Here is a 56,411-nt window from a genome sequence, read left to right as displayed (position 1 = left end):
GGCGGTCGAAGCGATCTGCTCCTTGGTCTCCACGTCCTTGGCCTGCTCAAGCAGGGCGGCGGAGACGGCCTCGACGGCCTTCTCGATGCCACGCTTCAGGGCCATCGGGTTGGCACCGGCGGCGACGTTGCGGAGGCCCTCACGAACCAGCGCCTGCGCGAGGACGGTCGCGGTGGTCGTACCGTCACCGGCGACGTCGTCCGTCTTCTTGGCGACCTCCTTGACCAGCTCGGCGCCGATCTTCTCGTACGGGTCCTCGAGCTCGATCTCCTTGGCGATGGAAACACCATCGTTGGTGATCGTGGGGGCGCCCCACTTCTTCTCGAGGACGACGTTGCGGCCCTTGGGGCCGAGTGTGACCTTGACGGCGTCGGCGAGCTGGTTCATCCCGCGCTCGAGACCGCGCCGTGCCTCCTCGTCGAACGCGATGATCTTGGCCATGTGAAGTGGTCCTCCCGGACAGGGGGTGGAAAGCGTCAGACCTGGCGGTGCCCGCGACGGACGGCCTGCTTGCCCGGTGGTTCCTTGCCCCACCCGGCCCGCGGGCCTCACCAACCCGGTCTTTCTGTCACTCTCACTAGGAGAGTGCTAACGCCAATGATTAGCACTCGACCCCGGTGAGTGCAAGCGCCTTCGGAGAAGGCCCAGTCAGGGGTGGTGGTCGGGCGACGGGAGGGCGCAAGCGCCTTCGGTGGATACGGGACGCATGCCGGGCGGACCCGGACGCACGAGAGGCCCGCGCCCCTCTGTGGGGTGCGGGCCTCTCGGCGTGAGTGGTTCGGTGGCCGATCGCGCCGAGATCAGACGGCGAGCTTGACCATGTCCGCCTGCGGACCCTTCTGGCCCTGCGAGATCTCGAACTCGACTCGCTGACCTTCTTCAAGGGTGCGGTAGCCGTCCATCTGAATCGCGCTGTAGTGGACGAAAACATCCGCACCACCGTCGACCGCGATGAAGCCGTACCCCTTCTCCGCGTTGAACCACTTGACGGTGCCCTGAGCCATGACTAACTCCCCTATTACTGGCCCTTGCACAGAGCCCGCACTTCGCGGGATCCGGGTCAGACCTTGCGTCGTAACGCGTCGACCGCGGCTGAATGTATCTGCCCAACTGCCCTCTGCAACAGGTCAATCGGACGAGAATTCTGAGCGCAGCCGAACACCCCATTGGGCGGATTTCCCAGGATCCCCGGGCAAGTCGGGCCGGGCAAAGGGCACTTACGGCGCATAGGGATCGAACACATTGCCCACACATTGATGCGCGCTCAGCTGCTCGCGGCGCGGGTGATCAAGGGGGCTGCCCCAACTCTACCGTGTTCAATCATGCTGAATTGCCCCCTCCGCTTCGTAGCGGAGAGGGCAACGGGTCCAGCGAGGTGTCACACAGATGTCAGGCGCGGCGAAGAGCGCCCAGGGGCTCGCTCAGCCGCCGGCGACGGCCGGGATGATGGAGATGCCCGTACCGTCGGGCGTCGCCGTCTCCAGGCCCTGCTCGAAGCGCACGTCGTCGTCGTTCACGTACACGTTCACGAAGCGGCGCAGCTTGCCCTGGTCGTCCAGGACGCGGGCCGCGATGCCGGTGTGGTTCTTCTCCAGGTCGGCGATGACCTCGGAGAGGGTGCCGCCGTCGGCGGCGACCTCGGCCTGGCCGCCCGTGTAGGTGCGGAGGATGGTGGGGATGCGGACCTTGACGCTCATGCGGATTGCCTTCCAGGAGTCCGGGGCGGGACGAGTCGGACGGGACGGACGGGTACGGACCGGGCGGACGGGCTCCGTCAGGCGCCCGTGGCCAGACCGGCCTCGCGGAACGCGTCCAGGGTCGGACGGATCGTCGCGGTCGGGCCGGACGTCGGGGCGACCGCGTCCAGGGTCTTGAGGCCGTCGCCCGTGTTGAGTACGACGGTGGTGAGGGACGGGTCGAGCAGACCGGCCTCGATGAGCTTCTTCGTCACGCCGACGGTCACCCCGCCCGCGGTCTCCGCGAAGATGCCCTCGGTGCGGGCCAGCAGCTTGATCGCGTCGACGATCTGCGCGTCGTTGACGTCCTCGACGGCGCCGCCGGTGCGGCGGGCGATGTCCAGCACGTACGGGCCGTCCGCCGGGTTGCCGATGGCCAGCGACTTGGCGATCGTGTCCGGCTTCTGCGGCCGTACGACGTCGTGCCCGGCCTTGAACGCGGTGGAGACCGGCGAACAGCCCTCGGCCTGCGCGCCGAAGATCCGGTACGGCTTGTCCTCGACCAGGCCGAGCTTGATCAGCTCCTGGAGACCCTTGTCGATCTTCGTGAGCTGGGAGCCCGAGGCGATCGGGATGACGATCTGGTCCGGCAGCTGCCAGCCGAGCTGCTCGCAGATCTCGTACGCCAGGGTCTTGGAGCCCTCGCCGTAGTACGGGCGGAGGTTCACGTTGACGAAGCCCCAGCCCTCGCCGATCGGGTCGCCGATGAGCTCGGAGCAGAAGCGGTTGACGTCGTCGTAGTTGCCCTCGATGCCGACCAGTTCGCCGCCGTAGACCGCGGCCATCACGACCTTGCCCTGCTCCAGGTCGTGCGGGATGAACACACAGGAGCGGAAACCGGCACGGGCCGCCGCGGCGCCGACGGCGCCGGCCAGGTTGCCCGTGGAGGAGCAGGAGAGCGTGGTGAAGCCGAAGGCACGGGCCGCCTCGACGGCGATGGCGACGACACGGTCCTTGAAGGAGTGCGTCGGGTTGCCGGAGTCGTCCTTGATGTGCAGACCGCCGGTGATGCCCAGCTCACGGGCGAGGTTGTCGGCCTTGACGAGCTTGGTGAAGCCCGGGTTCAGGTTGGGGTGGTCGGCCACGTCGGCGGGGACGGGCAGCAGCGGCGCGTAGCGCCAGATGTTGTTCGGGCCGGCCTCGATGCGCTTCTTCAGCTCGTCGGGGGAGCCGCTCGGCAGGTCGTACGCCACTTCGAGCGGCCCGAAACAGGACGCGCAGGCGAAGAGGGGGCCGAGCGGGAAACGCTCTCCGCACTCACGGCACGAGAGGGCCGCCGCGGGGCCGAGATCGACGGTCCCGGTGGAGTCGTTGGTGCTGGTGACGGTCTGCACAGCCATGGTGGCGAGGTCCTCTCCTCATCTTCCTCGCGACGTACTTCGCCGCAAGACGGAATTGGCACCTTCCCCACCATGACCTCGCGGTCGGCGGGAGGGTTGCCGGGACTTCTACGGGCCGTTCCCTCAGTCCCTCTGGATGAGCGCTTATGACGCGGGCCTTGAGGCCCGGCGTGTTTGTCCGCAGGTGCTGACCCCGGCATGCCGTGGCCATTCGCGTTGTTCAAGACTGTAACCGAAGGCAGGGACGGTTGAGATAGTCGTCCGAACCGCGAGATGGCTCACAGTCAAGGAGACGCGCCGTGCTGGAAGAGGTGGACCGCTGGCTGACCAGGCGTTCCTGGTCGGCCGCCGACCGTCCGCTGGACCGGCTGACCGCCGCCAAGCGGGGTACGACGGTGAGTGTCGTCCTGCCCGCGCTCAACGAGGAGGCCACGGTCGGGGCGATCGTGGCGACCATCCGCCGCGAGCTGATGGACACCCTGCCGGTGCCGCTCGTGGACGAGCTGGTGGTCGTCGACTCCGGCTCCACCGACCGTACGGCGGAGGCAGCGGCAGCAGCCGGGGCGCGGGTGGTGCACCGGGACGAGATCCTGCCGCGCATACCGGCCGTGCCGGGCAAGGGCGAGGTGCTGTGGCGTTCGCTCCTGGTGACCGGCGGCGACATCGTCTGCTTCGTCGACGCGGACCTGCGGGAGTTCTCGGCGGACTTCGTCTCGGGGATCGTCGGACCGCTGCTGACCGATCCCGATGTGCAGTTCGTGAAGGCCATGTACGACCGGCCGCTCGGTGAGGCGGCCGGCCAGGGCGGGCGGGTGACCGAGCTGGTGGCCCGGCCGCTGCTGAATCTGCACTGGCCGCAGCTGGCCGGTTTCGTCCAGCCGCTGGGCGGCGAGTACGCGGTGCGGCGCTCGCTGCTCGAACGGCTGCCCTTCCCGGTCGGTTACGGGGTGGAGCTGGGCCTGCTGGTCGACGCGCTCCACACGGTGGGGCTCGACGCGCTGGCCCAGGTCGACGTGGGCTCGCGCAAACACCGCCACCAGGACGGGCTGGCGCTGGGGCGGATGGCGGCGGCGATCTACCGCACGGCGCAGCTGCGGCTGTCGCGGGGGCAGCTGGTGCGCCCGGCACTGACGCAGTTCGAGCGCGGGGCCGAAGGGCTGGGGTTCGTACCGCGGACGTACGCGGTGGACACCGAGGAGCGGCCCCCGATGCGGGACGTCGGGGAGTACACGGACCGCCGGGCGGCCTGAGCGAGAGCCTGAGCGACGGGCTGACCGAGAACCTGGCCGACGGCAGGACCGATGGGCCGGCCGGGGGCCGTGTCCGGCAGCCGTCCATGGAAAGGTTTTGGCCAAAGCCCGCAGGAGAATCCGAACCTTTCCCAGGGCCGCGATATCCGTGCACCCACAGCACACTTGGCGGTAATGACCTCTGCATGGGCGTAAACAAACAACGGATTTCGTTGCGGTGACGCTTTAACGAACCCTTGACGGGAATCGCCGTCGGGAGTTGTATTCGGTCACCGGAGCGGCGTGGACATCCTCGCGGTCCGCCCCGGATCCGGGGCGTTCCTCAGCGAATCCCCGAAGGGCTCCCCCCTTCTTCCGCCCGCCTCATGCCGCCAGCACCGATGGGACAACGGATGACCCATACGCCCGAGACGACCGTTGCCGCGACCCCCGGGAAGCCGGAAGCCGCCTCGCCCGCCGTGACGGCGGGGGAAGCGCCCACGCTCACCCGGTCGATCGGCGTGGTCGGCGGCACGCTGCTCACGCTGTCCTGTCTGACCCCGGCCTCGTCGCTCTTCGTGATCGTGCCGGACTCCTTCGCCACCCTGGGCACCGGAACGGCCCTCACCATCGCCATCGCGGGTCTGCTCTGCATAGGCGTCGCGTTCACCTACTCCGAGCTGGGCACGCTCATACCGAGCTCCGGTGGCGAGTACGCCATGGTCGGCACCCTCATGGGCCGGCTCGCCGGATGGCTGGTCTTCGTCCTCTCGCTGATCGTCGTCATGATCGTGCCGCCCATCATCGCCCTGGGCACCGCCGACTATCTGGCGCCGATCGTGCATCTGAACCCCCAGTACACGGCGGCCGGCGTGATGCTGCTGGCCACCGCGATGGGCCTGCTCGACCTGCGCGCCAACGCCTGGATCACCGGCATCTTCCTGGTGCTGGAAGTCGTGGCCTGCGCGGTCGTCGCCTTCCTCGGCTTCACCCACACGAGCCGGTCCGCCTCGGTGCTCGTCCACCCCGTGATGGACGCCGGGCACGGGCAGAGTTCGGCCGTCACCGCCGGTCTGATCGTCACCGGACTCGCCACCGCCCTCTTCATCCTTCAGGGCTTCTCGACCGCCGTGTATCTGGCCGAGGAGATGGACAACCCGCGCCGCAACGTCTCCCGCACCGTGCTGTGGACACTCGCCATCGGCGCGGCCGTCGTGCTGATCCCGGTCGTCGCGATCACGCTCGGCGCCCCGGACCTGAAGACGCTCGCCACCGGTGATGTCGCGGGCATGGTGCAGACCTGGAGCAACTCCGGCATCGGCACCTTCGTCAGCCTCTGCATCGCACTGGCGATCATCAACGCGGCGATCGTGATGGTGATCCAGAACTCCCGCGTGGTCTACTCGTCGGCCCGCGACGCCGCCTGGCCGAGCGCCGCCAACCGCGTCCTCTCCCACATCGGCAGGCGCTACGGCTCCCCCTGGGCGGCGACCCTGGCCGTCGGCGTCCCCGGCGCGGTGCTGTGCTTCGTCAATCTGGACACGCTGAGCGATGTCACCGGGGTCGCGGTGGCCGCGATGTACGTCTTCGTCGCACTGGGCGCCCTGGTGTCCCGCCGCGGCGAGCACAAGCACCGGCTGGCCTGGCGCATGCCGCTGTGGCCGGCGATCCCCGCCCTGCTGGTCGTCGTGCTGGCCTGGGTGCTGTACCAGCAGAGCGCCAAGAGCCTGGTCATCACCGGGATCATCGTCGCCGCCGCCGCGCTGTACTGGGCGCTGTACCTCCGGCCCCGGCAGGCCACGCACTGGGTGATCTCCGTCCCCGAGGACGAGCACGCCCCGGCGGCGGACGAGGCCCCCGCGCCGCACTGACCGCGGCACCCCCGCCCCACCCGTACGTTTGAGCGGTTGCGGCACGGGCTAAGTTCGCGTCATGGCCTCTCCGCACGCCGCCCGCGTCCTCGTCGCCTCCAACCGGGGCCCCGTCTCGTACACCCTCCGCGACGACGGGGAGCTCACGTCGAAGCGCGGCGGGGGCGGTCTCGTCTCGGGGCTCTCCGCCATCGAGGGCAACGCCGAATCGCTCTGGGTCTGCGCCGCACTCGGCGACGGCGACCGGGCCGCCGTGCGGCGCGGGGTCTCCGCGGACGGGGTACGGATGCTCGACATCGACCCCGAGGTGCACGCCGACGCGTACAACGGCATCGCCAACTCCGTGCTGTGGTTCGTCCACCACATGCTCTACCAGACCCCGCTGGAGCCGGTCTTCGACGCGGAGTTCCGGCGCCGCTGGGACGCGTTCCGTACGTACAACCGGGCCTTCGCCGAGGCGCTGGCCGCCGAGGCCGCCGAGGGCGCGGCCGTGCTGGTGCAGGACTACCACCTGTCGCTGGTGCCGGGGATGCTGCGCGAACTCCGCCCCGACCTGCGGATCGCGCACTTCTCGCACACCCCGTGGGCGCCCCCCGAGTACTTCCGGCTGCTCCCCGACGACGTCGGCGCGGAGCTGCTGCGCGGCATCCTGGGCGCCGACCGGGCCGGATTCCTGACCCGTCGCTGGGCCGACGCCTTCGTCGCCTGCTGTACGGAGGTGCTCGGCGGTACCGGGGACACCGGGATCGCGGTCCACGGCCTCGGCGCCGACGCGGACTTCCTGCGCAAGCGGTCCCACGAGCCCGATGTGGACGAGCGGATGGCGGCGCTGCGCGAGCGGATCGGCGGCGGCACCGGTGAGGGGCCCGACGGCCGCCGGAAGACGATCGTCCGGGTGGACAGGACCGAGCTGTCCAAGAACATCGTGCGCGGGCTGCTCGCCTACCGGGAGCTGCTCGACACCCGCCCCGAGTGGCACGGCCGGGTGGTGCACATGGCGTTCGCGTACCCCTCGCGGCAGGACCTCGCGGTCTACCGCGACTACATGACCGAGGTGCGGCGCGTCGCCGACGAGATCAACTCCCGTTACGCCACGGCGGACTGGACCCCGGTCGTGCTCTACCTCAAGGACGACTTCGCCCGCTCGCTGGGCGCCTACCGGCTCGCGGACGTCGCCCTGGTCAACCCGATCCGCGACGGTATGAACCTGGTCGCCAAGGAGGTTCCGGTGGTGACCGACCACGGGTGCGCGCTGGTGCTCTCGCGGGAGGCCGGGGCGTACGAGGAACTGGGGCGCGACGCGATCACCGTGAACCCGTACGACGTGAGCGCCACCGCGGCAGCCCTGCACGAGGCGCTCACCATGCCGGACGGCGAGCGCGCCGAACGCACCGGACGGCTGGCCGCTGCGGCGACCGCGCTGCCGCCGCAGCAGTGGTTCCTGGACCAGCTGAACGCGCTGGGCCCGGCCGCGCCGACGGGATGACGGCGGCCCGCGCGCGTGGTTACGCCGTGACGGCGTCGGCGAGGGCCGCGAGCAGGCCGGTCACCGCGCCCGGCCCCGGCACCACCAGGTCGGCCCGCGCGGCCAGTTCGGGCACCTCGTCGCCGCCGCTGCACACCAGCAGGCCGGGCACCCCGTGGGCGCGCAGTTCGTCGACGGCGTCGTAGGCGGGCAGATCCCCGAGGTCGTCCCCGGCGTAGAGGACGGACCCGGCGCCGGTCTCGCGTAGGTACGCGGTCAGTGCCACGCCCTTGTCGACGCCCGGCGGGCGCAGCTCCAGGACCATCCGGCCCGGCTCCACGATCAGACCGTGCCGCGCCGCGAGCCCGGCCAGCGGGGCGCGCAGGGCCTCGAAGGCGGCTTGAGGGTCGGCGGCGCGGCGGGTGTGGACAGCGAAGGCCCGGCCCTTGTCCTCGATCCAGGTGCCGCGTCCGGCGCTCTCCGCGTCCAGCAGCGCGGGGAGTTCGGCACGGGCGGCCGCGACGCCGGGGTGCGGGGCGGGGGCGTCGACCGTACCGGTGGCGGCGTCCCAGCGCTCCGCGCCGTAGTGGCCGAGCACGACCAGGTGCTCCAGGCCGGGGACGCCGGCGAACCCGCCGTACCGTACGGCCACCGCGGCCGGGCGTCCGGTGACGACCGCGACGGAGGCGATGTGCGGCGCGAGCGCGACGAGGGCGGGGACGGCGCCCGGGTGGGCGCGGGCCTGTTCCGGGTCGGGGACGATGTCGGCGAGCGTGCCGTCGAAGTCGAGGGCCACGACGGCTTTCCGGGGCGCGGCCAGGAAGGCGGCGAGGCCTTCACGGCCGGCGGCGGTGACGGGAGTCGGCAGGGTGTTCGGTGAGCGGCCCATGGGGCGACCCTAGCGGGGCACCGGCCCGGGAGCCTTTCCTTTGGATCAGCCGGTCAGCTCCGGGCCTGCCGGTCAGCGGCGTTCGCGGCGGGCCGCCCGGACCCGGCGCAGCCGGTTGACCGTCACGGGGTCGTGGGCCAGGGCGGCCCGGTCGTCCAGCAGGGCGTTGAGGAGCTGGTAGTAGCGGACCGGTGAGATGCCGAGCTGCTCCCTGATGGCCCGCTCCTTGGCGCCGGTGCCCGGCCAGGAGCGGCGCTCCAGTGCGAGTACGGCGCGGTCGCGCTCGGGGAGCGCGGGGCCGTGCGCCTCGTCGCCAGTCACGCCAGTCATACGAACCAACGTACTGGGCGGCCCGGCGGCCGGGCCACTCCCCTACCGGGCAGGACCGGCTACTCCGCGTTCTGCGCGGCCGCCGCCTCGCTCTGGATCTGGTTGAGGACGCTCGCCGGGTTGCCGCCCGGTTGCACGGCCTTGCCGATCCCCTTCTTCATGTCGTCGCTCACCACCGACCAGGACGTCTTGCCGACCGGTGGCAGCTGCGAGTTGGGCAGCTCGTCCAGGAAGGTCTTGAGGGACTTGTGGCGCGGGTCGTCCGCCAGCGTGCCGGACGCCGAGGTGGTGGTGGGCAGCAGGTTGTACTGGCGCGTGAGGTCGAGGACGTTCTTGTCGCTGAACACGTCGTCCAGGAAGGTGCCGATCTGGGTGCGGTGGCCGTTCTGCTTGAAGCCCATGATCCAGTCGGCCACGCCCATGTCCGACTTGGTCGGACCGCTGATGCCCGGCATCGGGACCATGCCGACCTCGATGCCCTTCCTGACGGCCTGCTGCACCAGCTGCGGATGGCCGTTGAGCATGCCGACCTGGCCCTGGGTGAAGGCCGCGTACGCCTGCCTGCGGTCGAAATCGGCGGGTGCGACGGGGCCGGTGAGCCCCGCGCCGACCAGGTCGTTCTTCAGCCAGTCGAAGGTCTTGACGTTCTGGGGCGAGTCGATCGTGTACGTACCGACGCCGTCGGTGAGGCCGCCGTCGCCGCTCAGCAGCCACTGCGTCGCCTCGACCTGCGCCTCCTCGGTGCCCAGCGGGAGGGCGTACGGATACTTCACGCCCCGCGCCTTCAGCACCTCCGCGTCGGACTTGAGGTCGTCCCAGGTCTTCGGCGCCTTGAGGCCGGCGTCCGCGAACATCTTCTTGTTGTAGAAGAGCAGCCGGGTGGAGGCGACGAACGGCATCCCGTACTGCACCCGGTCCTGTTCGCCCGCGTCCGAGAGCGAGGTGAGGAAGTTGGACTGGACCTCTATGGAGAGCAGGTCGTCGGCGCTGTACAGCTTGCCCTGGGCCGCGTAGTCGGCGTACGAGTCCAGCTGCGCGATGTCGGGGGCGTGGCCCGACTTGACCATCTCGGCGACCTTCGCGTCGATGACCTTCCAGGAGTAGACGGAGACGTCGACCTTGATGTGCGGGTTCTTCGCCTCGAAGGCGGCGGCGAGCCCGTCCCAGTACTGCTGGTTGCTCGGGCCGTCGTTCGGGTCGTAGTTGGCGGCGACCACCTTCAGGGTGACGTCACCCGATCCGCTGTCCGACCCGCAACCGGAGAGCGCCGCCGTCATACCGAGCGCGGCAACCGCCGCAGAAAGCCCCAAGAAGCGCTGCCGCACAGCCCTTTTCCCACCCTCTGTTGCACTATGTTCCAGCCGGTCCCCCGTGCCGTACCGTCGCACGTGGCTGCGATTTTCCCCCAGGGCCATCTGCGGGTCCACAGCTCTCCGGTCTCGCTTCAGCAACACAGGGCCACCGGGGCATCAGGCGGCACAGGGCGGAGCCGTGCCGGTTCTTTGCCCGGCTCTTTGCCCGGACTTTGTATGGATGCGCAACAATCCAACAGAGTGGACTAGACCTTTTTCGGTTATCCGAGCCACACTGTCCGGGTGACTGCATTCTCCCGGGGAACCACCCCCGGTCTCCCGGCCGAACACCATGTCATCGCCCTCGACGTGGGCGGCACCGGCATGAAAGCCGCCCTGGTCGGGGCGGACGGCACCCTGCTCCACGAGGCGCGCAGGGCCACCGGCCGGGAGCGGGGCCCCGAGGCCGTCGTCGCGTCGATCCTCGACTTCGCCGCCGAGCTGCGCGCGTACGGCGAGGAGCACTTCGGCCGGACCGCGTCGGCCGCGGGCGTGGCCGTCCCCGGCATCATCGACGCCGAGAACGGCGTCGCCGTCTACGCCTCCAACCTCGGCTGGCGCGACGTCCCCATGCGGAAACTGCTCAGCGCCCGGCTGCACGGCATCCCGGTGGCGCTCGGCCACGACGTCCGCACCGGCGGGCTCGCCGAGGGACGGATCGGGGCGGGCAAGGGCGCCGACCGCTTCCTCTTCATGCCGCTCGGCACCGGCATCGCGGGCGCCATCGGCATCGAGGGCTCCATCGAGGCGGGCGCCCACGGATACGCCGGGGAGATCGGCCACATCGTCGTACGGCCCGGAGGCGTCGACTGCGGCTGCGGACAGCACGGCTGCCTGGAGCGGTACGCGTCCGCGTCCGCCGTATCGCTGGCCTGGGCCGAGGCGTCCGGCGACCCGGAGGCCGACGCGGCCGACTGCGCCAAGGCCGTCGAGTCCGGCGATCCGAGGGCCGTCGCCGTCTGGCAGACCGCGGTCGACGCGCTCGCCGACGGCCTGGTCACCGCGCTCACCCTGCTCGATCCGCGCACCCTGATCATCGGTGGCGGGCTCGCCGAGGCCGGGGAAACCTTGTTCGTACCCCTCAAGGCGGCAGTGCGGGAACGCGTGACGTTCCAGAAGCTGCCCCACATCGTCCCGGCGGCCCTCGGGGACACCGCTGGATGCCTGGGCGCAGGGCTGCTCGCCTGGGATCTTCTCTCCACGGAGGTATCCGCCTGATGGCCGGAAGCGAAGCAAGCACAGTCCTCTCCGGAGCCCGCGTGGTGCTGCCGACCGGGACCGTCGACGGCGGCCGGGTCATCGTGGAGGGCTCGCGCATCGCCGGGAGCGCTCCCGGGGGTGCGGCGGTCCTCGACCTCACGGGGCACTGGGTGGTGCCCGGGTTCGTCGACATGCACGTGCACGGCGGCGGCGGAGCCTCCTTCACCTCCGGCACCCCCGAGGAGGTGCTCAAGGGCATCGACGCCCACCGGCAGCACGGCACGACCACGATGGTCGCCTCGACCGTCACCGGCGAGATGGACTTCCTCGCCGAGCGGGCCGGGATCCTCTCCGAACTGGTCGAGCAGGGCGACCTGGCCGGCATCCACTTCGAGGGGCCGTTCATCTCCCCCTGCCGCAAGGGCGCGCACAGCCCGTCGCTGCTGCGCGACCCCGACCCGGCCGACGTCCGCAAGCTGATGGACGCGGCGCGCGGCACCGCCCGGATGTTCACGCTGGCCACCGAGATGAAGGGCGGCATCGACTCCGTACGCCTGCTCGCCGAGAACGGCGTCATCGCGGCCGTCGGCCACACCGACGCCACGTACGAGCAGACCGTCGAGGCCATCGAGGCGGGCGCGACCGTCGCCACCCACCTCTTCAACGCGATGCCGCCGTTCGGCCACCGCGACCCGGGCCCCATCGCCGCCCTCCTGGAGGACGAGCGGGTCACCGTCGAGCTGATCAACGACGGCACCCATCTGCACCCGGCCGCGCTGGAGCTGGCGTACCGCTCGGCGGGCTCCGCACGGGTCGCCCTCATCACCGACGCGATGGACGCCGCCGGTTTCGGTGACGGCGTCTATCTGCTCGGCCCGCTGGAGGTCGAGGTCAAGGAGGGCGTGGCCCGGCTGGTCGAGGGCGGCTCGATCGCGGGCTCCACCCTCACCCTGGACACGGCCTTCCGGCGCTCGGTGACCGTCGACAAGCTGCCGGTGGACGACGTCGTACGGTCCCTCTCGGCCAACCCGGCGCGGCTGCTCGGCCTGTACGACAGGATCGGCTCGCTGGAGCCCGGCAAGGACGCCGACCTGGTCGTCCTGGACGCGGACTTCGGGCTGGCCGGTGTGATGCGCAAGGGCGCCTGGGTGATCGAACCGAAGCAGAACTGAGCAGATCTGAGCAGAATCTTGCAGAAATGACAGGAAGCGGCAGGTCAAGGGCTGGGCGAGCCGCTCTCCGTTTGGCATGATCAATCAAGTGCTGCTGACCGTCACTCTGAACACCGCCCTGGACATCACCTACCACGTCCCCGAGCTGATCCCGCACGCCAGTCACCGAGTCGAATCGGTCACCGAGCGCGCGGGCGGCAAGGGCCTGAACGTGGCCCGGGTGCTCGCGGCACTCGGCCACGAGACCGTCGTCACCGGCTTCGCCGGCGGGACGACCGGCGAGGTGCTCCGCGAACTGCTCGCCGGGCTGCCGCCCACCGACGCGCTGGTCCCGGTCGCCGGGACCACCCGGCGCACCATCGCCGTGGTCGACGCCGCGTCGGGTGACACGACCCAGCTGAACGAACCGGGCCCGACCGTCTCGGCCGCCGAGTGGGACACCTTCCTCGCCGCGTACGGAAAGCTGCTGGCCGACGCCGACGCGGTGGCTCTCTGCGGCAGCCTGCCGCCCGGCGTCCCGGTCGGCGCGTACGCCCAGCTGGTCAAGCAGGCCCGCGGCGCGGGGGTCCCGGTCCTCCTGGACACCAGCGGCGAACCGCTGCGCCGGGGCATCGCCGCCCGCCCCGACCTGGTCAAGCCGAACGCCGACGAACTGGCCCAGCTGACCGGCTCCCGCGAGCCGCTGCGCGCCACCCGCGACGCCCGGCGCCGCGGCGCCCACACGGTGGTCGCCTCGCTCGGCGCGGAGGGGATGCTGGCCGCGTCTCCGGATGGCACCTGGCAGGCGCTGCCCCCGGCCCGCTTCCAGGGCAACCCGACGGGCGCGGGCGACTCTGCGGTGGCCGGGCTGCTCTCGGGCCTGGTGGAGGACCTTCCGTGGCCGGAGCGGCTGGCCAGGGCGGTGGCGCTGTCGGCGGCCACGGTGCTGGCGCCCGCGGCGGGCGAATTCGACCGGGAAGCATACGAGGACCTGCTTCCGCAGGTCCTCGTCACTGAGCACACGCCGTCGGCCTAGCGGGCGGGAGCGGTTCGCGGGGTCCGTTCGCGGGGTCCGCGGCCCCCGGCCCGGCCTACTGGCCCTGCAGGGCGACCTGGTCCAGGTTGACCCCGCACTGATCGCCGTTCTCGCAGGAGATCTTGATCGTGTTGGAGCCCTTCTTGAGGTTCACCAGGTTCCAGGTGTTCGTCCACCCCTTCGAGGCATCACCGTCCGGGGCGTGGGCGAAGTTCTCCATGCGGATCGACGCGGGCTTCGGAGCATCGTTCACCGTGAGCGAGGTCTTGGCGTCCTTGCCCGGCACGCCGTAGTTGATCGACAGCTTGTACGTGCGCGCAGCGGGTGCGTCGACCGTCCAGGTCGCCGAGTCGCCGGGCTGGTTGATCACGACATACGTACCGCCCGCGCCCTTGGCGCCCGGCACGTCCTTCGCCGTCGTCGCCGCACCGCCCAGCTGCAGCGTCGCCGCGTCCTGCTTCGGCAGGTCGGCCTTCGGGGGCGTCGACGCGGCGTGGCTGGGCTTGGTCGTCTCCGCGGAGGTCTGGCCGCCGCCCGCGTTGTCCGAGCCGGCGTTCTTGTCCTTCGAGCTGTCGCCGCCGCTGGTCGCCAGCGCCACACCGATGCCGATGACGACGACCGCGACCACCGCGACCGCGCCGATCAGCAGGCCCTTGTGGTTCGGGCCGCCGCCCCGGCCGCCGTTGCCCGGCTGACGCGGGGGCTGCTGGACGGGAGGGCCGCCTGGGTACGTCTCCGGCGCCGCGTACTGCGCGGTCGGCTGGCCGTACGCCTGCTGCTGGCCGTACTGCTGCGGCGGCTGCCCGTACGCCTGCTGAGGTGCCTGCTGCCCGTACTGGCGCTCGCCGACCGTCCGGACGTGGTTGTACGACGTCCGGGGCACCCCGGGCTGCCCGCCGGACGTCGGACCCGGGTAGCCGTATCCGCCGCCGCCGGGCGGGGGAACGGCTCCTGCTGCCCGGCCGTCCTCGTACAGATAGCCGAACGGATCGTCGTCCTCGGGCGTGCTCGCGCCGTTGTTGCCGGCCGTCATCCCTTGCACTCCTCACACATCGCTGACCCGGGCGAGCCTACCCCGTACGGATGAACAGTCCGGCCAGTACGCATAGCCCTGCCCCGCCCCTGGGGCCCTGGCGGTACCGCCTACCCCGCCCGGCGGTGCATCTTCGACCTGGACCGCTTCTCGATGTACATCCGCTGGTCCGCCGAGCGCAGCACCTCTTCGACGGTCATGCCGCAGCTCGCCCAGCCGATCCCGAAACTGGCCCCGACGCGGACCGCCCTGCCGTCCACCCGGATGGGCGGAATGATCGCGTTGCGCAGCCGTACGGCCAGGTCGGCTGCGTCCGCCGAGCCGAGGCCGTCCGCCAGGACGACGAACTCGTCCCCGCCGAGCCGGGCGACCGTGTCGCCGTCGCGCACCCCCGAGGTGAGCCTGCGCGCCACCTCGATGAGGACCGCGTCCCCGGTGTGGTGGCCGAAGCGGTCGTTGATCGACTTGAAGCCGTCGAGGTCGCAGAAGAGCACCGCGAGGCCCTTCGTACCGTCGTCGGCCTCCGCCCCCGGCCCGGCCCCGTCGCCGTTCTCGCCCGACGGGGCAGCCGTGTGGACGTGCTCGTAGAGCCCGGCGCCGCCCCCCGGTCCGCCCCCGAAGGTGAACGGGTTGCCCCCGTACGGCCGCTCCGCCCCCGGCGGACCCTGCTCGTACGCCGCGTCGAGCGCCTCGATGGCCGTCTCGCGCACCGCGTCGGGCCAGTCGCAGAGCCTGGCGCTGAGGCGGGCGCGCAGCTCCGCGCTGTTGGGCAGCCCGGTCAGCGAGTCGTGCGAGGCGCGGTGCGCGAGCGCGAGCTCGTGGCGCTTGCGCTCCTCGACGTCCTCGACGTGGGTGAGCAGGAAACGGGGGCCGTCGGTGGTGTCGGCCACGACGGAGTTGCGGAGCGAGACCCAGACGTACGAGGTGTCGCGGCGCCGCAGCCGCAGCTCGGCGCGGCCGCCCTCGGCAGAGGTCCTGAGCAGGGTGCCGACGTCCTCGGGGTGGACCAGATCGGCGAAGGAGTAGCGGCGCATCGCCGACGCGGGGCGCCCGAGCAGCCGGCAGAGCGCGTCGTTGGTGCGCAGCAGCCGGCCGTGCTGGTCGCCGCCCATCTCCGCGATGGCCATCCCGCTCGGCGCGTACTCGAAGGCCTGCCGGAAGGACTCCTCGCTGGCACGCAGGGCCTGCTGCTCGCGCTCCAGGCGGACCAGGGCGCGCTGCATGTTGGCGCGCAGCCGGGCGTTGGTGATCGCGATGGCGGCCTGGAACGCGTACATCTGGAGCGCTTCCTGACCCCAGGCCCCGGGGTGCCTGCCGTTGCGCGGGCGGTCGACGGATATGACGCCGATCAGCTCACCGCCGGACGCGTCGGTCGCGTACATCGGGGCGAAGAGCCGGTCCGAGGGGTGCCACTCGTCCTCGAAGCGCGGCTCGGGGCCGTCGTTGTGCACCTGCGGTACGTCGTCGTTGTCGAGGACCCAGCCCTCGGTGTACGGGATGAACCTGAGGTCGCCCCAGGCCACGCCCATGGAGAGCCTGCGCTCCCAGGACGCGCGGGAGCCGACCCGGCCGGACATCAGGGTGGCGGCGGAGTCGTCCCCCGAGAGGGCCACGACCATGAGGTCGCCGTCCGGGCGCACCAGATTGACGCAGGCCAGCTCATAGCCGAGACCGGCCACGATGCCGTCGGCCACGGTCTGCAGGGTGTCCGCCAGACTGCGGGCCTGATTGAGATTGGCGACCGCTTGGTGCAACTGCCGCAGGGTTGCAAGACGGACGTACGGCTCCGACTCGCTCTCCATCGTTCGCTCTCCCCGAGACCTCGACAGCAACTCCAGGATTCTTTGTCGGCGCTCTTGGTGCAGTGTCCCCGCCACTGAATCACAGCGAGCTGTGCAACCGGTACGCAGGGTCAACAATTTATGCCGGTCGTGACTCAAGTCACAACAGGGTGTGAAGGGTTGAATGAGAAGCAACGGGTCGGCCGTGCCGGTCCTAGGACTCGTCTGGTCCTGCGGCCCGATGCGGGCGTACGGGGCCGGAGCTAGCGTTCTTGTTGTGTCCCAGACGATAGCCACCCCGCACTCCGAGCCCATCCCCCATCCTGAGGGGGTGAGCAACGACGAATTCCGCGCCGCCATGTCCCGGCTGACCGCAGGCGTGGTGCTGGTGACGGCCCACGACGCGGACGGCGGCCCGCGGGGCGCCGACGTCGGGATGACGGCGACGGCGTTCATGTCGGTGTCACTGGATCCGCCACTGGCGATGGTGAGCGTACGGAACGGTTCCCGGATGGACGACCTGCTGGCCGAGCAGCCCCACTGGGCGGCCGCCCTCCTGGCGGAGAGTCAGCGGCAGATCGCGGGCCGGTTCGCGATGAAGGGCCGCATCAGCGACGACCTGCTCTTCGCCGACGTGCCGTTCACCCGCGGCGAGGTGTCGGGGGCCCCACTGGTCGGGGGCGCGCTGGCGACGCTGGAGTGCGTGACGGAGCAGCGGGTGGAGGCGGGGGACCACACGCTGGTGATCGGCCGCGTCCTGACGGTGGACCTGCCGAGCACGGAGACCGGCCCGCTGACGTACTTCCGGGGGCGGTACCGGCAACTGGGGTGAGAACGGGCCGGGAGCGGAGCGGATGAGGGATCCAGCCCCGATCAGTGGGTCAGCGGGCCCGTAGGCCAGCGGGTCAGCGAGTCAGTCCCAGCCGCGTCCGGCGCGTCCTCGCTTGGTGTCGCTGCGCTGCTTCTTGTTCCGCAGCCGCCGCTCGTTGATCCCGCGGGGGATCTTCGTGGCCCGCCGGGGCTTCGGCGGCGGCGCCGTGGCCTCCGCGAGCAGCGACGCGAGCCGTACCGCGGCCATCTCCCGGTTGCGCCACTGCGACCGGTGCTCCGATGCCCGTACGGTGATCACCCCGCCGACCAGCCGCGCGGCCAGCCGCTCCAGGGCACGCTCCTTCCAGACCGGTGGCAGCGCCTCCGTGTTCGCGAGGTCGAAGCGGAGCTCCACCTGCGTGTCACTGGTGTTGACGTGCTGGCCACCGGGTCCTGACGAGCGCGAGAAGCGCCACATGAGTTCGGTCTCCGGCAGGGAGACCGCACCACGGACGACATAGGGACCGGACATGTGTCCATGGTCGCTGGTCCGGACCGGTGCGTCACCCGTATTTCCCGCCCGGATCCGCCACGGGCGGCTGGGCGCCGCCGCCCGCCGGGGCGGGAGGGCCGGGTAAAGAAAGTAAAGAGGGCAAAGAGAGTTGGAACCTCTCGGTCCCCTGCCGACGTTATGGCGGGTAACGGTAGCGTCGTGACCACACGAAGCCCGCGTACAGAACGGAAAGGGACATCCCCATGGCTGTAAGCCTGTCCAAGGGCGGCAACGTCTCCCTCACCAAGGAGGCCCCGGGCCTGACCGCCGTCACGGTGGGCCTCGGCTGGGACGTCCGTACGACCACCGGCACGGACTTCGACCTCGACGCCTCGGCCATCGCGGTGAACACCGAGGGCAAGGTCTACTCCGACGGCCACTTCGTCTTCTTCAACAACAAGGCGACGCCGGACCAGACCATCGTGCACACCGGTGACAACGTCACGGGCCAGGGCGAGGGCGACGACGAGCAGATCAAGGTCAACCTGGCCGGTCTGCCCGCCGACATCGAGAAGATCGTCTTCCCGGTCTCGATCTACGACGCGGAGAACCGCTCGCAGAACTTCGGCCAGGTGCGGAACGCCTTCATCCGCATCATCAACCAGGCCGGCGAGGCCGAGATCGCCCGCTACGACCTGAGCGAGGACGCCGCCACCGAGACCGCCATGGTCTTCGGCGAGCTCTACCGCAACGGCGCGGAGTGGAAGTTCCGCGCGGTCGGCCAGGGCTACGCGTCGGGCCTGGCCGGCATCGCCCAGGACTTCGGCGTCACGGTCTGACACCCGAGTGACACCACGGGCTGAGCCCCCAGGCGGCGGTTACCACGGGGCTCAGCCCGTTCGGCGGCCTCTGCGCCACCGCCCCTGGAACGGGCCCGCCGCGATCCTCGCCGTGCTCGTGCCGCAGGTTGAGAGACCGAGGCACCGAGGCACCGGGGCGGCCGGAACCTGAAGGGCACACGGCAGATACGCATCCCGGTGGCGCGCCGGCCGTGCTCCAATGAGCGGATGAGTGACATACCCGCGTCTCTGGGCCCGCTGGAACGGGTCGACGGCCGCTGGGCCGTGGGCAATTGCCGACGGCCGGGCGGCACCTGGCTGGAGTTCCGCGCCGACGGGCTGTACCAGCACGCGGGGGACTCGGGGAACTCCCTGAAGTCGGGGAACTCGGCGCAAACCAATGACCAGTTGATTCCCTGGTCCAGGGTCATGTCGATCGGTTTCACGCTCGGCGCCAAGTATCCCCCGATGGGCTCGTACGGCATGCGGGCACTGCTGGGCGGGCTGCCGGGCCCGTGGAAGGGCCGCGGCCACGGTTATGTCCACATGACCCTGCGGCACCCGTACGAGAACGGGCTGGCCGCCTTCGACCGCCACCCCTACTGGTACAACCTCACTCACCTGGCGCTGTTCGAGGAACTGCTCAGACAGATCGCCAGTGAGGGCGAGGCACACCGGTTCGCCGACGCCGACTGGCTGGGCCGCGCGGTCGAACTGCTGGCACGCGACCGGCCCCGGACACGGCATGCGATGCGCGAGGCGGTGGCCGCGGCGCGTCAGGTGTGACGCGCCGCGGCTGAGGTGGCAACGCGCAAGGCGTCCCGGCCGGTGGCGGCTGCCACCCGCCTCACCCGCGGCTGTACCCGGCCCACAGGGGCCCGCCGGCCAACTCCAGGACTTCCTTCACCGCTTCGGTGAAGTGGCCGGTTCCGTCCGCCCGCTGGGACATCGCCGCAGCCGCACCCGCTGTCAGGCGCCTGTGCAATCCGGGGTCGGCCGCAGCGAGTCGCCGTGAGAGCCACTTGCCGCCGCCGAGCCAGTGCCCGCCTGCCAGCAGGGCCAATTCCGAGGCGCGCTGCAACAGGTCTGCCACCAGATAAGCCTGCTCCAACAGGTCGGTGCAGCCGCGAAGATCGTCCAGGGTGTCGGTGAGTGCGTACCGCCGGTCCTCCAGCTCTGTCGCTGATACGGGAGGAGGCCCCGCCGCCAACCGTTCCCGGGACTCAGCCTGCAGCACAGCTCCGAGCCCGTCCGCGTCGATCAGCAACATGCCGTCCGCGCACATGGCCAGCAGCGGAGACTTGCGGTCGGCCGTCTCCCGCTCAGCGAAGAGACGCCAGTCGGCCTCAGTCTGGACGAACAGCTCCACCGGCCAGCCTTCATGCACCAGGCTCTCCCGAAAGGGGGCGGGCGGGCCGGTCAGCAGCACCACGATGTCCAAGTCGGAGGTGGGTGTGCGGCGGTGAGTCAGTACGCTGCCGGCCAGAAAGGCGGCCCGCGCCTCAGGGAAACGGTCCCGCACCAGTTCGCCGGCGATCTCGACATGATCCATTGCGACAGTGTGGCGCCACCAGCAGCTTCAGGGCACGGGGATATTTCGGCGCCAACTCCGTTTTCCGCGCGTGCGGATGCACGACGCCGACGACGAAGGCACAGACGCGCCAACTCCCCATCAATTGCATGTGCGACATACGTTCGATTGCTATGCTTTCGACTCCGGTGAGTCGCGAAGCGGGTACTCCCTGCTCGTGGGCTCGCGGCACGCGTACGTCATGACGGGGGCGGTGGCATGAAGTTCGACATGGGGTCTACGACTCTGTCGGATCTGGGGAAGAGCACGTCAGGTTCCAGCAGCGATCTGGGTGTATTGATCCAGCAGTTGATCGCTGCGGCGGAGCCGTTGGAAGGGAAATTCAACGGCTCCGGGAAGGTGGCTTTCGATACGTTCAAGCAGCACTCGGACGAGATCACGGCTGCGTTGAACGGCTCGCTGCATTCGATACTGGGCGGTCAGTCGGGCATGGACAGTGCCTTTGTGACGGGTGACCAGGAGAGCGCGGACAACGCGCACCAACACATGGGTGCCGCGAATTTCGATGCGGCCCGATTCTCCGGGCGATAGGCGAGAGGGCACAGGGGGGTTCGTCATGGCGAGTCAGGACCGCAACAGTTACGACACCGGGGCCTCGGCGGAGGTTCAGGGCGGGTTGCAGGGGATCATCGGCCGGCTGGAGCTGGTACTCGGGGACCGCGACCGGGCGGTGAGGGCCGCGATGGCGGAGTTCACCGCTGACGGCGTGTCGGACGAGTACCACGGCAAGGAAGTCCGCTGGAACCGGGCTGCCGATGAGGTGCGGAACATTATCCATCTGGTGCGTACCACGCTGGAGAAGAACGACGGGACGGCCCATCAGACCCTGGCGCGGGCCAAGGCGGCGGTCGACAACATCGGCTGACCGCGAAACCGGCCCGCAGCGGGATGGGGCGGACCGATGCGTGAGCGCGACTCGCGGATTGCGGCTCAGGAGCAAGAGATCACGGGGGCTTATTCATGACGGCGTGGGATATCAGTGTGTCGGGGGTGCGGGGTGTCCTGAGCAGGACGGAGACCGCCGCCGAAGGGCTGTCCGATGCGTGCACATCGATGGAGAAGACGCTGCCCAGCGCCGCCAGTTCAGCGGGGACGATCTCAGGTACCTATTGCGGCGCGGGTCCGCCCAGCGGCCCGGTGGCGGCGGCGCTGGCCGAGTTCCACCATGCGAAGCAGAGAGACCTCGTCTACGTGGCGCAGCGCACCATCAAGTCGTTGAACGGCGCGAGTGAAGCCACCCACGAGTACCTCAAGGGCAACGTGGAGATGGCCGCGAACGTGCAGCGCAATGCGGTGAAAGAACCCGTGATCCATCTTCCGGGCGAGGGGAAGAAGAGCGCGGAGTGAGCGGCGACAACGATCTCATCGTTCCTTCGGGAATTCCTCAGTTCACCGGGCATCTGGACCAGTTGGACTCGGATGCGCTGGCACTGTCGGCGGAGGCGGTGCTGTTCCGGACTTCGGGCGCGTCCGTGCACTCCACGTTCCAGGGACTGTCGGCGTTCTACAAAGCACCGGAAGCCGAGCAGTTGTTCGCGACGACCGGCCCGGTGGCCACAAAGTCGGACTCGATCGCCGACGACCTGGAGAAGGCGGCCTCCGCGCTGAGCGCTTACAGTGCCGAGGTGCGGCCGGTGGTGGCGCGGCTCAAGAGCCTCAAGGCCGACGCCATCGCGTTTGTGGACAGCGTGCAGGGCGATGAGCACTGGCGCAGGGATCAGGACAAGGTCGATCACAACAACGACCTGTGGCACGACGTGAACGCGGCCGAGGACGCCTTCACCTCCGCGGAGCGCGCCTGCTACAGCAAGATCACCGCACTGGTCGGCGGCGCGCCGCTCATCGCTGACGACGGCTCGCACAAGCCGAACATGTACGGCTACAAGGCCGACGTCCTCGACCACGCCGAACAGACCCCCTGGGGGGCGCCCGCGGAACGTGAGTACACGGGGCTGGCCTGGCTGGGGCATCAGGCCAAGAGTTACGTATGGGACGGCTTCGTCGTCGACGGCGTCTGGGGCACGGTCAAGGGGCTCGGCACGCTGGTCGGCACCGACGGCTGGGACAAGGCCGGGCAGGCCTGGGAGGGACTGGCCAAGCTTGCTACCGGTCTCGCGCTCTCGAGCCCAGGCATCGCGCCGTTCTACTGGTCGACCCCTGACAAGAAACTGCCGTCCTGGCTGCGCGACAGCCGCAAGGCCGTGAAGGACACCGGCAAAGCGCTGGTGGCCTGGGACGAATGGGGCAAGAACCCGGCCCGAGCGGCAGGGGCCGTCACGTTCAACATCGTCACCACCGTCTTCACCGAAGGCGCCGGCACCGCCGCGAAAACCGGAGCACTGGCCAAAACCGTCTCGGTGGTCGGCAAAGCGGGGCGTCTCGTCGACCCCATGACCTACGTCGGCAAGGCCGGCAAGTTCGCCACCATCAAGGTGGGTGACCTCTTCGCGGGCCTCAGGAACGTCCACTCCGGCGCCTACAACGGCATCCTCTCCGGCACCGGCCACCTCCAGCCCGACGGCACCGTACTCAAAACCGGCGCCGACACCCCCGTCGTGACCGGCACCCACATCGAATGGCCGGACGGCACCCGCCTCGACCTGGACGACGGCACCGTCGTACGCCCCGACGGCACCACCGCTCCGGACCATGTCGAACTCTCCGCCGCCGACCGCACCGCGCTGGAGGGCTCACTGCCGCGGCGGGAGCCCGTACACGTGGGTCCGACTAGTGCGCACAGCGTCGCTGACATGGGTCGGCCGCCTGAAGGCAATATCCCGAGCCGAGAGACTGCAGAACCCAGCCGGGGCGCGGATGCATCACCTACCAACTCGCACAGCGTCGATCACTCCGGCGGAGAATTCGATCACCGTGACAGTGCGCCTCAAGTGGCCCACCCTGCGGAGAGCAGAAGCTCGGGGCATGGCACCAGCAGCAGCACTGAAGACCCCACCTCACATGCAGACGGAGTTGAGGAAAGCAGCGGCCTGCCCGGCCACGGGGCCGGTTCCGGCGGCAACGGTCCTGAGGGCACACCCGTGGAACCTCAGCCCGGCTGGCATGGGTCAAGCGCCGACCGCATGCGTCATCACAGGCGGCCTGCGCTGGAAGTCGCACATCTCACGCCGGAGGAACAGCTCGCAGTCCTGGAAAGGGAGGCACGACAACTCGCGGATGACGCGCTCAATACTCCCACGGGAAGTAACGTCTCCGCCGGCCAGCACCGGCTGGAACAGGGATGCGCCGGCAGCCTTCTGCACGACAACACCATCACCGCGCACAGCAGTACCACAAAAATGCACGGCCAGAAGCTCCCTCACACCCACCCGGTTGTTGAGGGTGTGCTGAAGCGGATCAGTGATGATGTCGCGGCTGGCATACTCGAGAAAAAGGGATTCGGCCACGGCAAATGCGCCGAAATTTCCCTGATCAGCGACCGATTGTCGCAGCTCGATCCCACCAGCACCGCGATACGAACTGTTGATGACGCCAGGAAGGCCCTGGAAGGAAGTTCGGTCCACACAAGACGCATCGGTGATCTGATCAATCGTGAAACCGGCGAAGTCGTGATGGCACACAATGCCTATCTCGCAGCATGCGATACTTGCAAGCACGTCCTCCTGGAACTTGGAATCCACCCGCATTCATAATCAACCATTCAATACGGAGCGGCACCACATGGCTACCGACGGCTCGTCTCCACAAGTACCCCGCTGGCTGCGGGAGAACGGTTGGGCCCCAGGCAGAGACATCGGGGAACGCGCGAGCGAACTCATCGACGTCAGAATGATCGACGCCGAACGCCAGGGGGCGCCTCTCCTGCCAGTGGAACCCGCAGTGGAATTCGTCCATCGATACGGACTTCTACGTCTGGCGCATCCGAAAACTGCGAACCTCGCCCTGGTCATAAATCCGACAGTGGGGTACGCCGGTGACGCGGCGGAAATCTCAGAGCTTGCCGACGACCTGGGTAAAATGTTGTTCCCCGTCGGATACGAGGCGTCCGAGTACGGCCTGATTCTCGTGGACGAAGAGGGACGGTTCTTTCACCTTCACCACACAGGGGCTTATTTCCTAGGATCCGACGAAAATGACACCTTCGAGCGTTTCCTGAAAGGTGTGGACGCTCCGGACGCGGAGGACTTCTTTGTCTAGTCAATTCCCAGCAGTGGCGTCTTCCCTGCTGATCAACGGCACAGTACTCAGCCATACAAGCCTGATCGGCCCGGGGCACCCAAATCTCCATCCTTTCGTCTGGCAGTTCATAGATTCCCTACCCCAAGATCAACGTGAGAACTTCAGTGGCACCTGCGCCGAATCTGCCCTGATCTCGGACCAGTTGTGGCAACTTGACGCACACAGAGGCGACGGCGGCCATATCGGGACCGAGGAAGCGGTCTCACACTTTCAGGGCGCGGCCATCACATCTCGAATGGTACGAGGCCACGGTGACCCCGATCACGGGAAGCCCATCACACCCTGCGCAGCTTGCTCATCACTCCTCAACGCGCTGCGGGTACGAACGATCCCCTAGCGATGCTCTCTCCGATCAAATCAATTGCCAGAGGACTTCCGTGAGTACACCAACACCCGTCGCCCGGTGGCCCTGGACCCCGGAGAGCCTTCCAGGCGGTCTGGGTGCTGTCGCGTCCGGGACACGCAGGCGAGGATCTGAGGACTGATGGCGCATGACTACGATAGCCAGCTGCTGGAGTCAGTCTCCGTTCGGCGGCGGCGTATCCGTGACGCGTTGCTCTTCGGGTCCCAGCGCGGTCGGCGTTCCGCGGATGAACGGTTGGGGAAAGTGCTTACCGGGGTCGTCATCGCCGCCGTTCTCTGTGCGGGATGTGTCGGGTGGTCGTTCGTTTCTCATCGGCTCATCGGGAAGTCGTCGGTGAGCCCGGCCGTGCAGCAGACTTCGCCCGCCGTGCCGCCAACCGCCCGATGATAGGTTCGAACGCGTGGTAGCCACGGGGTCATTGAGCGTTACGGAATTGAGTCGGGTCACGCTGGTCGGCGAGCGGCGGCGTGTTGATCTCGTCCTTCCGTCGCAGGAAGCGATCGGGCTGCTCCTCCCGGAAGTGCTGACCCTGCTGGGAGACGAAGTCAGCGCTCGCCCCATGGCCCGGCATATGGTCACGGCCGACGGTTCCGCGCTTGCCCACGACAGCACCCTGGCATCGGCCGGTGTCCCGGACGGTGCGGTGTTGCGGCTGGTCCGTGTCGAGGACGCGCCCTCTGCTCCTGTGGTGCACGACGTCACCGACGAGGCCGCCGACGACCTGGACCTGCGCGCCTGGCGATGGCGGCCCCAGGTGCGACGGGTCGTCGCGGGGCTCGCGACCGTCGGGTGGTCTCTGGCGGCCGGTGTGCTGGCCCGTGGTGAGTTCGCGGCGGCCACGACCGGTGGCGTCCTGGTCGCCGTGGCTGTCCTGGGCGCGGTCGTCGGCGTCCTCTGCGGGCGGGCCGCGCACAGCGGTCCGGCCACCACTCTCGTCGTGGCCGCCGGGGCGTTGGGCGCTCTCGGGACGTGGACGCTGTCCGACGCGTACGGGTGGTCCGGTGGCGCCCGGCTGGGTGGTGTGGCGGCGGTCGTCGTCGTGGTGCTGCTTCTGCTGGGCCGGTACTCCCCCGTGGGCCGGGGCGGATTGACCGGTGCGGCCGCCGTCGCCGGCGGCGCCGTCTGCTGGGAGGTCGCGGCCTGGTTGCAGTCCGGAGCCGTACCGGACGTGGGGCAGGTGCGCTCGGGGGCGGTCCTGGCCGTCGTATCGATCGTGGCGCTGGGTGTGTTGCCGCGACTGGCGCTGATGGCCTCGGGACTTTCGGGACTGGACGACCGGCGCTCCGGTGGCGCGTCGGTGAGCCGGTACCAGGTGTCCACCGCGCTGGCTGCCACCCATCGCGGGCTGGTGCTCGCCACGGTCGTGATGGCCGTATCCGCCTCCGTGGCCGCCCTGCTGGCGCTGCGGTCGCCGTCGGTGTGGACCGTCCCGCTGGCGGTGTGCGTCACGCTGGTGCTCGCCCTGCGGGCTCGGGCCTTCCCGCTGGTGGCCGAAGTGGTGGCGCTGCTGGTCGCCTCGGCGGTCGTGACAGTGCGGCTCGCCTGGGTCTGGCTGGAGGGTTCCGGTGCGGCCGGGCCGCTGGCCCTGCTGGTCGTACTCGCGCTGGTCCCCTTGGTGGTCCTGACAGTTCAGCCCGCGGAGCATGTCCGGGTGCGGCTGCGCAGGCTCGGCGACGCGGTGGAATCCGCCGGGGTGATCGCGCTGTTCCCGCTGGCCATCGGAGTGTTCGGGGTGTACGGGCGGCTGCTCGGCACATTCGCGTGAAGGTGCGGGGACTGGATATGGCGCAGGGTGACTGGCAGCGCGACGTGCTGCGTGAGCTGGGGGAGCGGTCCCCGGCTCCCCCACCAGCGGACCGGAATCCCCCACCACCCGCCCCGGAACCCCTACCCGCGCCGGCCCCTCCACCCGTACACCCGCCTGCGCCGCAGCGCGCACCGGCCCCCGCCCAACGCCCCGCTCCCCCAGCGGTGCCGGATCCGCGTCGGCCCACCACCAGAGCCACATCGAGGCCCGCCGCGCCCATGGCCACCCCGGAATCCGTCCCGACCGTCGACCCTCGCCTCACCCACGCCATGAGCCCCCCGCGCCACGGGGATTCACTCTCCCGCCGTACCGGGCGCTCGCTGCGCAAGCTCACCGCCTCCGCCGCGCAGGAGGTGGCCGAGGAGTCCCGTACGGCCCGGGAGTTGCAACAGCCGGTGACCACGGGGCGTGTCATCGCGGTGACGTCGATTCGCGGGGGAGTCGGCAAGACCACGACGTCCGCTCTGCTGGCCCGGACGTTCAACCACTACCGGCACGACCCCGTGCTCGCGCTGGACGCCGATGCCGCCCTGGGGACACTGCCGGTACGTCTCGGCGCCGAGACGGTGCGCTGGTCGTTCCGCGAGCTGGCGCACATCCTCACGCCGTCGATGCAGTTGACCGACGTCACCGGTTATCTCGTACCGGTCGCGGACGGTGGCTGGCTGCTGCCCGCCAGCCAGGGAAGGGTGGGCGCGCCGCTGGACGTACGGACCTACCGCACGGTGACGCTCGCGCTCCGGAGGTACTTCGCGGTGAGCGTGGTGGACTGCGAGTCCCTGCCGGGCGAGGTGGCGCGTACCGCGATGGACACCGCGCACGCCCGCGTGGTGGTCGCTCCGCTCACGGCCGAGGGTGTGAACGGCACCCGCGCCGTGCTGGACTGGCTGGCACAGCTCCCGCACCAGGCGCTGGCCACCACCGTGGTCGCCCTGGTCTCCAACTCGCCGGACTTCGTCCTCGACCCGAAGACGGCCGCCACACATCTGCGCGAGACCGGTGTCACCGTGCTGCGTGTGCCCTACGACCGGCATCTGGCCGGAGGAGGCCCCATCCAACCCGCCCTGCTCGGCCAGGAAACCCGGATGGCGGCCACCCGGCTCGCCGCCGAAGCGATGGGACGGGCGGTACGCGCACGATGACCCAGCAGCTGATCCACCGCCCCGCTCGCTCCACGAGAGCGCCGGGGCCTGCCCCGGCCCGCACGATCGAGCCGCCGCCCAATCTGCCGGGGGGCAAGACCGGCGGTGGAGCGCGGGCCTTGCTGCCGATGGCCGGTGTCATGAGCTCGGTCGTGATGATGACCGTGATCCGCAGCAGCCAGTTCGCCGGTCTGGGTGCCATCGTCCTGGTCATCGCGCTCCTCGGGGCCGTCGCGCTCTTCCTGTCCCAGCGCGGGAAGGCCCAGCGCACCCGCCGGACCCAGCGTGAGCGCTATCTGGAACACCTGGAAGAGCTGCGGGAGGAGCTCGGACTGCAAGAGCGCCGACGGCGGCAGGCCGCACGAGTACTGAACCCGCCACCGGAGGCGTTGTACGACCTCATACGCGACCCGGCGCGACTGTGGGAACGCCGCCGTCCGGACCCCGACTTCCTGCGGATCCGGGTCGGTACCGGCGACGTACCGGTACAGGAGCTGGCCATCGGCCAGAACAGCGCCGGAGGTGTGCTGACGCCCCCGGACCCGTTCATGCTCAACGAGGCGCGGGCCCTGTTGTCCCGCTACACCACCACGTCGGACTTTCCGCTGACGGTCCCGCTGGACCGGGCCGGGAACGTCAGCATCGTCGGGGACCGGGAGGGCGTCCTGCGCCTCGCACGCGCCCTGCTGATCCAGACCGCCGTGACCCACGCCCCGGACGACGTGGCGCTCGCCCTCGCCGTACCCGGAGAGCAGCTCATGGAGTGGGAGTGGACCAAGTGGCTGCCCCACGTCCTGGACGGCCGGGCCCACGACGATGACGACGGCCCGGTCGCCGCCCGCCGGATCGCCCCCGATCTGGTCCAGCTGTCGAAAAGGCTCGGCGCCGATCTGCGGCAACGGGCCTCGTACGCGGCTGAGGTACGGCGCGGCCTCTCCGGCAAGGACGCACTGGCGCTCACCGGCCGGATGCTCGTGGTCAGTGACGAGTACGGGGAGCCGGCCGGTGAACTGCCCCGCCCGGACACGGCGGTCGGCCTGGCCGGCATGGGCATCACCGTGCTGCATCTGCTCGGCGAGCAGATCCACGAACCGGATCAGGTGGCGGTCCGCATCAGCGTCGACGGCGACCGCGTCACCGTCGAGGACCTGCGCACTCCCGATGCCCCCCGGGCCCTCGGGGTGTCGGACGCGGTGAGCCGCGCGGGCGCCGAGGGGATCGCCCGCATGCTCGCCCCCTTGCGTCTGTCGGCCGAATCCCCTGCCGAGGGCACTCCGGTGTCCGGCCCGATCGACTTCCCCGCCCTGCTGGGCATCGGCGACCCGGCCGCCCTGGACCTCGGACTGCTGTGGGCGCCCCGCGGTGAGCGGTCGTTCCTGCGGGTGCCGATCGGCGTCAACGACTCGCATGAACCGGTGCTGCTGGACCTGAAGGAGTCGTCGGAACTGGGCATGGGACCGCACGGGCTGTGCGTCGGCGCCACCGGATCCGGCAAGAGCGAACTCCTGCGGACGCTGGTCCTCGCGCTGGTCACCTCGCATCCGCCCGAGGACCTGGCGATGGTACTGGTCGACTACAAGGGCGGCGCGACGTTCGCCCCCTTCGAAGGCCTGCCCCATGTGGCCGGAGTGATCACCAATCTGGAGAACCAGGCCGGACTGGTCGAGCGGGTCCACACCAGCCTCGCGGGTGAGGTCAAGCGCCGCCAGCAGGTACTCAAGGACGCAGGGAACATCGCGGACATCGGCCACTACGCCGCCCTGCGCGAGCAGCGGCCCGGCCTTGAGCCGCTCCCGCACCTGTTCGTCGTCATCGACGAGTTCGGCGAACTGATCACCGCCAAGCCGGACTTCATCGACCTGTTCCTCTCCATCGGACGGATCGGGCGGTCGATCGGCGTCCACCTGCTGCTCTCCAGCCAGCGCATCGAAGGCGGCAGGCTCAAGGGCCTGGACACCTATCTCTCCTACCGGCTGGGGCTCCGGACCTTCTCCGCCGACGAGTCGCGGACCGTCCTCGACACCACGGACGCCTTCCGCCTGCCCCCGCTGCCGGGCTTCGGATACCTCAAGGTGGACACCTCCACGTACGAACGCTTCAAGGCCGGATACGTCTCCGGCGCCCACCACGGGCCGGCCCCGGTCGAGTCGGCGGACACCGGGCCCCTCGCCAGGCCATACCCGGCCTTCAACCTCCCCTCGGCGCCCGCTGTACAGGACTCCGAAGCCGGGGCCGGAGCCGAGACCGGGATACGTGAACGGGAGACCGGGCCGACCGTGATGTCGGTGATGGCCGACCAGCTCCGCTCAGCGGCCGCCCCGGTGCGCCGGGTGTGGCTGCCCCCGCTGCCCGACGCCCTCACCCTCGATGGAGCCGCAGGGCCCGTCCAGGTCTCCGGGCGCGGCCTCCACCTGGCCAACCGCCCCGGCCCTCTGTGCGTACCACTCGGCCTGCTCGACGACCCGGCCCAGCAGTGGCAGGGCCCCTGGACACTGGACCTCACCGTCGCCGGCGGCCACGTCGCGATCATCGGCGGCCCCCAGTCCGGAAAGACCACCCTGCTGCGCACCCTCGCCCTCTCGCTGGCGATGACACACACCCCGCAGGAGGTCGCCGTCTACGGCCTCGACCTGGTCGGCGGCGGGCTCGGCGCGCTGACCGGGCTGCCGCACGTGGGCGGAGTGGCCGGCCGGGCGGACCGCGAGCGTGCCGACCGCACGGTCGCCGAGGTCCGCGCCATGCTCGCCACCCGCGAGGAGTGCTTCCGCGAGCACGGCATCGACTCCGTCGACCAGCTGCGCCACCTGCGTGCGCTGGGCAAACTGCCGGAGATCGGCTCGACCGACGTCGTGCTGCTCATCGACGGTTTCGGTGCGCTGCGCGAGGAGTTCGCCGGTCTCGACGACGATGTCGCCGACCTCCTCAAGCGCGGCGGCGGGTACGGCATCCACGTCGTCGCCGGGATGCTGCGCTGGAACGAGGTCCGGATCGCCACCCAGTCGATGTTCGGCACCCAGCTGGAACTGCGCCTCAACGACCCCGGCGACTCCGTCGTCGACCGCAAACTCGCCCAGACCCTCAGCGCCGATACGCCCGGACGCGTCCTCACCAAGGACAGACTCTTCGCCCAGACCGCGCTGCCCCGTATCGATTCGGCACTCCGCACCAGTGATCTCGGCCCCGCCCTGGAGGACGCGGCCCGGACACTCCGGGCCAACTGGCACGGGGAAGTCGCCGCTCCGGTACGGGTCCTGCCCGTCCGGCTGCCTGCCGCGCGGCTGCCGTCCGCGGGGGCCGAGCCGAAGCGGATCCCCATCGGGGTCGGCCAGGAGACTCTCGCTCCTGTGCTGCTCGACCTGTTCGAGCGCGACCAGAATCTGCTGATCCTCGGCGACAACGAATGCGGCAAGACCAACCTGCTGCGCCTCGTCGCCCGGCAGTTCATCGACCGCTACGCCGACGACGAGCTGGTCTTCGCGGTCTTCGACCCGCGCCGCGGTCTGCGCGGCGTCGTGCCGGAGCCGTACCGGGGCGGATACGCGCACAACGCGAGGACGGGCGCCGCGCTCGCCGCCGGCATGGCCAAGGAACTGGAGAAGCGCCTGCCGGGCGAGGGCATCGACCCCGACGCGCCCGCCGACGGCTCTTCCTTCCCGGGGCCCCGCATCGTCGTACTGATCGACGACTACGACATCCTCACCACGGCGGGTCAGCAGCCGCTCGCCGCGTTCCTGCCGCACGTGTCCTCCGCCCAGGACATCGGCCTGCACTTCGTCGTGGCCCGCCGGGTCGCCGGATCCTCGCGTGCCCTGTACGAGCCGTTCCTGACCACGCTGCGGGAGACCGGAACCGCCGCGCTGCTGATGACCGGGGACCGTACTGAGGGCCAGCTCCTTCCCGGCCTCTACGCCACGGCACAGCCGCCGGGCCGCGGCACGCTCGTCCGGCGCGGACACCGGCACCAGCTCATCCAGACCGCCCTCGCCCCGGAACAGCCGGAACCGGCGCCCCGGCCGGACCGGGTGGATCAGACGGAACACCGCGACCGCCCGGGGCGCCCCGACCACTCAGGACAGGCCTCGTGACCAAGGACGTCATCGCACTCACCCCGAAGATGCCCGACACCTGGGCCGTCCTGGCCGGTCTCTACGCGGGCGGGCCAGGTCTCGACGTCCGGGCGGTCCACGACGGCGCGGTCATCCAGCTCTGCGCTCCGGACGGGCGCGCGCTGGTCTCCGTCGAAGCCCCCCTCCTGGTACAAGTGCCGGGAGAGGCCGAACGGCTCCTCGGCGCCGGCGTTCCGCTCCCGGACATCCCGTACTGGTGGACCGAGGCCCGCGCCTGCACCGCGCTGCCGGAGGCCGAGCGTCTGGCCGGTTCCGTAGGCGGCCGGCTCACCGCCCTCCTCGGCGGCAGTACCTGGCCCAGCACGGCGGCCACCACCGACGTGGTCGGCACGCCGGCCGGCGACGTCACCCCACGCGCCGTGCCCGGTGCGGCACCACCCGCCGTGGACGTACTCAGCGACAGCGTGGACGTACTCACCGACAGCACCGCGGTCGTCCTGGCCGATCGCCCCGTCGTCGCACTCACCACCTGGCTCTCCGACGTCCTGCGCACGGCCATCGCGACGGGTCGTGCCCTGCACATCGTCACCCCACCGCACGTACATCTCAGCCTGCCGCTGCGCACCGCGCTCACCGGCCTCCCCAACCGGTGGGTCGTGCAGGACCCCGACTGCGGCTACTACGACGGGCTCTCCGGAGCCGTACTGCGCTGGCAGGACGGAACCTTCGCCCCCGAACCCTGCGAAACAGGCGCCACGCCGGTCGCCGAGGCCTTCGCCGGGACCACCGGCAGGGGAGACGAACACCAGCTCGTCGTCGCCTTCCGCGTGCTGCACGAACCCGTACCCGACCTGGTCCTGGGCCGCGCCCTCCAGACGGCGTGGGAGGCACTCACCGGCACCGCCCCCGCAGGCTGGGGCAGCGCGGAACCCGTCAACCTGCCCTGGTCCACCCGCCAGCTGACCGCCCTCGCCCGGGACCGCGCACCCGAACCCACCCAGCTGACCGCTGTCGGCCATCCCGGCCGGCCGGGGCTCGCGCTCCATCGCATCACCCGTGCCAAGGACGGCGTCGCCGAAGACATCACCCTCACCCTCGGCTACGGCGCCGGCGAAACGCCGCCCCTCGACGCGCTCGCGCCCCTGGCCGATAGCCTCGTGGGCGGACACGGTCTCGTCTCGCTGCTTGCCTCCCTGCGCGTGGCCCGGCGCGACCTCACCGTCCCGCCCCGCTTCGAGAAACCGCCCGTCCCGCTCTCCTTCACCCTCGGTGCCGCGGACGTACGCGCCATCGGGCTCACCCATGCCCGCCGCCCGCCGCTGAACCTGCGGCCCGTCCCGCTCGGGCCGGCGGCGAGGCCCGCGCTGCACTACCCGCTCGGCGACGGGACCGACGCCCGTGCCTGGACGGTCCTCCAGCAGCTCAGCGCCCACCTGGGCGCCGCGCAACGGGTCTGACGCCTCAGCCGGATCTCATACCTGTCCGGGCCCCGGCCTACCCGTCCCCGAGTCCCGGCGATAAGCACAGCTACGGCCTGGCCGGCTTGTCCTTGCCGTACAGCCACTTCTGCCAGATCGCGCTCAGGTCCTTGCCGGTCTTCTTCTCCGCGTACCGCGTGAAGTCCGCCGTGGTGGCGTTGGAGTACCGGTGGTCCCGGGCCCAGCCCCGCAGCAGGGCGAAGAACGCGTCGTCACCGGCTGTCCTGCGGATCATCTGGAGCACCATCGCGCCCCGCCCGTACACCGGCGAGGCCGAGATCTCCTTCGGGCCCGGCGGGTCGGCGGGCGGGAAGTCCCAGTTGCCCTCCGAGTCGTAGGCGTCGTCGAAGTGGTCCTGGATGCTCTCGCCGCCGTGGTCCGCGTCCCACAGCCAGGTCGCGTACGTCGCGAACCCCTCGTTCAGCCACATGTCGCGCCAGGACCCGGGGGTCACCGAGTCGCCGAACCACTGGTGGGACAGCTCGTGGACCAGCGTCGACAGGCTCGCCTGGTCGCCGGGGAGCACCGGCCTGGTCTGGGTCTCCAGCGAGTAGCCCGCGGCCCCGTCGGGGGCGATGACCGCGCCCGCCGAGTCGAAGGGGTACGGGCCGAACTGCTTGCTCTCCCAGGCGATGATCTCAGGGATCCGGGCCACCACGGAAGCGCTGCTCTTCTCCTCCGACGGGGCGACCGCCGTGAAGACCGGCAGCCCGGACGGCGCCGTGAAGGAGTGGGTCTTGTAGTGGCCGATCGCCAGCATCGCGAGGTAGCTCGCCATCGGCCGGTCGGTGTGCCAGTGGAAGGTGCTGCGGCCCCCGCTGGTCCGCTGCGAGGTCAGCCGGCCGTTGGAGACGGCCTGGAGCCCGGCCGGAACGGTCACCTCGATGTCGTACGTCGCCTTGTCGGACGGGTGGTCGTTCCCGGGGAACCACGCCATCGAGCCGGTCGGCTCCCCGAGGGCGAGCGCGCCGTCCTCGTCGTCCGGCAGCCAGCCCTCCTCCGACGCGTCCGGGTCGGTGATCGTCTTCGGCTCGCCCGCGTAGCGGACGACGGTACGGAAGGTGGCACCCCGCGCGAGGTCGTGGTGCGGGCGGATGGTCAGTTCGGTGCCCGCGCGGTTGGCGGGGGCGTAACGGCCGTCGACGGTCGCGCGCCGCACAGTCATCCCCGTGAAGTCCAGGTTGAACGCGGAAAGGTCCTGGGTGGCGCGGGCGGTGATGTCGGCGGTGCCCGTGAGCCGGCCGGAGTCCGGGTCGTAGGCGAGGGTCAGGCTGTAGTGGCGGACGTCGTAGCCGCCATTGCCGAGCCGGGGGAAGTACGGGTCGGGATCGTGCAGCCGGTCGCCACCCGGCTTCCCCTGCACACCCCCGCCACAGGCCGCGAGGAGGAGCAGGGCGGCCCCCACCACTGCGGGTACGGCTGTACGGCGTCGACGCTGGTCCACGTCTCGATCCTATGAGCGAGCGGGTGGCGACGGCGCACCGCGGTCCCCGCGGGACGTCCGCGCGTCGCGGGAGCGTTCCGGGCGCACGCCGGGCGGCGCCCCGACCCGCCCGCCCGTGACACCATCGACCCGTGCTCGACATCGGCTACTCCCTCTCCCGCCGCTTCCCGGATCCCCCGCAGACCGACTACCGCCGTGCGGACGTCCGCGCGCTGCGGCACGACCTGTTCTGCGGTGACGTCTACCTCGCCGACACCAAGGCGGACCGCGAGGTGTCCACAGCCTGGGGATGGGTTCCGGTGCTCGACTTCGCGTGGGCGCTCTGCGACATCGTCGAGCAGGTCGACCGGGACCCGCGCGGCAACCGCGCCTCGCGGCCGCAGCACGCGGAGCTGGACTTCACCGAGTCGACGGACCGGATGCTCTTCGAGCGGCGGTTCGGGTGGGTGGATGTCGCCGCCGACTGGATGCCGGTGGAGGAGGATCCGCTGACGTTCGGGCACAAGGTGCTGCGGCGGGAGGCAAGGGACTTCCTGCACGACCTGATCGCGGATCTGGCGGACATGCATGAGGGCCTTGCGGACAATCCGGTGATCTGGGACCTGCAAGGACGCTTCCCCCGGGTGTAGCTGTGCAGCCGAGAAGCCGAAGCCGAAGCGGAGACAGCGGGCTGGAGCGAGCAGCGGGCGCGGGCGGCAGGCGAGTGCAGCGCGGGCGGGCGGCAGGGCGAGCAGCAGGCGCAGGCGGCAGGCGGAGGCGGCAGGCGGAGAGACAGCAGGCAGCGGGCAGCGAACGGCGGCAGCAGCCAAGCGCCGGCGGGCAGGGACAGGCCCCCCGAGAACCGGCCCCTCCGCGGCTACTCGCCCGGCGTCGCCACCCGTACTCCGATCTGCGCGGCGAACGCCGGTGCGAGCGAGAGCAGTTGTGCCGGGCTGATGACCGCCCCCGCCAGCCGCTCCACCCCGCGGGCGATGTCCAGCTCGGCCACCGTCCGCAGATCGACGTCCTTCATCCGCACTCCGCTGAAGTCCGCCCCGCGCAGCGTGCACCCGACGAACTCCACCCGCTCCAGCCGCGCCGAACCGAAGTCCGGTTCCGTCAGGACGCAGTTCTCGAAGAGGACGTCCTTGAGCCGCGCCTCCCGCAGGTTCAGATAGTCGATCTTCCCGCCGCGCACCACCACCCGTTCCAGCACGGCTCCGTGCAGCTGGACGCCGCCGAGCCGTGCGTCCACCACCTCGACATCGCGCAGGGACGCCTCCGCGAGGTTCGTCCCCACTCCTCTCGCCCCGGTCAGTACCGAGTCGATGAAACGCGCCCGCACCAGCTCCGTCGTCTCCAGCACGCACTCGCGCAGTGAGCAGTCCATGAAGCGGGCGCCGCGGCCCGACTGTCCTGTGAAGTCCTCGCCGGTGAACTCCAGTCCGTCATAGTCCCCATCGGGCTCAAGGCCCCGCCCGGCGTATGGGCTGAGAGGCGGAAGTCGCACTTCCGGCCGCCGTACCTGTGGGGTTCTCTTCGTGCCGTTCCGTACTGCCATGTCTTCATGGTGACCCACACCACTGACATCGAACCTTCCCGGATGTCACATCTGCGTCCGCTCCATCCGTCCTGATGACAGAGAGCGTCCGAAAAAGAGCGGGTGCCCTCCGGAACAGACACAGGACAGGACAGCAGGACAGGACACGGAGAAGGGACGGACCATGCGCCGTATCACCGTGGTCGGCGGGGGTTTCGCCGGGCTGACCGCCGCCATCGCCGCCGCCGATTCGGGTGCCCGGGTCACCCTGCGCGAGGCGCACCGGACCCTGGGCGGGCGGGCGCGTACGGCCGAAAACCCGTATCGCGTCAACGAGGGACCGCACGCGATCTACAGCGGCGGCCCGCACTGGGCCTGGCTCAGACAACAGGGGCTGCTCGGCCCGGTCGTGGCCGTGCCGGCTCTGGAGGCCACCCGGCTGCGGCTCCACCGAGGCGGGGCGCTGCGCAGGACACCACCGCTCGCCCTGCTCAGGCTGGCGCGGCGGCCCGCCGGGCAGGCCCCCGTCGGGCAGGACTTCCTCTCCTGGGCGACCTCCCAGGTCGGCGAGGCGGGCGCCCGCGCCGCCGCCCACTACGCGGGGGTCGCCCTCTACCACCACGATCCGGGCTCGCTCTCCGCGGCTTTCGTCCATACCCGGCTGCGCCGTGCCGCCTCGCTGCCGCCCGAGGCACACTTCGTACGCGGTGGCTGGGGCGCCCTCATCGACCGGATGGCCGCCCGCGCGCGGGATCTGGGCGTACGGATCGAGACCGGCGCCCGGGTCACCGAACTCCCGACGGCGGAGGGGCCGGTGATCGTCGCGACCTCCCTGGACGCGGCCCGGCACCTCCTCGGCGACTCCAGTCTGCGCTGGCCCAGTGGCCGCACGACCCTGGTCGACATCGCGCTCAGGACCCGGCGCGGAGACGCCTGGATCATCTCCGACCTCGACGCACCCGGCTGGATCGAACGCTTCACCGCCCAGGACCCCTCCCTGGCCCCGGCCGGCGAGCAGCTGATCCAGTGCCAACTGCCCATCGCACCGGGCGAGTCGAAGGCGGACGGGGTCGCCCACGCCGAACGCCTGCTGGACCTGGGCTTCCCCGGCTGGCGCGAACGCCTCACCTGGCGCAGCTCGGCCGTCGCGGCAGGGCGCACGGGCGCGGTCGACCCTCCCGGCACCACCTGGCGCGACCGGCCCGCCGTCCGCCGCGGCGACGGGGTGTTCCTCGCGGGCGACCGGACCGCCGCACCGGGCATGCTCGCGGAGGTCTCCTTCAACAGCGCGATGGAGGCAGCCACCCTGGCCTGTACCTCAAGTGGAATCGAGGTTGCCCGGTAGCGCCGTAGCCCCAGGAGAGCCACGGCTGACAGCGGCCGGCACCCGTCACCACCGTCCGGCACCGGCTCATATCGCCGTACACCGTCTGACACCGTCTGATGTCGGTCATCACGGCCGACAAGAAGCGAACAGCCACATTCTGTGATCCTCTGGACAGATGAGCGACCCGGCGATATCCACCCCGGAGCCCACCAGTCCCGACCAGCCCGACCCCCACCGCTGGTGGGGGCTGGCCATCATCGCGCTGGCGCAGCTGATGGTGGTGCTCGATGCCACCATCGTGAACATCGCCCTGCCGTCCGCGCAGCACGACCTCCACCTCACCAACGGCAACCGCCAGTGGGTCATCACGGCGTACACCCTGGCGTTCGGCGGACTGCTGCTGCTCGGTGGCCGAGTCGCCGACCTCGTCGGCCGTAAACGCACGTTCATCATCGGCCTCATCGGGTTCGCCGCCGCCTCAGCACTGGGTGGCGGGGCGGTCGACGGCACCATGCTCTTCGCCGCCCGCGCCCTCCAGGGCGCGTTCGCCGCCCTTCTCGCGCCGTCGGCGCTGTCCCTGCTCACCACGACCTTCTCGCTGGGCAGGGAGCGCGCCAAGGCGTTCGGCATCTACGGCGCCATCGCGGGCGCGGGCGCGGCCATCGGGCTGCTCCTCGGCGGCGTCCTCACCGAGTTCCTCGACTGGCGCTGGTGCCTGTACGTCAACGTGCCCATCGCGGCCATCACCGTCTTCGGCGCCTTCGCGCTGCTCAGCGACCGCCAGGGGCAGAAGGAGAGCCACCTCGACATCCCGGGCGCGGTCCTCGGCTGCGGCGGCCTCGTCGCGATCGTCTACGGCGTGAGCGAGGCCGAGTCGAAGGGCTGGTCCTCGACCCTGGTCATCACCCTGCTGATCGTCGGCGCCGTGCTGCTCGCCGTCTTCGGCTGGTGGCAGCGGCACACCCCCCACCCCATGCTGCCGCCGCACATCGTCAGCAACCGCAACCGCGGCGGCTCGATGATCGCCATGGGGACGGCGACACTGGCCATGTTCGGCCTCTTCCTGTTCCTGACGTACTACCTCCAGAACATCCTCGGCTACAGCCCCTTGCGCGCGGGTGTCGCCTATCTCCCGATGTCCGCGATGATCATCATCACCTCGACGCAGATCTCGGCCCGGCTGCTCCACTACGTACCGCCGCGCCTGCTGATAGCGCCCGGGATGCTGATCGGCGCGGGCGGGCTCTTCGCCCTGACCTTCATCGGGACGCACTCCAACTACGTCGAGCACATCCTGCCCGGCACGCTGATGCTCGGTCTGGGCATGGGCCTCGTCTTCATGCCGGTGATGGCGACGGCGACCTCGGGTGTGGCCCCACAGGACTCGGGTGTCACATCGGCGACCGTCAACACCGCCCAGCAGGTGGGCGGATCGATCGGTACGTCGCTGCTCAACACCATCGCGACGACCACCACCGCGAGCTACCTCGCCAGCCATGTGCGCCCCGGCGTGAGCAAGCTCCAGCAGGAGCAGCTCTCGAAGACCGCCGTGGTGCACGGATTCAACATCGCGACGGCGTGGGCGGCGGGCTTCATGGTGGTGGGTGCGCTGGTCGCGTTCCTCCTGGTGACCGCGGGCTCGCCGAGCCGGCGCGAGGCGGCGGAGGCGGATGCCGCGGGGGCCGCGGACGGCGCAGCGGCCGCAGGTGAGGAACCGGGCTGACGCAGGGGCAGGCCGGACCCTGAGTCTGAGTCCCTCCGCGGCCGGCCGAATCGCTGGAGCCGAGTGGCGTTGCGCGACCGAGTGGCCTCGCGGGGCCGAGTGGCGTTGCGCGACCGAGTGGCCTCGCCGGGCCCGGAGTTCGGTCTGCCGTGCGCGGCTGGCTGACGGCGACCGGCTGGAGCGGCCGCTGTCAGCAGTTCCTGGTCTTGGCCCGGTGTGCCCTGCACCATGCAGGCGACAGCCGAGTTCCGGGCCGCGTGCGCGTGGCCTTCTGGAAGGACCCCGCCCGTGTTCACGACTCTGCGCGACGCCCGTGCCACCCTCGTCCCCGATCCGGAGGGCCGGCACGGGCCGCTGCCGCCTCTGCTGCTGGCCCTGACCGTCGTGACCGGGCTCGTGGACGCCTACAGCTACCTGGTGCTCGGGCACGTGTTCGTGGCGAACATGACCGGCAACGTCGTCTTCATGGCGTTCTCCCTGGCGGGCGCACCCGGCTTCTCCCTGACCGCTTCCCTGCTCTCACTGGCCGCATTCGCCGTCGGCGCCTTGTTCGGCGGGCGTCTGGGGCACCGTTCCCCGCATCACCGGGCCCGCTTCCTGCTCACCGCAACGCTCGTGCAGACCGCGCTGGTGCTGACCGCGTTCGTCATGAGCCGGACGGTCGAGAACCCGGCCGGAGGCTGGGCGAAGCCCGTACTGATCGTGCTGCTCGCCCTGGCGATGGGTCTGCAGAACGCCGCCGCCCGGCGCCTGGCGGTCCCCGACCTCACCACCACCGTGCTGACCCTGACCATCACCGGCATGGCCGCCGACGGCCGCCTGGGCGGCGGGCCGTCGGCCAAGGCGGGCCCTCGGCTGCTGTCGACGGCCGCCATGTTCTGCGGCGCCCTCGCCGGGGCCGCGCTGATCATGCACGGCCAGCGGCACACTCCCCTGCTCGTCGGCTCCGTCCTGATCACCGCGGTCGCGGCGGTCCTGCTCACGCAACGCCGCTCCGCCCGGGCGTGGACCGCCTGAGCATGGCGGCACGAACGGTGCGGCCGGTGAGCCAGCCCTACTCCGGCGCCCCCAGCCCGGCCAGCGCGTCGTCCGTCAGCCGGTAGACCGTCCACTCGTCCTGCGGCCGGGCGCCCAGGGACTCGTAGAACTTGATCGACGGCTCGTTCCAGTTCAGGACCGACCACTCCAGCCGCTCGTACCCCCGCTCCACGCAGGTCCGCGCCAGTTCGGTCAGCAGCGCCTTTCCGTACCCGCCGCCGCGCAGTTCCGGGCGTACGTAGAGGTCCTCCAGGTAGATCCCGTGGACCCCTCGCCACGTCGAGAAGTTGAGGAACCACAGGGCGAACCCGGCGGGCTCCCCCTGCGGTGTCTGTGCGATGAACGCGAACGCCGCCGGGCGCTCGCCGAACAGGGCCTCGTGCAGCTGCGCCTCGGTGGCGCGGGCCTCGTCCAGGGCCTTCTCGTACTCCGCGAGCTCGCGGACCATCGCGTGGATGACGGGCACATCGGCGGCTGTGGCGTTGCGAATCATGGGCGCAGACTAACCAACGACCCCGGACGCCAGCAGAGCGCGCCCGATCTCCGCCATCTCGGGGCTCAGCCGCCGGCTGCCGCCGTCCACCACGTCCCAGAGGCTGTTCTGCAGGACGCGCCCGAGCGTCCACGCCCGGGCCCGCTCCCGGTCCCCCGCCATCCCCAGCGCATCCGTCATCAGGTCGAACCGCCGCAGCAGCCCGCCCTCCCCGAAGCGGTTCCACAGCGCGGGCAGCAGCTCGAACCCCGGGTCGCCCGCGAGCGGCTTCGGGTCAATGGCCAGCCAGGGCTCGCGCCCGGCCGCCAGGACGTTGTCGAAGTGCAGGTCCCAGTGGAGCAGCCGGTCTCCCGGCTCGCCCGCCACCTCCCGTACGGCGGCGGCGCAGCTCTTCAGCAGCCGCCGGTCCGCCTCGTCCGCCAGGGACCCGACCGCGTCCGGTACGCGGTCGAGCATCCGGGCTGTGATGTCCCCGAGCCACCGCGTCCCGTCCGGCGCGGGCACGGACGTCAGCCGGGCCAGCAGCCCCGCGATGACCTCCGTCGCCACCAGGACGTCCGGTACCGACGCCAACGGCCTCGCCTCGTCCAGCCGCTCCAGGAGCATGGTCCCGGTCGCCGGGTCGTGGTCGAGCAGCCGCACGGCGCCCCGGCCGTCCCAGACCCGCAGCGCGACGGGCTCCCCCTCGGTCTCCGCGTCCACCTCCTGGAGCTTCAACGCGGCCCGCGTCCCGTCGGCCGTCCGCACCACGGGCAGGACGACCGCGACCCGGCCGCGCATCGGCGGCCCCTCCTGGCGTAGCCCCCACCGGTCCAGGAACTCCCCGGAGTGGTCCGCCGTACCGCCATCGCCCACCGGCTCACACACGTAGCTCCTCATTCCCGATCCTGCTGATCGTTCCCGATCCTGCTGCTCATTCCCGAGGATTCCCGATTCCCGCCCTGATCCCCGCTCCAGCACGGCGCGTGCCCCCGGCCCGCGGGGAGCGAACGAGCAGAATCGGGCGTATGAACCGCGCCCTCCACGCCGTCGTCTCCTACCTCCGCAGCGCACCGGGCACCTACGTCTGGCTCCTCATCCTCTTCGTCACCACCATCGCGCTGCACCAGATGTCACCGGAGTTCGAGCGGGCCTTCCTCGGCAGGCGCTCCACCAATATCCATGAACTGTCCACGCATCCGGTCCGGGTGCTGATCCAGAGCGCGATGTACATCGACGGCGGCGGCTGGGTCTCGTACGCCGTCCTCTACACCGTCTTCCACGCGCAGGCCGAGCGCTGGCTCGGCACGCTCCGCTGGCTGGCCGTCGCCGTCCTCGCGCACGTCCTCGCCTCCTTCATCAGCGAAGGCGCCCTGCTCTGGGCGATCCACCACGACCGGGCCCCCGATTCGGCCGTGAACACCCTTGATGTGGGGGTGAGTTACGCCCTCGCCGGGGTGGTCGCCGTACTGACGTACCGGATCGCGCGGCCCTGGCGGTGGGTGTATCTGGCCGGTGTCCTCGCCGTCTTCGGCCCGCCGCTGTTCACCGACCGCACCTTCACCGACCTGGGTCACTTCGCCTCGGTCCTCATCGGCCTCGCCTGCTATCCGCTGACCCGGGGCATCGGCGGACCGCCGTGGAACCCGCTGAGTCTGCTGACCCCCCTGCGGCGCTACGCTCCCGGCAACCGCCGGAGGAACACCGAACGGCCCTGATCAGACGGTCCGATCAGAGGGTCCGATCCGGCGGACCGGTCCAGAAGGCAGAGGTCCCCATGAGCTCCACCGTCAGTGGCACAGGCAACGGCACCGTCAACGGCGGCATATCGTTCTGGTACGCGGACCAGGGCACCCCCCTCGCCCGCGAACCCCTGCCGGGCGACGCGAGCGCCGACGTGGTGATCGTCGGCGGCGGATACACCGGGCTGTGGACGGCGTACTACCTCAAGAAGGCCGTCCCGTTCCTCAACATCACCGTGCTCGAAGCCCGGTTCTGCGGGTACGGGGCGTCCGGCCGCAACGGCGGCTGGCTCTACAACGGCATCGCGGGCCGCGACCGGTACGCGAAGCTGCACGGGCACGAAGCGGCCGTCCGCCTCCAGCGGGCCATGAACGACACCGTCGCGGAAGTCGTCAAGACGGCGGCCGACGAGTCGATCGACGCCGACATCCAGCAGGGCGGCGTCCTCGAAGTCGCCCACACACCGGCCCAGTTGCAGCGGCTCAAGGACTTCCACTCGGTGGAGATCGCCTTCGGTGAGACGGGCCGCACCCTGCACGGCGCCCGCGAGACCGCCGAGCGGATCCGGGTCACCGGGGCCGTCGGCTCGACCTGGACCCCGCACGGCGCCCGGCTGCACCCGGCGAAACTGGTGCAGGGCCTGGCGGACACGGTGGAAGCACTCGGCGTCACCCTCCACGAGTCGACACCGGTCACCGAGATCAGGCCCAAGCACGCGGTCACCCCGTACGGAACGGTCCGCGCGCCCTACATCCTGCGCTGCACCGAGGGGTACACGGCAGGGCTCAAGGGCGCCCGCCGCAGCTGGCTCCCGATGAACTCCTCGATGATCGCCACCGAACCGCTGCCACAGGCCGTCTGGGACACCATCGGCTGGGAGGGCGGCGAGACGCTCGGCGACATGGCGCACGCGTACATGTACGCGCAGCGCACCGCCGACGGCCGGATCGCGCTCGGCGGGCGCGGCGTCCCGTACCGCTTCGGCTCGCGCGCCGCCCGCTCCGACCGCGCCGGGCGCACCGAGCCCGCCACCATCGACGCGCTGCGCGAGGTCCTGGTCCGCTTCTTCCCGGCCACGGCGAGCGTACGGATCGACCACGCCTGGTCCGGCGTGCTCGGCGTCCCGCGCGACTGGTGCGCCACCGTCACGCTCGACCGGTCGACGGGGCTCGGCTGGGCGGGTGGTTACGTCGGTTCGGGCGTGGCCACCGCCAACCTGGCCGCCCGTACCCTGCGCGACCTGATCCAGCAGGACTCCGGCCAGTCGGGCCCGACCGACCTCACCACGCTCCCCTGGGTGAACCACAAGGTCCGCAACTGGGAGCCGGAGCCGCTGCGTTGGCTGGGCGTGCACGGCATGTACCGGGCGTACCGGGCGGCGGACGCCCGCGAACTCACCGCCCGCAGCACGGCCACCGACCGGATCGCCACGATCGCGGACCGGATCTCGGGTCGCTGAGTTCCGCGGGGGGGGGGCGGACGTGGACGGGACGGATTCGGCGCGGTGGGTTCGGCGCGGTGGCTGCACCAAGTCCGGTGGTACAGAAGGTAATCGGGAGTTCACGGGCCCCCCGGCGGTGGTAGATACACAGCAGGCACACAATTTCGGTGTTTCGGTGTTTCGACAGTGACGGTCCCCGGGCGCATCGGCGCCGGGCGACCCGCGACCGGGGGGTATGCGGCATGTCCGGGGATCAGCAGGACGGGGCGGCGAGAGGCAGCGGCGGCGAGCCCGAGCCTTCGGCAGGGTTCGGGCCGCCGGAGGTACTGGGCGGGGCGGGCAGCCCCGGTGTGGCCGACGGCCCCGAGGTGTACGGCGGATCCGGCGGGTTCGGCCCGCCGCCCCCGTCGCCTCCCCCGATGCCCACCATCCCGCCCACACCGCCCGCACCACCCACACCGGCGGACCCGCTGCGAGCCGTGGCCGTGGGGCTGCTCAACCTCAGCGGCCTGGGTCTCGGATATCTGCTGCTCAGGCGCTGGCTCGCGCTGGCCGTGTGCTGGGTGGCCACCGGCGCGCTGCTGGCGATCGCTCTGCCCGCCGACCCGGACGGCGTGCCCGCCGGCGCGCTCGTCGCGTATCTCGCCGTCCTGGTCCTGGCCGCGGCCCACGGCGCGTACCGGGGTCTGCGGCACAGCGTCATCAGGCCGCCGCAGACGCCGGTCGCGGTCGTGCTCGGCCTGGTGCTGCTGGCCGCGCCCGTCGGCGGGGTCGTCCTGTACGACGGGGCACGCGACGAGGCCACCCAGCAGATGCTCCTCGACCGGCTCGCCGGTGCGGACCAGCTGGTCACACAGGCGAAGGGCCAGCAGTTCACCACGGCGCGGGCGTCCTACGGCAAGGCCCTGACCACCTACCGCGACCTCGGCGCCCAGCACCCGGACTCCCGGGCCGCCCGCCGTGTCCCGGCCTCGCTGAACACGTACTACGAGACGGTCGCCACGCCGTTCGGCGAGAAGAAGTACTGCGACGCCGTCGAACCGCTGACGTATCTGCGGACGGTGCCCGGGACGTACGGCAGGAAGCAGCTGGGCGCACTGGCCACGTGGCCCGACGACAAGCTCGCGACCTCGTTGTACGAGTGCGGGGTGACCGGCCTCGGCACCGGAAAGGACGTCGTGTCACCGGACGGGGACCTGGGCGAGCTGCTCACGACGTTCCCCTCGTCCCCGCAGGCCGCGAAGGTGGAACCGGCCGTCAGCTCGGAGATCGACAAGGCGGCGGGCGATCTGGAGGGCTCAGCACCGTGCGCGGCCAACGAGCGTCTGAAGATCCTCCAGGGCCAGGCCGTGGGCCTGCCCGGCAAGGAGGCGGGCGTGGACGGCGCCCTCACCGACGCGCTGCGCGAGGACGCGGCGACGGCGGGCAGGAAGGTGCGGTCGGGTACGTACTCCTGCGGTGTCGACGAGTACAAGAAGGGGGACTTCACCGGGGCGCAGCAGACGCTGACCGACTTCGCGAGCACCTACCGGAGCGACAAGAACCGCGCCCGCGCCCAGAAGATCGCCATCGCCGCGGAGATCGCGCAGAGCGAGGCCGCGGCGGGCAAGCACCTGCCGTCGACGGCGTCCGGCGGCAGCATCCCGGTCACGATCAGCAACGACAGCCCGGACGAGGTCGAGATCCTCTACACCGGACCGGTCACCGGAAGCTTCAAGCTCAAGGCGTGCAAGGGGTGTTCGGCATACTCCAGCGACGTGACGGCACAGCTCACCGCCTGCAAGGGCGGCAAGAGCTACCCGAAGCGGACGATCTCCCTGCCGCCCGGCACGACGTACTTCCTGCACAAGTCCCTGAACAGCTCGAACACCACGTCGGGCAGCAACACGGCCAAGATCCGGCCGGGCTACACCTACACGGAGTGCGCGTACGTGGTGCAGCGCATCGGATCGGGCTACACGTCCTGACCTGCGCCCGCCGTCACGGGTGGCACCGGTTCAGAACCCGGTGCCGCTCGTGAGTACGTCCCGGGCGCCCGGCCCCTCCGGCCGCCCCACCGGACTGTCGGCCGGGCTCTCGGCGGCAAGAGTCAGCGCCCTGAGCCCCCTGACCAGACCGGACCGTACGTCCACCGGCAGCCGGCCCACCAGCGCGGAGACTTTCCGGTGCCGGTGCTCCAGAACCGTCCCGACCAGCCCCGCGCCCTCGCCGGTGGTCCGCAGGACGACCTCCCGCCGGTTGTCCGGATTGACCTTGCGGTTGACCAGACCGCCCGCCTCCAGCCGGTCCACCATCCGCATCGCCGTGGACGCGTTGACGTCCAGCAGGGCCGCCAGCGCCGCCAGCTTCACCGGCCCGCTGGAGTCCAGCACCACCAGCGTCCGCAGCTGCGGGAGGGTCAGGGCGCTGCCGACCTCGGCGAGCGCGCGCGCCGAGAGTCCGACCAGCAGCCGCGCGGCGGCCATCACCGCGGCGGTGACCTCGGCGATCTCGTCAGGGGGACCGTCCGTGGGAGCGGCCGCGTCCCCGGCGCGGCTGCCCGCAGCCGTCTGCTCGCGCGTCATGCGGTCCGCCCACCGTTTCTGACCGCCGGGCTGTCCACCCGGGCGGTCCTGTCGTCCGCCGGGCTGTCCGCCCGGCTCATCAGGCCGTTCATCAGGCTGTTCATCAGGCTGTTCATCAAGATGTTCATCAGGCCGTTCACCAGCTCGTTCGCCGGCTTTCATCAGGGCCACAGCAATCATCGCAGTCTGCAATGGTGGCCTGGGCGCCGCTCAGTCATCCGTACCGCACCAGTATCCGGGCATCCGGGCGCGGCACCCTCTCACGCCACGGACTGCCCCTGCCACAGTTCGCCTTCGGCATTACCGCACCGGGCTCCACCGCTGACCGGCATCGTCTTCCACCTCGAACCGACCCATGAGATGTACGCGATGCCCCCATGGTGATCACCGCGTCCTCGGCCTATCTCCTCTCGGCGATCGTCCCGAGCGCTTCCTCAGCCTCGTCCCGCACCGCTTCGGGCAGGGGGGACAGCAGGGCGGCGGGCCGCCGCCACGCAGTCCGGCGCGCAGGCCGGCACGCAGTCCGTCTTGCAGTCCGGAGCGAACGGGGCACGCACCGACGGCAGTTGATCCACAGTTGATCCACATGGGGCCCGGGGGCCCCGGGACGGACCCAGGGGCGGCCGATGCGCGTGCCGGCCGCCCCTCGCGGCTGTTCGCGTACGGCCCCTTGTCAACGCCCCCGGGCGCGCAGCAGACTGCTGCCCGACGGACAGACATTGGATGTCTAGACCATACGTTCCACTCTGCGTCCACGGACCGAAGGAGCACTCATGGGAACGCCTGTCGGGCGACGATCCGCACTGGCTCTGGGAATAGGAGTCGCCTCCCTGCCATTCCTGCCCGCCGCCCCCGCAGCCGCCTCCCCGGGAACGGGCAGTTCCAGTAACCCCCCACTCACAAAAGATCGGATTACTCCCGCCCCGCTGATCGAGATCGACGCGTCCGACACCCCGGACACCGTCGTGCGCAAGGCGGCGCATGTCGTCCCCCGGCCCTCCCAAGTCGCCTGGCAGCAGCGGGAGGTGACCGCGTTCACCCACTTCGGCATGAACACCTTCACCGACCGCGAATGGGGATCGGGCGCCGAGGACGAGGCGACCTTCGACCCGTCCGGGATGGACGCCGACCAGTGGATGCGTGCGTACAAGGCGGCCGGCGCCCGCCAGGTGATGTTCACGGCCAAGCACCACGACGGCTTCGTCCTCTTCCCGACCCGCTACACCAACCACTCGGTGATCGCGAGCCCCTGGTGGATCCGCACCGACGGCTGCTCCGACGCCGAACGGGACGCCACCGCCAAGGCCCGCGCAGAGGCCGATGCCCACCGCTCCGACGACCCGGCCGCCTACTGGCGGGCCAGGAACGCCGGCTGCCGCAACCCCCGGGGCGACATCCTCGGCACCTATCTGGCGGCCGCCCGCCGGGCCGGCCTCAAGGTGGGCGTCTACCTCTCCCCAGCCGACGGCTCCGAGCAGCCGCACGCCTGGCACGCCCAGTACGTCGAGAAGATCCGCGCCAAGCAGGCCTCGGGGCAGTCGCTCAGCATCGAGGAGCAGGCCACGGTCGACGACGGCGACCGCGCGCCCGGCGGCCAGGGCCGCTACGGCAGCGGAAGCCCGGTCGTGCGCCGTACGATCCCGACCCTGGTCCCCGACGACGACCGGGCCGACGCGCTCGCCGCGCACCGGATCCCGTCCTTCACCGTCCGGGCCGACGACTACAACGCGTACTACCTGAACCAGCTCTACGAACTGTTCACCCAGTACGGCCCCATCGACGAGCTGTGGCTCGACGGCGCCAACCCCTGGACCGACGCGGGGATCACCGAGAAGTACGACTTCACCGCCTGGTTCCGGCTCATCCACGCACTCTCCCCGGACACCGTCACCTTCGCCGGACCGCAGGGCACCCGCTGGATCGGCAACGAGAACGGGGTGGGCCGCACCACGGAGTGGAGCGTCACCCCCGCCACCGCCGACCCCGCCACCGCACACGGCGAAGGGCTGCTCCCGGACGGTCCCAGCGCCGCCGACATCGGCTCCCGCGACAAGATCACCGCACCCGGGATCGAGTACCTCCAGTGGTTCCCCGCCGAGGCGGACGTCTCGCTTCGTCCGGGCTGGTTCTTCCACGCCGACGAGAAACCCAAGACACCGCAGCAACTGGTCACGATCTACGAGCAGTCGGTGGGCCGCAACGCCGTACTCCTGCTGAACGTCCCGCCGGGCCGTGACGGCCGCGTCGCCGCGCCGGACGTCGCCTCCCTCACCGCGTTCGGGAACTCCGTCACCGCGACGTACGGGCACAACCTGCTCACCGCGGGACGCGGCCGCCGCGACCCGGTCCTGCGCGCCCTCACGGACGGCCGCCTCACCACTTCCTGGTCACCGTCCCGCGGAGCCACCACCGGCGCCGTCACCGTGAAACTGCCCGCGCACCGCGCCTTCGACCGCATCCGGCTCGGCGAGGACATCACGCGGGGCCAGCAGGTGGAGCGGTTCGCCGTCGACATCTGGACCGGCACCGCCTGGCAGCAGGCCGCGACCGGCACCACGATCGGCTACGCCCGCATCCTGGCGCTGCCCGAGCCGGTACGCGGCGACCGCATCCGGATCAGAATCCTCCAGTCCCGCACCACCCCGCGCCTCGCATCGGCGTCGCTCCACCTGAACGTGCCACCGGAGTAACGCGCCACCGAGGCAACGCGCCGCCGAAGTGACGGGATCCCGGGGGCAGTCGGCAGGCGGCGCCCCCGGCCCCGGAAACCGAGAAGCGGCAGCTCCGCACGTCATCGACACCCCGCGCCCAGGCCTCCGTCACCGTTCCTGAAGTACCGTCTGAGGAGATTTTCGGCAGCGAGGAATGGAGCGGCCTGTGCGCAGTGCGCGCGATCGGATCGACACGTCAACGGCTCACTCCGCCCGGGTGTACGACTACATCCTGGGCGGCAAGGACCACTACCTCGTCGATGCCGAGGCGGGCGACGCCATGTGCCGGCACTGGCCCGCGCTGCCGGTGCACATGGGCGAGAACCGGCGGTTCATGCACCGCGCCGGGCGTTACCTCGCCCAGGAGCGGGGCATCCGGCAGTTCCTCGACATCGGGACCGGCCTTCCCACCGCACCGAACCTGCACGAGGTGGTGCAGCAGGTGGCACCGGAGTCGCACGTGGTCTACGTCGACAACGATCCCATCGTCCTCGCCCACGCCCGTGCCCTTCTGGAGAGCACACCCGAAGGCGCGACCGCCTACGTCGACGCCGACATGCACGATCCCGACGCCATTCTGGACAGCCCGGAGTTCCATGAACTGCTCGATCTGAACGAGCCGGTGGGCCTGATGATCATCGGGATCCTCCACTTCATCCAGTCGCCGGACGACCGGCGCCTGGTGCGGCGGCTGCTCGACCCGCTGCCGTCGGGCAGCTACCTCGCGATGACGATCGGCACCGCCGACTTCGCACCCGATGAGGTCGGGCGGGTGGCCGAGGAGTACGCCCAGCAGGGCATGCCCATGGTGCTGCGCGACCTGCCCACCGCCACCTCGTTCTTCGACGGGATGGAACTGGTCGGGCCCGGCGTCACCCAGGTCCACAAGTGGCGGCCCGGCCCCGAGCAGGACGGCATCGACGACAGCGCCATCGCCATGTACGGAGCGGTGGCCCGCAAGCCCTGAGCCGGTGCCGGGCCGCTCCCCCGCGCCGCCGACCGCGCCGAGCGGCCCCGCCCCCGCGGGGCCGCGGTCAGGGGGCGATGCCCAGACGGGTGTGCAGTGCGCGGCGGCCGGGGTCGACGATGCGGATGGCCGTGCCGGGGTGAGGAAAATAAATGCGCACGGCCGTTCGTGCTAATATGAGCCCCCTCCGACGTCGATCGAGGAGCAGCGGGCATGAAGCTCAGCGAGGCAGTTACGAGCGTCACTCTCAACACCCTCTCCCGCATTCCGGGAGCGCCGGCAGGGGCGGCCGCGTTCACCCTGTTCCACATGCCGTTCGCCCGCAGCAAGGCACGCCCCTCCGAGCGTGCGCTGCTGGAGCAGGCACATATCGACCGCGTCCGCGTCAACGGCAGCCACGCGGTCACGTACCAGTGGGGCGACGGCACACGCCCCGTACTGCTGGTGCACGGTTGGCAGTCGCGGGGATCACGTCTGTCCGGGCTCATCGCCGGACTGCTCGACCGGGGGTTCAGCGTCATCGCCTTCGACGCCCCGGGCCACGGCGACGCGACCGGCCGGAGCGCCACCATCCTCGACTACCGCGCCGTCATCACCGAACTCCACGAGCGGTACGGCACGTTCGAGGGTCTGGTGGCCCACTCCATGGGCGCACTGGCATCGTTCTACGCTCTCACACACGGGGTGAAGGCGGAGAGGATCGCCGTCATCAGCGGGGTCTGCGACTTCGACTACCTGACCGACGCGTTCACCTCCGCACTCCGACTGCGCCCGGAGCTCACGGCCCGGCTGCACCAGGAGATCAAGAAGAACCTTTTCCCGGACCTCCCCGCCGACCGGTCGCCGTTCTCCGCCGCCGACACCTCGGAGGAGGTACGGTCACCGGTGCTCGTGGTCCACGACGAGGACGACAGCAGGATCGGCGTCGAGCAGGGGCGCCGGCTCGCCGCCGCTTTCGGCGACCGGGCACGGCTGGTCGTCACGAGCGGGCTCGGGCACCGGCGGATCCTCGGTGACCCCGACGTCGTGCGGACCGTCCTGGACTTCGTCGGGCAGGAGCCGGACCGGAACGCACCCGCGGAGTCGCAGAGCGTTTCCGCGGACTGAGGCCCCCGGCCCCCTCCGAGCCCCGGGCCACCACTAACCGCACGGACGTCCACCTATTGGCTACACTCGAGTAACCCCACCAGGGCCGCGAGGTCCAGCCCAGGAGAGCAGGTACACATGGGCACGACAGCCACACGCACGGACGGGCGGATCGAGCGCGGGAACCAGACCCGTCGGCTGATCCTCAAGCGCGCCGTGGAGATCGCGTCTGTCGAAGGCCTGGAAGGACTCTCCCTGGGGCGGCTCGCGAGCGAGCTGAAGCTGAGCAAGAGCGGCGTCTTCGCCCTGTTCGGCTCCAAGGAGGACCTGCAGCTCGCCACGGTCCGCGCGGCGATCACCATCTATCTGGAGCACGTGGTCCAACCGGCCCGGGACCTGCAGCCGGGGGTCGGGCGTCTGTGGCGCCTGTGCACCGGCTGGCTCAGTTACTCGCGGGAACGCGTCTTCCCGGGAGGCTGTTTCTTCTACTCCGCTTCGGCCGAGTACGACGCCCGGGAAGGCAAGGTCCATGACACCTTGGCCACATCCCGGGCCAACTGGATCGCGTACATGGAGAAGACGGCGCTGGAGAGCCAGCAGGCGGGCGAGGTCGACGCCGGGGCGGACATCCCGCAGCTCGTCTTCGAAATCGTCGCGCTCCTGGAGATGGCCAACGCCGAGTCGGTCCTGCACAACGAGTTCACCAGCTACGACAAGGCGGCCAAGGCCATCCTGAACCGCCTGCGCACCGTGGTCACCGACCCGTCGCTGCTGCCCGCCACCCCGTGACGCCATAGGCCGGAGCACTCTCGGCACGTGAGCGGCCCGCTCCCCCGGAAAGGGAGCGGGCCGCAGCTCCGTCGTTCGCCGGCCGTGTCACGCACCGACGGCGTGCACCCCACCGTCGACGTGCACGATCTCCCCCGTCGTGCGGGGGAACCAGTCGGAGAGCAGCGCGACCACCGCACGGGCGGCGGGTTCGGGGTCGGACAGGTCCCAGCCGATCGGGGCGCGGGTGTCCCACACCTCACGGAACGTCTCGAACCCCGGAATGGACTTGGCCGCCATCGTCTTGATCGGTCCGGCGGCGACCAGGTTGCAGCGGATACCACGGGGCCCGAGGTCCCTGGCCACATAGCGCGAGGTGGACTCCAGGGCTGCTTTGGCCACCCCCATCCAGTCGTACGCGGGCCAGGCCGTCGTGGCGTCGAAGTCGAGCCCCACGAGGGAGCCGCCCCGCTCCTCCATGAGGGGGAGACAAGCCATGGCGAGAGCCTTGAGGGAGTAGGCGGACACCTCAAGCGCGGTCGCCACGGAGCTCCATCCGGTCGTGAGGAAGTTCCCGCCGAGCGCGTCCTGGGGAGCGAAGGCGATCGAGTGCACCACGCCGTCCAGGCGCGCGTCGCCCCCCACCGCCTCCCGGACCCGCCCGGCGAGACTGTCCAGTTGCTTCTCGTCCTGGACGTCAAGCTCCACGAGGGGGGCCGGGCGCGGCAGCCGTCTGGCGATGCGTTCGACCAGGCTGAGCCGCCCATACCCGGTCAGGACCACTTCGGCCCCCTGCTCCTGAGCGATCCGGGCCGTGTGGAAAGCGATCGAGGACTCCATCAGGACGCCCGTCACGAGAATACGCTTGCCGGCCAGAATTCCGATCATCCCGCCATCACCTCGGTATCCGCTCCGGTCCTGACCTGGGTTGCCGCGACGAACGCGGCGATCTCCGCCACCACTTGGGGCGCGCCGAGAATCCGCCGGTGCCCGAACCGCCGGGTGGTGAACAGCCGGGCCCGGTCACCCACGGCCCCGGCGAGGCCGGCCGCCCGCTCCGGATCGACTGTCTCGTCGTTCTCGTCCTGCACGATCAGGAGCGGGGCGGGCGACGCCTCGATCCCGTCCAGGACCGAGAAGCGGTCCCACATGTCCCGCACGTCCGGGTACAGGTCCCGCTCGATGCGGAACCGCACCTCACGCTCCAACTCCGGGCTCAGCTTCATGGCCACGCAGAAGGTGTCGAAGAGGTACGAGAAGTCCGGCACGGGACTGACCGCGACGACCCGGTGGGCACGCACCCCTCCCCGCATGGACAGGAAGGCCGCGAGAGCTCCGAAGGAGTGACCGACCACCGCCGCGAACTCGCCGTGTTCGCCGTGGAGTTCAGCGATGATCGCCTGGTACTCCAGCAGGGTCGTGCTGTCCCCGCCGGACTCCCCGTGCCCGGGTGCGTCGAAGGAGACCGGGCTGCAGCCCCGTTCGACCAGTGCGGCGATGAGCTTCGCGTAGCGCGACGCACGCGATTCCCAGCCGTGCACGAGGAGCACCGGCCGCCGGCCGTCGCCCCAGCCGTAGGTGCCCACCGCCTGCCCGTTCACGCGCAGTTCGCCGGTGCGCGCGCTCTCGATGACCGTCCGCTCGTCGGGCCGGGCCCTGCTGCGGCCCTGCGGCCGCCGGAAGAGATCGAACAGCTCTCCCCCTTCAGCGGTCAGGGCCACACCGACGTCCGCCGCCGTGGGATCCATTCCACGCCCTCCACATCGCTCGGGAATGCGCAGATGTTAGCACGACCGTTCGCTCATATTTATTACCGGAATCCCGCCGGAAACCTCTTCGCCCGAGAGTAAAAAGTGAACGCACGATCGTGCTAATGTTCGCTCAACTCTCTTTCCTGGAGGACGGCATGACGTTCTCGCACTCTGCCCGCCGGCCGGGCAGCGCAGCGGACACACAGCCCGGACCCAACCAGTGGATCAAGGACCATCTGGACTCCGTGATCGACGACCAGCTGTTCGCGGACCGCCCCGGAGCCACCACCGACGCGCCGGCGCAGCGGCCCGGGGGGCCGCGGCCATGACCGGAGTACGCCCTGCGGGGCGCATAGGCATCGCGGTGGCGGCCGGCATGCTCAAAGGGGCCTACGGGCACGGCGTGCTGTCCGCCTTCGAAGAGCGCGGGCTGCGCGCGCACGTGTACGGAACCGCCTCGTCATCGGCCCTGTCCGGCGGCCTCGCCGCGGTGGGCCGGGCCCGGCAGACCGGCGTCGAGTACTGGCTGGGGGCGGCGGAGGCCGCCGAGTCGCAGGGCATGAGCAGTGTCGTGCTCGACAGCATCAAGCAGTACGGGCCGGTGCTGCGCGAAGGGTTGTTCCGCCCCTCCGCGCCCGAGTTCCTCCTGGCCACCGGCAAGGTCACCAATGCGGTCGCCGCCGAGCTCACCCAGGGGGCCGGGGCGAAGACCCTCGGCAAACAGCTCCTGCGCAACGTCTTCACGGGAGACCGGAGTTGGGTCGAGGAGAACCTGGCGACCGTGGTGTTCTCGTCCCGTGCGGAGGTTGGTGAAGGGCCCCGGCTCACACCGGACAACTACGACGCCGCGGCCTACGCGTCGACCCGCATGCTGCATGCCTGGCAGGTGCCGGCCGAGATCGACGGGGAAGCGTACGTCGACGCCTCGTACACCTGCTCCTGCCCCGCGCGGGAAGTCGCGGCCAGGGGCGTGGACGTGCTGATCGCCATCGGGTGCGACCCGTTCCCGCTCTTCCGGGATCTGTACGCGTCGGAGGAGATCGTCGACGGGTCCGTCCTGGACGGGGCCCGGGTCTCGGTGATCAAGCCGGACGAGGACCTCAAGAACCTCGGCGTGGACTACGCGGCGGCGACGGCCGCAGGGCTCGGCAAGGCCTACGGCCTCGGGCTCGATGCCGGGCACCGTTTCGCGGACGGCAACGCCGGGCTGTGCGGCCCGGCCGGATCCGATGAGGCGGCCCCATGACGCACGTGGTCACCGAGCAGTGCGTGCGGTGCAAGTTCACGGAGTGCGTCACCTACTGCCCCGTGGCCTGCTTCCGGGAGGCGGACACCTTCCTGGTCATCGACCCCGCGGAGTGCATCGACTGCGGGAACTGCGTGGAAGCGTGCCCCGCCGACGCGATCTACCCCGAGGGCGAACTGACCCCCGAGCTGCTGCCCGCACTCGAATGGAACGCCCGGCTCGCCGCCCGGCTCCCGCTGGCCACCACGCACATCGAGCCGTTGCCCGACGGTGAGGCGTGGAACGGCGAGCCCGGCAAGTGGCACGCCCTCCCGCCGGAGCAGGCACCGCGCGCCCCCTGCGCCTGATCCCGGCGCCGAGGCCGGGACTCACGCAGTGCCGCACACCCGCCCGTCCAGGCCCTGTCCGGTCGCGCGGGAACGACCGCGGGCCACCGGGGAACCGGTGGCCCGCGGTCGTCATCGTGCGGTCAGACGGTCGCCGCCTGCCGCTGGGCGCGCGCCGCCCTGATGCCTTCTCGCCGATCGGTGAAGGAGGTCGCCTTCTTGTCCAACTGCCCCATGAAGGAAGCGAGTTCCTCACGGGCCGCCTCGCCGTCCGGGCCGATACCGCCCCGCTCGAAGACCCTCAGCGTGCGCAGGATCGGCATCAGCACACTGTCGTGGTGCAGCCGGAGGTCGTAGATGCCGGCGATGGCGATCTCCGCGGACTTGCGGCGGAAGTCCTTGATGGTCGAGCCCGGCATCTCGAAACCCATGACCACGTCGCGGACGACCCGCAGGGCGATGTCCGGTGCCAGCTCGAAAGCGGCGTCCACCAGGTTGCGGTAGAAGACCATGTGCAGGTTCTCGTCCGCGGCGATCCGGGCGAGCAGCGCGTCGCAGTCCGGATCGGCGCTCACCTGGCCGGTGTTGCGGTGGGAGATCCGCGTGGCGAGTTCCTGGAACGCGGCGTACGCGATCGCGTGCAGGGCGCTGAAGCCGTCGGGGCGGTCGTAGCCGGCCGACATGTGGACCATCCGGGCCCGTTCGAGGGCCTTGGGGTCGACGGCCCGGGTGACCAGGAGGTAGTCGCGCAGCGCCGTGCCGTGCCGTGCCTCCTCCGCCGTCCAGCGGTCGACCCAGGTGCCCCAGGCGCCGTCCTTGCCGAACTCGGCCACCGCGAAGTGGTATCCGGGGAGGTTGTCCTCCGTGAGCAGGTTGACGACCAGGGACGTACGGGCGACGTCCGGGAGCGTGGCCTCGGACGGGGCCCATGGCTCGCCGCCCAGCCGGCCGTCGAAGTTCCGGCCCCGGGACCACGGGATGTACTCGTGCGGGAACCATTCCCTGGCGACCCCGAGGTGGCGGTGGAGGTTGCTCTCCACCACCGGTTGCAGCTCGGCCAGCAAGGAGTGCTCGGCCCGGGCCG

General features: G+C 70.6%; 54 protein-coding genes and 1 riboswitch (2 of these 55 only partly in view). Of the genes, 34 read left to right on the top strand and 20 right to left on the bottom strand.

What is annotated here, in order from left to right; translation table 11 throughout:
• The 4 genes from groL to thrC form a co-directional block, all read right to left on the bottom strand.
• On the bottom strand, positions 1-441 hold the 5' end (the start) of the coding sequence (gene groL, locus OG285_RS19550) for a chaperonin GroEL (protein ID WP_356827817.1). It extends 1,185 nt beyond the left edge of the window; the window shows 441 of its 1,626 coding nt (coding positions 1-441); its start codon is at positions 439-441; its stop codon lies beyond the left edge, outside the window.
• Between the two features lie 359 nt (positions 442-800).
• On the bottom strand, positions 801-1,004 hold the full coding sequence (locus OG285_RS19545) for a cold-shock protein (RefSeq protein WP_005315736.1): 204 nt from the start codon (positions 1,002-1,004) through the stop codon (positions 801-803).
• A gap of 417 nt (positions 1,005-1,421) precedes the next feature.
• On the bottom strand, positions 1,422-1,697 hold the full coding sequence (locus tag OG285_RS19540; RefSeq protein ID WP_356827815.1) for a MoaD/ThiS family protein: 276 nt from the start codon (positions 1,695-1,697) through the stop codon (positions 1,422-1,424).
• Between the two features lie 77 nt (positions 1,698-1,774).
• Positions 1,775-3,076, bottom strand: coding sequence for a threonine synthase (gene thrC / locus OG285_RS19535; RefSeq protein WP_356827813.1), 1,302 nt, complete (start codon positions 3,074-3,076; stop codon positions 1,775-1,777).
• Positions 3,077-3,091: 15 nt separating this feature from the next.
• A riboswitch (SAM riboswitch) is annotated at positions 3,092-3,219 on the bottom strand.
• A gap of 156 nt (positions 3,220-3,375) precedes the next feature.
• On the opposite strand from thrC, the gene OG285_RS19530 reads away from it, so the two are divergent.
• The 3 genes from OG285_RS19530 to OG285_RS19520 all read left to right on the top strand — a co-directional run bounded on the left by OG285_RS19530 (position 3,376) and on the right by OG285_RS19520 (position 7,662).
• Entirely contained in the window at positions 3,376-4,326 is a 951-nt protein-coding gene (locus OG285_RS19530; protein ID WP_356827811.1) for a glucosyl-3-phosphoglycerate synthase, read from the top strand.
• Positions 4,327-4,718: 392 nt separating this feature from the next.
• Positions 4,719-6,176 carry an APC family permease gene (locus tag OG285_RS19525; protein ID WP_371791703.1) on the top strand — a complete coding sequence of 486 codons (1,458 nt, stop codon included), beginning with the start codon at positions 4,719-4,721 and terminating at the stop codon, positions 6,174-6,176.
• Positions 6,177-6,237: 61 nt separating this feature from the next.
• A complete protein-coding gene (locus OG285_RS19520; protein ID WP_371791702.1) occupies positions 6,238-7,662 on the top strand; it encodes a trehalose-6-phosphate synthase in 1,425 nt (474 codons plus the stop codon).
• A gap of 19 nt (positions 7,663-7,681) precedes the next feature.
• Here the strand turns inward: OG285_RS19520 and otsB are convergent, their stop codons facing one another.
• From otsB to OG285_RS19505, 3 genes are all read right to left on the bottom strand, one after another.
• Positions 7,682-8,530, bottom strand: a complete 849-nt coding sequence (gene otsB / locus OG285_RS19515; protein ID WP_356827805.1) for a trehalose-phosphatase — start codon at positions 8,528-8,530, stop codon at positions 7,682-7,684.
• A gap of 72 nt (positions 8,531-8,602) precedes the next feature.
• Positions 8,603-8,860: a DUF3263 domain-containing protein gene (locus OG285_RS19510; protein WP_356827803.1), complete on the bottom strand. Its 258-nt coding sequence runs from the start codon at positions 8,858-8,860 to the stop codon at positions 8,603-8,605.
• Between the two features lie 59 nt (positions 8,861-8,919).
• Positions 8,920-10,170 carry an extracellular solute-binding protein gene (locus tag OG285_RS19505; protein ID WP_356827801.1) on the bottom strand — a complete coding sequence of 417 codons (1,251 nt, stop codon included), beginning with the start codon at positions 10,168-10,170 and terminating at the stop codon, positions 8,920-8,922.
• 285 nt (positions 10,171-10,455) lie between these two features.
• On the opposite strand from OG285_RS19505, the gene OG285_RS19500 reads away from it, so the two are divergent.
• From OG285_RS19500 to OG285_RS19490, 3 genes are all read left to right on the top strand, one after another.
• A complete protein-coding gene (locus OG285_RS19500) occupies positions 10,456-11,430 on the top strand; it encodes an ROK family protein (RefSeq protein WP_356827799.1) in 975 nt (324 codons plus the stop codon).
• Positions 11,430-12,584, top strand: coding sequence for an N-acetylglucosamine-6-phosphate deacetylase (nagA, locus tag OG285_RS19495; protein ID WP_356827797.1), 1,155 nt, complete (start codon positions 11,430-11,432; stop codon positions 12,582-12,584). The genes OG285_RS19500 and nagA overlap by 1 nt, the downstream gene beginning before the upstream one ends.
• 88 nt (positions 12,585-12,672) lie before the next feature.
• Positions 12,673-13,599, top strand: a complete 927-nt coding sequence (locus OG285_RS19490) for a 1-phosphofructokinase family hexose kinase (RefSeq protein WP_356828316.1) — start codon at positions 12,673-12,675, stop codon at positions 13,597-13,599.
• Between the two features lie 55 nt (positions 13,600-13,654).
• On the opposite strand, the gene OG285_RS19485 is transcribed toward OG285_RS19490, so the two are convergent.
• Together OG285_RS19485 and cdgB are read right to left on the bottom strand one after the other, a co-directional pair.
• Positions 13,655-14,632: a carbohydrate-binding protein gene (locus tag OG285_RS19485; RefSeq protein ID WP_356827795.1), complete on the bottom strand. Its 978-nt coding sequence runs from the start codon at positions 14,630-14,632 to the stop codon at positions 13,655-13,657.
• Positions 14,633-14,742: 110 nt separating this feature from the next.
• Positions 14,743-16,434: a diguanylate cyclase CdgB gene (gene cdgB, locus OG285_RS19480; protein WP_356827793.1), complete on the bottom strand. Its 1,692-nt coding sequence runs from the start codon at positions 16,432-16,434 to the stop codon at positions 14,743-14,745.
• A gap of 220 nt (positions 16,435-16,654) precedes the next feature.
• Here cdgB and OG285_RS19475 point away from each other — a divergent pair, with 220 nt between their 5' ends.
• On the top strand, positions 16,655-17,245 hold the full coding sequence (locus OG285_RS19475) for a flavin reductase family protein (RefSeq protein WP_356828314.1): 591 nt from the start codon (positions 16,655-16,657) through the stop codon (positions 17,243-17,245).
• Positions 17,246-17,326: 81 nt separating this feature from the next.
• Here OG285_RS19475 and arfB read toward each other — a convergent pair whose 3' ends face one another.
• Positions 17,327-17,755 (bottom strand): alternative ribosome rescue aminoacyl-tRNA hydrolase ArfB, encoded by a 429-nt coding sequence (gene arfB / locus OG285_RS19470; protein ID WP_371791701.1) that lies wholly within the window; start codon positions 17,753-17,755, stop codon positions 17,327-17,329.
• A gap of 224 nt (positions 17,756-17,979) precedes the next feature.
• On the opposite strand from arfB, the gene OG285_RS19465 reads away from it, so the two are divergent.
• Together OG285_RS19465 and OG285_RS19460 are read left to right on the top strand one after the other, a co-directional pair.
• Positions 17,980-18,555 (top strand): TerD family protein, encoded by a 576-nt coding sequence (locus OG285_RS19465; RefSeq protein ID WP_356827789.1) that lies wholly within the window; start codon positions 17,980-17,982, stop codon positions 18,553-18,555.
• Between the two features lie 228 nt (positions 18,556-18,783).
• Positions 18,784-19,341: a hypothetical protein gene (locus OG285_RS19460; RefSeq protein WP_371791700.1), complete on the top strand. Its 558-nt coding sequence runs from the start codon at positions 18,784-18,786 to the stop codon at positions 19,339-19,341.
• Positions 19,342-19,402: 61 nt separating this feature from the next.
• On the opposite strand, the gene OG285_RS19455 is transcribed toward OG285_RS19460, so the two are convergent.
• Positions 19,403-20,107, bottom strand: a complete 705-nt coding sequence (locus tag OG285_RS19455) for a nucleotidyltransferase domain-containing protein (RefSeq protein WP_371791699.1) — start codon at positions 20,105-20,107, stop codon at positions 19,403-19,405.
• A 237-nt stretch (positions 20,108-20,344) separates the two neighbouring features.
• Here OG285_RS19455 and OG285_RS19450 point away from each other — a divergent pair, with 237 nt between their 5' ends.
• The 11 genes from OG285_RS19450 to OG285_RS19400 all read left to right on the top strand — a co-directional run bounded on the left by OG285_RS19450 (position 20,345) and on the right by OG285_RS19400 (position 33,180).
• Positions 20,345-20,677 (top strand): hypothetical protein, encoded by a 333-nt coding sequence (locus OG285_RS19450; RefSeq protein ID WP_356827783.1) that lies wholly within the window; start codon positions 20,345-20,347, stop codon positions 20,675-20,677.
• Between the two features lie 25 nt (positions 20,678-20,702).
• Positions 20,703-21,011 carry a pore-forming ESAT-6 family protein gene (locus tag OG285_RS19445; protein WP_356827781.1) on the top strand — a complete coding sequence of 103 codons (309 nt, stop codon included), beginning with the start codon at positions 20,703-20,705 and terminating at the stop codon, positions 21,009-21,011.
• 95 nt (positions 21,012-21,106) lie between these two features.
• Positions 21,107-21,493, top strand: coding sequence for a DUF6507 family protein (locus OG285_RS19440; RefSeq protein WP_356827779.1), 387 nt, complete (start codon positions 21,107-21,109; stop codon positions 21,491-21,493).
• The gene (locus OG285_RS19435) at positions 21,490-23,796 is read left to right on the top strand and encodes a YwqJ-related putative deaminase (RefSeq protein ID WP_371791698.1); all 2,307 of its coding nucleotides are present in this window, start codon (positions 21,490-21,492) and stop codon (positions 23,794-23,796) included. Before OG285_RS19440 ends, OG285_RS19435 begins: the two co-directional genes overlap by 4 nt.
• A gap of 28 nt (positions 23,797-23,824) precedes the next feature.
• Positions 23,825-24,301: an SUKH-3 domain-containing protein gene (locus OG285_RS19430; RefSeq protein WP_371791697.1), complete on the top strand. Its 477-nt coding sequence runs from the start codon at positions 23,825-23,827 to the stop codon at positions 24,299-24,301.
• The gene (locus OG285_RS19425; protein WP_371791696.1) at positions 24,264-24,680 is read left to right on the top strand and encodes a YwqJ-related putative deaminase; all 417 of its coding nucleotides are present in this window, start codon (positions 24,264-24,266) and stop codon (positions 24,678-24,680) included. Before OG285_RS19430 ends, OG285_RS19425 begins: the two co-directional genes overlap by 38 nt.
• Positions 24,681-24,827: 147 nt before the next feature.
• Positions 24,828-25,094 carry a hypothetical protein gene (locus OG285_RS19420; RefSeq protein ID WP_371791695.1) on the top strand — a complete coding sequence of 89 codons (267 nt, stop codon included), beginning with the start codon at positions 24,828-24,830 and terminating at the stop codon, positions 25,092-25,094.
• A 46-nt stretch (positions 25,095-25,140) separates the two neighbouring features.
• The gene (eccD, locus tag OG285_RS19415; protein ID WP_371791694.1) at positions 25,141-26,472 is read left to right on the top strand and encodes a type VII secretion integral membrane protein EccD; all 1,332 of its coding nucleotides are present in this window, start codon (positions 25,141-25,143) and stop codon (positions 26,470-26,472) included.
• Positions 26,473-26,732: 260 nt separating this feature from the next.
• Positions 26,733-27,656, top strand: a complete 924-nt coding sequence (locus OG285_RS19410; RefSeq protein WP_371791693.1) for an AAA family ATPase — start codon at positions 26,733-26,735, stop codon at positions 27,654-27,656.
• Complete coding sequence (gene eccCb, locus OG285_RS19405; RefSeq protein ID WP_371791692.1) at positions 27,653-31,741, top strand: type VII secretion protein EccCb; 4,089 nt, start codon at positions 27,653-27,655, stop codon at positions 31,739-31,741. Before OG285_RS19410 ends, eccCb begins: the two co-directional genes overlap by 4 nt.
• A complete protein-coding gene (locus tag OG285_RS19400; RefSeq protein ID WP_371791691.1) occupies positions 31,738-33,180 on the top strand; it encodes a DUF6177 family protein in 1,443 nt (480 codons plus the stop codon). The genes eccCb and OG285_RS19400 overlap by 4 nt, the downstream gene beginning before the upstream one ends.
• 70 nt (positions 33,181-33,250) lie before the next feature.
• On the opposite strand, the gene OG285_RS19395 is transcribed toward OG285_RS19400, so the two are convergent.
• Positions 33,251-34,645, bottom strand: coding sequence for a M1 family metallopeptidase (locus OG285_RS19395; RefSeq protein ID WP_371791690.1), 1,395 nt, complete (start codon positions 34,643-34,645; stop codon positions 33,251-33,253).
• 131 nt (positions 34,646-34,776) lie between these two features.
• Between OG285_RS19395 and OG285_RS19390 the strand changes: the two genes are divergently transcribed.
• The gene (locus tag OG285_RS19390) at positions 34,777-35,274 is read left to right on the top strand and encodes a hypothetical protein (protein ID WP_356827759.1); all 498 of its coding nucleotides are present in this window, start codon (positions 34,777-34,779) and stop codon (positions 35,272-35,274) included.
• Positions 35,275-35,501: 227 nt separating this feature from the next.
• Here the strand turns inward: OG285_RS19390 and OG285_RS19385 are convergent, their stop codons facing one another.
• On the bottom strand, positions 35,502-36,185 hold the full coding sequence (locus tag OG285_RS19385) for a pentapeptide repeat-containing protein (protein WP_356827757.1): 684 nt from the start codon (positions 36,183-36,185) through the stop codon (positions 35,502-35,504).
• Positions 36,186-36,348: 163 nt separating this feature from the next.
• On the opposite strand from OG285_RS19385, the gene OG285_RS19380 reads away from it, so the two are divergent.
• The 3 genes from OG285_RS19380 to OG285_RS19370 all read left to right on the top strand — a co-directional run bounded on the left by OG285_RS19380 (position 36,349) and on the right by OG285_RS19370 (position 40,231).
• A complete protein-coding gene (locus OG285_RS19380) occupies positions 36,349-37,509 on the top strand; it encodes an NAD(P)-binding protein (protein WP_356827755.1) in 1,161 nt (386 codons plus the stop codon).
• Positions 37,510-37,666: 157 nt separating this feature from the next.
• Entirely contained in the window at positions 37,667-39,214 is a 1,548-nt protein-coding gene (locus OG285_RS19375; protein ID WP_371791689.1) for an MFS transporter, read from the top strand.
• 288 nt (positions 39,215-39,502) lie between these two features.
• Positions 39,503-40,231, top strand: a complete 729-nt coding sequence (locus tag OG285_RS19370; protein WP_356827751.1) for a YoaK family protein — start codon at positions 39,503-39,505, stop codon at positions 40,229-40,231.
• A gap of 37 nt (positions 40,232-40,268) precedes the next feature.
• Here OG285_RS19370 and OG285_RS19365 read toward each other — a convergent pair whose 3' ends face one another.
• Positions 40,269-40,745: a GNAT family N-acetyltransferase gene (locus OG285_RS19365; protein ID WP_356827743.1), complete on the bottom strand. Its 477-nt coding sequence runs from the start codon at positions 40,743-40,745 to the stop codon at positions 40,269-40,271.
• Between the two features lie 9 nt (positions 40,746-40,754).
• Complete coding sequence (locus OG285_RS19360) at positions 40,755-41,624, bottom strand: aminoglycoside phosphotransferase family protein (RefSeq protein WP_371791688.1); 870 nt, start codon at positions 41,622-41,624, stop codon at positions 40,755-40,757.
• 128 nt (positions 41,625-41,752) lie between these two features.
• Between OG285_RS19360 and OG285_RS19355 the strand changes: the two genes are divergently transcribed.
• From OG285_RS19355 to OG285_RS19345, 3 genes are all read left to right on the top strand, one after another.
• Complete coding sequence (locus OG285_RS19355) at positions 41,753-42,442, top strand: rhomboid-like protein (protein ID WP_371791687.1); 690 nt, start codon at positions 41,753-41,755, stop codon at positions 42,440-42,442.
• A 59-nt stretch (positions 42,443-42,501) separates the two neighbouring features.
• A complete protein-coding gene (locus OG285_RS19350; RefSeq protein WP_371791686.1) occupies positions 42,502-43,926 on the top strand; it encodes an NAD(P)/FAD-dependent oxidoreductase in 1,425 nt (474 codons plus the stop codon).
• Between the two features lie 224 nt (positions 43,927-44,150).
• Positions 44,151-45,875, top strand: coding sequence for a hypothetical protein (locus tag OG285_RS19345; RefSeq protein ID WP_371791685.1), 1,725 nt, complete (start codon positions 44,151-44,153; stop codon positions 45,873-45,875).
• A gap of 30 nt (positions 45,876-45,905) precedes the next feature.
• On the opposite strand, the gene OG285_RS19340 is transcribed toward OG285_RS19345, so the two are convergent.
• Positions 45,906-46,472 (bottom strand): MarR family winged helix-turn-helix transcriptional regulator, encoded by a 567-nt coding sequence (locus OG285_RS19340; protein WP_371791684.1) that lies wholly within the window; start codon positions 46,470-46,472, stop codon positions 45,906-45,908.
• Positions 46,469-46,612 (bottom strand): hypothetical protein, encoded by a 144-nt coding sequence (locus tag OG285_RS19335; RefSeq protein ID WP_371791683.1) that lies wholly within the window; start codon positions 46,610-46,612, stop codon positions 46,469-46,471. Before OG285_RS19335 ends, OG285_RS19340 begins: the two co-directional genes overlap by 4 nt.
• 633 nt (positions 46,613-47,245) lie before the next feature.
• On the opposite strand from OG285_RS19335, the gene OG285_RS19330 reads away from it, so the two are divergent.
• The 4 genes from OG285_RS19330 (at position 47,246) to OG285_RS19315 (ending at position 52,025) form a co-directional block, all read left to right on the top strand.
• On the top strand, positions 47,246-49,162 hold the full coding sequence (locus tag OG285_RS19330; RefSeq protein ID WP_371791682.1) for an alpha-L-fucosidase: 1,917 nt from the start codon (positions 47,246-47,248) through the stop codon (positions 49,160-49,162).
• Between the two features lie 175 nt (positions 49,163-49,337).
• A complete protein-coding gene (locus OG285_RS19325) occupies positions 49,338-50,150 on the top strand; it encodes an SAM-dependent methyltransferase (RefSeq protein WP_371791681.1) in 813 nt (270 codons plus the stop codon).
• 213 nt (positions 50,151-50,363) lie between these two features.
• Positions 50,364-51,257 (top strand): alpha/beta hydrolase, encoded by an 894-nt coding sequence (locus tag OG285_RS19320; RefSeq protein ID WP_371791680.1) that lies wholly within the window; start codon positions 50,364-50,366, stop codon positions 51,255-51,257.
• Between the two features lie 117 nt (positions 51,258-51,374).
• Positions 51,375-52,025: a TetR/AcrR family transcriptional regulator gene (locus OG285_RS19315; RefSeq protein WP_356827725.1), complete on the top strand. Its 651-nt coding sequence runs from the start codon at positions 51,375-51,377 to the stop codon at positions 52,023-52,025.
• Between the two features lie 87 nt (positions 52,026-52,112).
• Here the strand turns inward: OG285_RS19315 and fabI are convergent, their stop codons facing one another.
• Both fabI and OG285_RS19305 read right to left on the bottom strand, forming a co-directional pair.
• Positions 52,113-52,892, bottom strand: coding sequence for an enoyl-ACP reductase FabI (fabI, locus tag OG285_RS19310; protein ID WP_371791679.1), 780 nt, complete (start codon positions 52,890-52,892; stop codon positions 52,113-52,115).
• Positions 52,889-53,752: an alpha/beta hydrolase gene (locus OG285_RS19305; protein ID WP_356827721.1), complete on the bottom strand. Its 864-nt coding sequence runs from the start codon at positions 53,750-53,752 to the stop codon at positions 52,889-52,891. The genes fabI and OG285_RS19305 overlap by 4 nt, the downstream gene beginning before the upstream one ends.
• 125 nt (positions 53,753-53,877) lie before the next feature.
• Here OG285_RS19305 and OG285_RS19300 point away from each other — a divergent pair, with 125 nt between their 5' ends.
• Genes OG285_RS19300 through OG285_RS19290 form a run of 3 tightly spaced genes read left to right on the top strand, consistent with a single transcriptional unit; the run spans position 53,878 to position 55,348 of the window.
• Entirely contained in the window at positions 53,878-54,084 is a 207-nt protein-coding gene (locus OG285_RS19300; RefSeq protein WP_371791678.1) for a hypothetical protein, read from the top strand.
• Positions 54,081-55,001 carry a hypothetical protein gene (locus OG285_RS19295; RefSeq protein ID WP_371791677.1) on the top strand — a complete coding sequence of 307 codons (921 nt, stop codon included), beginning with the start codon at positions 54,081-54,083 and terminating at the stop codon, positions 54,999-55,001. The genes OG285_RS19300 and OG285_RS19295 overlap by 4 nt, the downstream gene beginning before the upstream one ends.
• Positions 54,998-55,348: a 4Fe-4S dicluster domain-containing protein gene (locus tag OG285_RS19290; RefSeq protein WP_371791676.1), complete on the top strand. Its 351-nt coding sequence runs from the start codon at positions 54,998-55,000 to the stop codon at positions 55,346-55,348. The genes OG285_RS19295 and OG285_RS19290 overlap by 4 nt, the downstream gene beginning before the upstream one ends.
• A gap of 122 nt (positions 55,349-55,470) precedes the next feature.
• Here OG285_RS19290 and OG285_RS19285 read toward each other — a convergent pair whose 3' ends face one another.
• On the bottom strand, positions 55,471-56,411 hold the 3' portion of the coding sequence (locus OG285_RS19285; RefSeq protein WP_371791675.1) for an acyl-ACP desaturase. The gene runs 31 nt beyond the window's last position; only the last 941 of its 972 coding nucleotides appear in the window; its start codon lies beyond the right edge, outside the window — the gene reads right to left on this strand; it ends in the stop codon at positions 55,471-55,473.

Origin of the sequence: Streptomyces sp. NBC_01471 (assembly GCF_041438865.1) — a bacterium.
GTDB lineage: Bacteria > Actinomycetota > Actinomycetes > Streptomycetales > Streptomycetaceae > Streptomyces.
The sequence above is the reverse complement of the archived record's forward strand: the minus strand, read 5'-3'. Positions and strand labels throughout refer to the sequence as shown.

Coding starts and splice junctions, on each gene's coding strand:
- OG285_RS19545 (WP_005315736.1), bottom strand. CDS start 1,004: ATGGCTCAGGGCACCGTCAAGTGGTTCAACGCGGAGAAGGGGTACGGC.
- OG285_RS19540 (WP_356827815.1), bottom strand. CDS start 1,697: ATGAGCGTCAAGGTCCGCATCCCCACCATCCTCCGCACCTACACGGGC.
- thrC (WP_356827813.1), bottom strand. CDS start 3,076: ATGGCTGTGCAGACCGTCACCAGCACCAACGACTCCACCGGGACCGTC.
- OG285_RS19525 (WP_371791703.1), top strand. CDS start 4,719: ATGACCCATACGCCCGAGACGACCGTTGCCGCGACCCCCGGGAAGCCG.
- OG285_RS19520 (WP_371791702.1), top strand. CDS start 6,238: ATGGCCTCTCCGCACGCCGCCCGCGTCCTCGTCGCCTCCAACCGGGGC.
- otsB (WP_356827805.1), bottom strand. CDS start 8,530: ATGGGCCGCTCACCGAACACCCTGCCGACTCCCGTCACCGCCGCCGGC.
- OG285_RS19510 (WP_356827803.1), bottom strand. CDS start 8,860: ATGACTGGCGTGACTGGCGACGAGGCGCACGGCCCCGCGCTCCCCGAG.
- nagA (WP_356827797.1), top strand. CDS start 11,430: ATGGCCGGAAGCGAAGCAAGCACAGTCCTCTCCGGAGCCCGCGTGGTG.
- OG285_RS19485 (WP_356827795.1), bottom strand. CDS start 14,632: ATGACGGCCGGCAACAACGGCGCGAGCACGCCCGAGGACGACGATCCG.
- cdgB (WP_356827793.1), bottom strand. CDS start 16,434: ATGGAGAGCGAGTCGGAGCCGTACGTCCGTCTTGCAACCCTGCGGCAG.
- OG285_RS19475 (WP_356828314.1), top strand. CDS start 16,655: ATGCGGGCGTACGGGGCCGGAGCTAGCGTTCTTGTTGTGTCCCAGACG.
- arfB (WP_371791701.1), bottom strand. CDS start 17,755: ATGTCCGGTCCCTATGTCGTCCGTGGTGCGGTCTCCCTGCCGGAGACC.
- OG285_RS19465 (WP_356827789.1), top strand. CDS start 17,980: ATGGCTGTAAGCCTGTCCAAGGGCGGCAACGTCTCCCTCACCAAGGAG.
- OG285_RS19460 (WP_371791700.1), top strand. CDS start 18,784: ATGAGTGACATACCCGCGTCTCTGGGCCCGCTGGAACGGGTCGACGGC.
- OG285_RS19455 (WP_371791699.1), bottom strand. CDS start 20,107: ATGGATCATGTCGAGATCGCCGGCGAACTGGTGCGGGACCGTTTCCCT.
- OG285_RS19450 (WP_356827783.1), top strand. CDS start 20,345: ATGAAGTTCGACATGGGGTCTACGACTCTGTCGGATCTGGGGAAGAGC.
- OG285_RS19445 (WP_356827781.1), top strand. CDS start 20,703: ATGGCGAGTCAGGACCGCAACAGTTACGACACCGGGGCCTCGGCGGAG.
- OG285_RS19440 (WP_356827779.1), top strand. CDS start 21,107: ATGACGGCGTGGGATATCAGTGTGTCGGGGGTGCGGGGTGTCCTGAGC.
- OG285_RS19430 (WP_371791697.1), top strand. CDS start 23,825: ATGGCTACCGACGGCTCGTCTCCACAAGTACCCCGCTGGCTGCGGGAG.
- OG285_RS19420 (WP_371791695.1), top strand. CDS start 24,828: ATGGCGCATGACTACGATAGCCAGCTGCTGGAGTCAGTCTCCGTTCGG.
- OG285_RS19410 (WP_371791693.1), top strand. CDS start 26,733: ATGGCCACCCCGGAATCCGTCCCGACCGTCGACCCTCGCCTCACCCAC.
- eccCb (WP_371791692.1), top strand. CDS start 27,653: ATGACCCAGCAGCTGATCCACCGCCCCGCTCGCTCCACGAGAGCGCCG.
- OG285_RS19385 (WP_356827757.1), bottom strand. CDS start 36,185: ATGGCAGTACGGAACGGCACGAAGAGAACCCCACAGGTACGGCGGCCG.
- OG285_RS19380 (WP_356827755.1), top strand. CDS start 36,349: ATGCGCCGTATCACCGTGGTCGGCGGGGGTTTCGCCGGGCTGACCGCC.
- OG285_RS19375 (WP_371791689.1), top strand. CDS start 37,667: ATGAGCGACCCGGCGATATCCACCCCGGAGCCCACCAGTCCCGACCAG.
- OG285_RS19365 (WP_356827743.1), bottom strand. CDS start 40,745: ATGATTCGCAACGCCACAGCCGCCGATGTGCCCGTCATCCACGCGATG.
- OG285_RS19360 (WP_371791688.1), bottom strand. CDS start 41,624: ATGAGGAGCTACGTGTGTGAGCCGGTGGGCGATGGCGGTACGGCGGAC.
- OG285_RS19355 (WP_371791687.1), top strand. CDS start 41,753: ATGAACCGCGCCCTCCACGCCGTCGTCTCCTACCTCCGCAGCGCACCG.
- OG285_RS19350 (WP_371791686.1), top strand. CDS start 42,502: ATGAGCTCCACCGTCAGTGGCACAGGCAACGGCACCGTCAACGGCGGC.
- OG285_RS19345 (WP_371791685.1), top strand. CDS start 44,151: ATGTCCGGGGATCAGCAGGACGGGGCGGCGAGAGGCAGCGGCGGCGAG.
- OG285_RS19340 (WP_371791684.1), bottom strand. CDS start 46,472: ATGACGCGCGAGCAGACGGCTGCGGGCAGCCGCGCCGGGGACGCGGCC.
- OG285_RS19330 (WP_371791682.1), top strand. CDS start 47,246: ATGGGAACGCCTGTCGGGCGACGATCCGCACTGGCTCTGGGAATAGGA.
- OG285_RS19325 (WP_371791681.1), top strand. CDS start 49,338: ATGGAGCGGCCTGTGCGCAGTGCGCGCGATCGGATCGACACGTCAACG.
- OG285_RS19320 (WP_371791680.1), top strand. CDS start 50,364: ATGAAGCTCAGCGAGGCAGTTACGAGCGTCACTCTCAACACCCTCTCC.
- OG285_RS19315 (WP_356827725.1), top strand. CDS start 51,375: ATGGGCACGACAGCCACACGCACGGACGGGCGGATCGAGCGCGGGAAC.
- fabI (WP_371791679.1), bottom strand. CDS start 52,892: ATGATCGGAATTCTGGCCGGCAAGCGTATTCTCGTGACGGGCGTCCTG.
- OG285_RS19305 (WP_356827721.1), bottom strand. CDS start 53,752: ATGGATCCCACGGCGGCGGACGTCGGTGTGGCCCTGACCGCTGAAGGG.
- OG285_RS19300 (WP_371791678.1), top strand. CDS start 53,878: ATGTTCGCTCAACTCTCTTTCCTGGAGGACGGCATGACGTTCTCGCAC.
- OG285_RS19295 (WP_371791677.1), top strand. CDS start 54,081: ATGACCGGAGTACGCCCTGCGGGGCGCATAGGCATCGCGGTGGCGGCC.
- OG285_RS19290 (WP_371791676.1), top strand. CDS start 54,998: ATGACGCACGTGGTCACCGAGCAGTGCGTGCGGTGCAAGTTCACGGAG.